The organism is Stutzerimonas azotifigens (assembly GCF_013522725.1).
GTDB classification, from domain to species: domain Bacteria; phylum Pseudomonadota; class Gammaproteobacteria; order Pseudomonadales; family Pseudomonadaceae; genus Stutzerimonas; species Stutzerimonas azotifigens_A.
Genome location: NZ_JAAMRF010000004.1, coordinates 399790 through 454340, shown reverse-complemented (window position 1 = coordinate 454340; position 54551 = coordinate 399790). Strand labels below are relative to the sequence as shown.

At 65.0% G+C, this 54551-nt stretch carries 59 protein-coding genes (2 of these 59 only partly in view); 29 read left to right on the top strand and 30 right to left on the bottom strand.

Going from position 1 to position 54551, the window contains the following annotated elements; translation table 11 throughout:
- Positions 1-326: the 5' portion of a retropepsin-like aspartic endopeptidase RimB gene (gene rimB, locus G7026_RS10695; protein ID WP_181070753.1), read on the bottom strand. 169 nt of this gene lie to the left of the window's left edge; only the first 326 of its 495 coding nucleotides appear in the window; the start codon lies at positions 324-326; its stop codon lies off the left edge, out of view.
- A 73-nt stretch (positions 327-399) separates the two neighbouring features.
- Between rimB and G7026_RS10690 the strand changes: the two genes are divergently transcribed.
- Complete coding sequence (locus G7026_RS10690; protein WP_181070752.1) at positions 400-795, top strand: RNA-binding S4 domain-containing protein; 396 nt, start codon at positions 400-402, stop codon at positions 793-795.
- Here the strand turns inward: G7026_RS10690 and G7026_RS10685 are convergent, their stop codons facing one another.
- Entirely contained in the window at positions 796-1593 is a 798-nt protein-coding gene (locus tag G7026_RS10685) for a phosphatase PAP2 family protein (RefSeq protein ID WP_181070751.1), read from the bottom strand. It abuts the gene before it with no gap.
- 194 nt (positions 1594-1787) lie between these two features.
- Between G7026_RS10685 and hslO the strand changes: the two genes are divergently transcribed.
- The 8 genes from hslO (at position 1788) to G7026_RS10645 (ending at position 11608) form a co-directional block, all read left to right on the top strand.
- Entirely contained in the window at positions 1788-2675 is an 888-nt protein-coding gene (hslO, locus tag G7026_RS10680) for an Hsp33 family molecular chaperone HslO (RefSeq protein WP_181070750.1), read from the top strand.
- Positions 2676-2833: 158 nt separating this feature from the next.
- Positions 2834-4375 (top strand): phosphoenolpyruvate carboxykinase, encoded by a 1542-nt coding sequence (locus G7026_RS10675; protein ID WP_181070749.1) that lies wholly within the window; start codon positions 2834-2836, stop codon positions 4373-4375.
- 120 nt (positions 4376-4495) lie between these two features.
- The gene (locus tag G7026_RS10670; protein ID WP_181070748.1) at positions 4496-6415 is read left to right on the top strand and encodes a RecQ family ATP-dependent DNA helicase; all 1920 of its coding nucleotides are present in this window, start codon (positions 4496-4498) and stop codon (positions 6413-6415) included.
- A gap of 92 nt (positions 6416-6507) precedes the next feature.
- Entirely contained in the window at positions 6508-6933 is a 426-nt protein-coding gene (locus G7026_RS10665) for an HPF/RaiA family ribosome-associated protein (protein ID WP_181070747.1), read from the top strand.
- 174 nt (positions 6934-7107) lie between these two features.
- The gene (locus tag G7026_RS10660) at positions 7108-7785 is read left to right on the top strand and encodes a DUF1028 domain-containing protein (RefSeq protein WP_181070746.1); all 678 of its coding nucleotides are present in this window, start codon (positions 7108-7110) and stop codon (positions 7783-7785) included.
- A 97-nt stretch (positions 7786-7882) separates the two neighbouring features.
- Positions 7883-9013, top strand: coding sequence for a M14 family metallopeptidase (locus tag G7026_RS10655; protein ID WP_181070745.1), 1131 nt, complete (start codon positions 7883-7885; stop codon positions 9011-9013).
- A gap of 279 nt (positions 9014-9292) precedes the next feature.
- Positions 9293-10207: an aldo/keto reductase gene (locus G7026_RS10650; protein WP_181070744.1), complete on the top strand. Its 915-nt coding sequence runs from the start codon at positions 9293-9295 to the stop codon at positions 10205-10207.
- A gap of 51 nt (positions 10208-10258) precedes the next feature.
- On the top strand, positions 10259-11608 hold the full coding sequence (locus tag G7026_RS10645; protein ID WP_181070743.1) for an NTP/NDP exchange transporter: 1350 nt from the start codon (positions 10259-10261) through the stop codon (positions 11606-11608).
- Between the two features lie 234 nt (positions 11609-11842).
- Here G7026_RS10645 and G7026_RS10640 read toward each other — a convergent pair whose 3' ends face one another.
- Positions 11843-12148 (bottom strand): DUF2845 domain-containing protein, encoded by a 306-nt coding sequence (locus tag G7026_RS10640; RefSeq protein WP_181070742.1) that lies wholly within the window; start codon positions 12146-12148, stop codon positions 11843-11845.
- Between the two features lie 275 nt (positions 12149-12423).
- Positions 12424-13938 (bottom strand): MFS transporter, encoded by a 1515-nt coding sequence (locus G7026_RS10635; protein ID WP_181070741.1) that lies wholly within the window; start codon positions 13936-13938, stop codon positions 12424-12426.
- Positions 13939-13985: 47 nt separating this feature from the next.
- Here G7026_RS10635 and G7026_RS10630 point away from each other — a divergent pair, with 47 nt between their 5' ends.
- Together G7026_RS10630 and G7026_RS10625 are read left to right on the top strand one after the other, a co-directional pair.
- Positions 13986-14534 (top strand): TetR/AcrR family transcriptional regulator, encoded by a 549-nt coding sequence (locus tag G7026_RS10630; protein ID WP_181070740.1) that lies wholly within the window; start codon positions 13986-13988, stop codon positions 14532-14534.
- 365 nt (positions 14535-14899) lie between these two features.
- Positions 14900-15064 (top strand): hypothetical protein, encoded by a 165-nt coding sequence (locus G7026_RS10625; protein ID WP_181070739.1) that lies wholly within the window; start codon positions 14900-14902, stop codon positions 15062-15064.
- Between the two features lie 153 nt (positions 15065-15217).
- Here the strand turns inward: G7026_RS10625 and G7026_RS10620 are convergent, their stop codons facing one another.
- Positions 15218-16126 carry a LysR family transcriptional regulator gene (locus G7026_RS10620; RefSeq protein ID WP_181070738.1) on the bottom strand — a complete coding sequence of 303 codons (909 nt, stop codon included), beginning with the start codon at positions 16124-16126 and terminating at the stop codon, positions 15218-15220.
- Between the two features lie 103 nt (positions 16127-16229).
- Between G7026_RS10620 and G7026_RS10615 the strand changes: the two genes are divergently transcribed.
- From G7026_RS10615 to G7026_RS10590, 6 genes are all read left to right on the top strand, one after another.
- The gene (locus tag G7026_RS10615) at positions 16230-17471 is read left to right on the top strand and encodes a 3-hydroxyacyl-CoA dehydrogenase (RefSeq protein WP_181070737.1); all 1242 of its coding nucleotides are present in this window, start codon (positions 16230-16232) and stop codon (positions 17469-17471) included.
- 2 nt (positions 17472-17473) lie between these two features.
- Positions 17474-19264: an acyl-CoA dehydrogenase C-terminal domain-containing protein gene (locus tag G7026_RS10610; protein WP_181070736.1), complete on the top strand. Its 1791-nt coding sequence runs from the start codon at positions 17474-17476 to the stop codon at positions 19262-19264.
- A gap of 60 nt (positions 19265-19324) precedes the next feature.
- Positions 19325-20488, top strand: a complete 1164-nt coding sequence (locus G7026_RS10605) for an iron-containing alcohol dehydrogenase (protein WP_181070735.1) — start codon at positions 19325-19327, stop codon at positions 20486-20488.
- A 56-nt stretch (positions 20489-20544) separates the two neighbouring features.
- Positions 20545-20976 carry an acyl-CoA thioesterase gene (locus tag G7026_RS10600; RefSeq protein WP_181070734.1) on the top strand — a complete coding sequence of 144 codons (432 nt, stop codon included), beginning with the start codon at positions 20545-20547 and terminating at the stop codon, positions 20974-20976.
- A 55-nt stretch (positions 20977-21031) separates the two neighbouring features.
- Positions 21032-22474, top strand: coding sequence for a cardiolipin synthase (cls, locus tag G7026_RS10595; RefSeq protein ID WP_181070733.1), 1443 nt, complete (start codon positions 21032-21034; stop codon positions 22472-22474).
- A gap of 69 nt (positions 22475-22543) precedes the next feature.
- Positions 22544-23035 (top strand): GNAT family N-acetyltransferase, encoded by a 492-nt coding sequence (locus tag G7026_RS10590; protein ID WP_181070732.1) that lies wholly within the window; start codon positions 22544-22546, stop codon positions 23033-23035.
- A gap of 54 nt (positions 23036-23089) precedes the next feature.
- Here the strand turns inward: G7026_RS10590 and G7026_RS10585 are convergent, their stop codons facing one another.
- The 4 genes from G7026_RS10585 to yrfG form a co-directional block, all read right to left on the bottom strand.
- On the bottom strand, positions 23090-23542 hold the full coding sequence (locus G7026_RS10585; RefSeq protein ID WP_181070731.1) for a YMGG-like glycine zipper-containing protein: 453 nt from the start codon (positions 23540-23542) through the stop codon (positions 23090-23092).
- Positions 23543-23727: 185 nt separating this feature from the next.
- On the bottom strand, positions 23728-24564 hold the full coding sequence (fdhD, locus tag G7026_RS10580; protein WP_181070730.1) for a formate dehydrogenase accessory sulfurtransferase FdhD: 837 nt from the start codon (positions 24562-24564) through the stop codon (positions 23728-23730).
- A gap of 108 nt (positions 24565-24672) precedes the next feature.
- The gene (locus G7026_RS10575; protein ID WP_308811781.1) at positions 24673-27603 is read right to left on the bottom strand and encodes a PAS domain S-box protein; all 2931 of its coding nucleotides are present in this window, start codon (positions 27601-27603) and stop codon (positions 24673-24675) included.
- Positions 27604-27690: 87 nt separating this feature from the next.
- A complete protein-coding gene (gene yrfG / locus G7026_RS10570; RefSeq protein ID WP_181070729.1) occupies positions 27691-28371 on the bottom strand; it encodes a GMP/IMP nucleotidase in 681 nt (226 codons plus the stop codon).
- Between the two features lie 106 nt (positions 28372-28477).
- Between yrfG and nudE the strand changes: the two genes are divergently transcribed.
- Complete coding sequence (gene nudE, locus G7026_RS10565; RefSeq protein WP_181070728.1) at positions 28478-29044, top strand: ADP compounds hydrolase NudE; 567 nt, start codon at positions 28478-28480, stop codon at positions 29042-29044.
- A complete protein-coding gene (cysQ, locus tag G7026_RS10560; RefSeq protein WP_181070727.1) occupies positions 29041-29859 on the top strand; it encodes a 3'(2'),5'-bisphosphate nucleotidase CysQ in 819 nt (272 codons plus the stop codon). The genes nudE and cysQ overlap by 4 nt, the downstream gene beginning before the upstream one ends.
- A 33-nt stretch (positions 29860-29892) precedes the next feature.
- Here the strand turns inward: cysQ and G7026_RS10555 are convergent, their stop codons facing one another.
- Positions 29893-30345, bottom strand: a complete 453-nt coding sequence (locus tag G7026_RS10555; RefSeq protein WP_181070726.1) for a thioesterase domain-containing protein — start codon at positions 30343-30345, stop codon at positions 29893-29895.
- 193 nt (positions 30346-30538) lie between these two features.
- Positions 30539-30940 (bottom strand): YkgJ family cysteine cluster protein, encoded by a 402-nt coding sequence (locus G7026_RS10550; protein WP_181070725.1) that lies wholly within the window; start codon positions 30938-30940, stop codon positions 30539-30541.
- Positions 30941-31144: 204 nt separating this feature from the next.
- Here G7026_RS10550 and G7026_RS10545 point away from each other — a divergent pair, with 204 nt between their 5' ends.
- The 5 genes from G7026_RS10545 to G7026_RS10525 all read left to right on the top strand — a co-directional run bounded on the left by G7026_RS10545 (position 31145) and on the right by G7026_RS10525 (position 36411).
- Entirely contained in the window at positions 31145-33598 is a 2454-nt protein-coding gene (locus G7026_RS10545) for a glycogen/starch/alpha-glucan phosphorylase (protein ID WP_181070724.1), read from the top strand.
- 204 nt (positions 33599-33802) lie between these two features.
- A complete protein-coding gene (locus G7026_RS10540; RefSeq protein ID WP_181070723.1) occupies positions 33803-34813 on the top strand; it encodes a class 1 fructose-bisphosphatase in 1011 nt (336 codons plus the stop codon).
- Positions 34813-35418 carry a DUF924 family protein gene (locus G7026_RS10535; protein ID WP_181070722.1) on the top strand — a complete coding sequence of 202 codons (606 nt, stop codon included), beginning with the start codon at positions 34813-34815 and terminating at the stop codon, positions 35416-35418. Before G7026_RS10540 ends, G7026_RS10535 begins: the two co-directional genes overlap by 1 nt.
- A gap of 137 nt (positions 35419-35555) precedes the next feature.
- Positions 35556-35810 carry an outer membrane protein assembly factor BamE gene (locus G7026_RS10530; protein WP_181070721.1) on the top strand — a complete coding sequence of 85 codons (255 nt, stop codon included), beginning with the start codon at positions 35556-35558 and terminating at the stop codon, positions 35808-35810.
- Between the two features lie 37 nt (positions 35811-35847).
- Positions 35848-36411 carry a lipocalin family protein gene (locus G7026_RS10525; protein ID WP_181070720.1) on the top strand — a complete coding sequence of 188 codons (564 nt, stop codon included), beginning with the start codon at positions 35848-35850 and terminating at the stop codon, positions 36409-36411.
- Between the two features lie 6 nt (positions 36412-36417).
- Here the strand turns inward: G7026_RS10525 and G7026_RS10520 are convergent, their stop codons facing one another.
- Positions 36418-36849 (bottom strand): hypothetical protein, encoded by a 432-nt coding sequence (locus tag G7026_RS10520; RefSeq protein WP_181070719.1) that lies wholly within the window; start codon positions 36847-36849, stop codon positions 36418-36420.
- Positions 36850-36985: 136 nt separating this feature from the next.
- On the opposite strand from G7026_RS10520, the gene pip reads away from it, so the two are divergent.
- Both pip and dtd read left to right on the top strand, forming a co-directional pair.
- A complete protein-coding gene (gene pip, locus G7026_RS10515) occupies positions 36986-37957 on the top strand; it encodes a prolyl aminopeptidase (RefSeq protein ID WP_181070718.1) in 972 nt (323 codons plus the stop codon).
- Entirely contained in the window at positions 37957-38394 is a 438-nt protein-coding gene (gene dtd / locus G7026_RS10510) for a D-aminoacyl-tRNA deacylase (RefSeq protein ID WP_181070717.1), read from the top strand. Before pip ends, dtd begins: the two co-directional genes overlap by 1 nt.
- Positions 38395-38401: 7 nt before the next feature.
- Here the strand turns inward: dtd and G7026_RS10505 are convergent, their stop codons facing one another.
- The 18 genes from G7026_RS10505 to G7026_RS10420 form a co-directional block, all read right to left on the bottom strand.
- Complete coding sequence (locus G7026_RS10505; RefSeq protein WP_181070716.1) at positions 38402-38749, bottom strand: MmcQ/YjbR family DNA-binding protein; 348 nt, start codon at positions 38747-38749, stop codon at positions 38402-38404.
- Positions 38750-38812: 63 nt separating this feature from the next.
- Entirely contained in the window at positions 38813-39241 is a 429-nt protein-coding gene (locus G7026_RS10500; protein WP_181070715.1) for a UPF0158 family protein, read from the bottom strand.
- 82 nt (positions 39242-39323) lie between these two features.
- Complete coding sequence (locus G7026_RS22615; protein ID WP_181070714.1) at positions 39324-39485, bottom strand: hypothetical protein; 162 nt, start codon at positions 39483-39485, stop codon at positions 39324-39326.
- 86 nt (positions 39486-39571) lie between these two features.
- Positions 39572-40279, bottom strand: a complete 708-nt coding sequence (locus G7026_RS10490; protein WP_181070713.1) for a 16S rRNA (uracil(1498)-N(3))-methyltransferase — start codon at positions 40277-40279, stop codon at positions 39572-39574.
- Positions 40276-41070: a twin-arginine translocase subunit TatC gene (gene tatC, locus G7026_RS10485; RefSeq protein WP_181070712.1), complete on the bottom strand. Its 795-nt coding sequence runs from the start codon at positions 41068-41070 to the stop codon at positions 40276-40278. Before tatC ends, G7026_RS10490 begins: the two co-directional genes overlap by 4 nt.
- A complete protein-coding gene (gene tatB, locus G7026_RS10480; RefSeq protein ID WP_181070711.1) occupies positions 41067-41414 on the bottom strand; it encodes a Sec-independent protein translocase protein TatB in 348 nt (115 codons plus the stop codon). The genes tatC and tatB overlap by 4 nt, the downstream gene beginning before the upstream one ends.
- A 15-nt stretch (positions 41415-41429) precedes the next feature.
- Positions 41430-41660, bottom strand: a complete 231-nt coding sequence (gene tatA, locus G7026_RS10475) for a twin-arginine translocase TatA/TatE family subunit (RefSeq protein WP_181070710.1) — start codon at positions 41658-41660, stop codon at positions 41430-41432.
- A 22-nt stretch (positions 41661-41682) separates the two neighbouring features.
- On the bottom strand, positions 41683-42015 hold the full coding sequence (locus G7026_RS10470; RefSeq protein ID WP_181070709.1) for a phosphoribosyl-ATP diphosphatase: 333 nt from the start codon (positions 42013-42015) through the stop codon (positions 41683-41685).
- A complete protein-coding gene (gene hisI, locus G7026_RS10465) occupies positions 42008-42403 on the bottom strand; it encodes a phosphoribosyl-AMP cyclohydrolase (RefSeq protein ID WP_181070708.1) in 396 nt (131 codons plus the stop codon). The genes G7026_RS10470 and hisI overlap by 8 nt, the downstream gene beginning before the upstream one ends.
- 48 nt (positions 42404-42451) lie before the next feature.
- On the bottom strand, positions 42452-44062 hold the full coding sequence (gene ubiB / locus G7026_RS10460; RefSeq protein ID WP_181070707.1) for a ubiquinone biosynthesis regulatory protein kinase UbiB: 1611 nt from the start codon (positions 44060-44062) through the stop codon (positions 42452-42454).
- A complete protein-coding gene (locus G7026_RS10455) occupies positions 44059-44685 on the bottom strand; it encodes a ubiquinone biosynthesis accessory factor UbiJ (protein WP_181070706.1) in 627 nt (208 codons plus the stop codon). Before G7026_RS10455 ends, ubiB begins: the two co-directional genes overlap by 4 nt.
- Complete coding sequence (ubiE, locus tag G7026_RS10450) at positions 44685-45455, bottom strand: bifunctional demethylmenaquinone methyltransferase/2-methoxy-6-polyprenyl-1,4-benzoquinol methylase UbiE (protein ID WP_181070705.1); 771 nt, start codon at positions 45453-45455, stop codon at positions 44685-44687. The genes G7026_RS10455 and ubiE overlap by 1 nt, the downstream gene beginning before the upstream one ends.
- A 305-nt stretch (positions 45456-45760) precedes the next feature.
- The gene (locus G7026_RS10445) at positions 45761-46135 is read right to left on the bottom strand and encodes a gamma-butyrobetaine hydroxylase-like domain-containing protein (protein ID WP_181070704.1); all 375 of its coding nucleotides are present in this window, start codon (positions 46133-46135) and stop codon (positions 45761-45763) included.
- A gap of 56 nt (positions 46136-46191) precedes the next feature.
- Positions 46192-47535, bottom strand: a complete 1344-nt coding sequence (hslU, locus tag G7026_RS10440; protein WP_181070703.1) for an ATP-dependent protease ATPase subunit HslU — start codon at positions 47533-47535, stop codon at positions 46192-46194.
- A 38-nt stretch (positions 47536-47573) separates the two neighbouring features.
- A complete protein-coding gene (gene hslV / locus G7026_RS10435) occupies positions 47574-48110 on the bottom strand; it encodes an ATP-dependent protease subunit HslV (protein WP_178079344.1) in 537 nt (178 codons plus the stop codon).
- 114 nt (positions 48111-48224) lie between these two features.
- A complete protein-coding gene (locus tag G7026_RS10430) occupies positions 48225-48887 on the bottom strand; it encodes an SPOR domain-containing protein (protein WP_181070702.1) in 663 nt (220 codons plus the stop codon).
- Positions 48888-50627, bottom strand: coding sequence for an arginine--tRNA ligase (gene argS / locus G7026_RS10425; RefSeq protein ID WP_181070701.1), 1740 nt, complete (start codon positions 50625-50627; stop codon positions 48888-48890).
- 132 nt (positions 50628-50759) lie between these two features.
- Positions 50760-52979 (bottom strand): primosomal protein N', encoded by a 2220-nt coding sequence (locus tag G7026_RS10420; protein WP_181070700.1) that lies wholly within the window; start codon positions 52977-52979, stop codon positions 50760-50762.
- Between the two features lie 183 nt (positions 52980-53162).
- Between G7026_RS10420 and rpmE the strand changes: the two genes are divergently transcribed.
- From rpmE to G7026_RS10405, 3 genes are all read left to right on the top strand, one after another.
- Complete coding sequence (gene rpmE / locus G7026_RS10415) at positions 53163-53375, top strand: 50S ribosomal protein L31 (RefSeq protein WP_178079348.1); 213 nt, start codon at positions 53163-53165, stop codon at positions 53373-53375.
- A gap of 47 nt (positions 53376-53422) precedes the next feature.
- On the top strand, positions 53423-54190 hold the full coding sequence (locus G7026_RS10410) for a thermonuclease family protein (RefSeq protein ID WP_375138200.1): 768 nt from the start codon (positions 53423-53425) through the stop codon (positions 54188-54190).
- Between the two features lie 204 nt (positions 54191-54394).
- Positions 54395-54551 carry the beginning of a malic enzyme-like NAD(P)-binding protein gene (locus G7026_RS10405; protein ID WP_181070698.1) on the top strand. The gene runs 1112 nt beyond the window's last position, so 157 of the gene's 1269 nt are visible here — the first part of the coding sequence; the start codon lies at positions 54395-54397; its stop codon lies beyond the right edge, outside the window.

Here is a 54551-nt window from a genome sequence, read left to right as displayed (position 1 = left end):
ATGGCCAGCAGGGTGCGGATCACGTAGCGGGTCTGTGCCTGGCCGTTGGAGCTCTTGATGATCTTGCGCGTCAGCAGCGGGGCCTCGCAGCGATGGCGTCGCTGCACCAGGGTGCCCAGATGCGCGGTGAAGCGAACCCAGCGCTGGCCATTGCGTTCGAATTCGGAAATATCGGTGGCATGCAGCGCCGAGGTGCTGGCACCCGTATCGATCTTCGCGCGCAGACCGACGACACCCAGGTCGGGCAGGGCGATCCATTCACGCAGGCCGATAACGGTAGGGGTCTGGTCTGGCTTCAAAGTGGTATCCGGGCGATTTGCGCGCATTCTAGACGGGCAGTATGACAACTGCATCTGTCTGCTGCACCCTAGGACAACGGCGTTTGGAAAGAGTAAGGCGATGAATGAAAAAGACGATGACAAGGTCCGCCTGGACAAGTGGCTATGGGCGGCGCGTTTCTTCAAGACCCGGGCGCTGGCCAAGGCTGCGATAGACGGCGGCAAGGTGCATTGCCAGGGCGAGCGTTGCAAGCCGGGCAAGGAGCCCAAGGTGGGCGAGTCGCTAACGATTCGTGCGGGTTTCGACGAGCGCACCGTGGTGGTCAAGGCGCTGTCGGCGGTGCGCCGCGGCGCGCCCGCGGCGCAGCTGCTCTATGAGGAGACTGCCGACAGCCTGGCCCGCCGTGAGCAGGCCGCCGCCATGCGAAAGGCCGGCACGCTCGGCCTGCAGACCGATGGCCGACCGAGCAAGAAGCAGCGCCGGCAGCTGCATCACTTTCGCGATTTCGGAGGCTGATCAGTCCTGGCGCAGCACGGCCAGCTGGCGCACCACGGGAACCGAACGCGCGAGGGTGAAGGCCGGGCGCGCGAGCCACTGCAGCAGCGCCGCGATCTGCGCGCCCAACGGGGTGCAGTAGCCCCAACCCAGTGCCAGCAGGGCTATAAGCAGCCCGCCGACGAAGTCGTCGCTGAACCAGTGGGCGCCGGCGACCAGGCGCGGCAGCATGAACATCAGGGTGATGCCGATCACCACCGCCAGCTTAGCGCCCCGGGCAAACAGCGCCATGAACAGGCCCCAGATCAGCAGCACCGAAGCATGGTCGCCGGGAAAGCTTTTGCTGGAGCGGTCCTTCACTTCGAAGACCCGCTCGAGCAGCGGGAAATGATCGCTCAGGTGATAGGCGGTGGCGAAGTGCATCGAGGGGCTGGCGTGCTGCCAGCCGAAATGTGCGCCAATCTTGGTGACCAGCACGCGTATCACCAGAAGCAACAGCAGCAGGGCGACGAACGTGAACAGCGCCGGGCGCAGCTGGGTCGTGCTGAACAGCCAGTCGTTGCGGATCAGCAGGGTCAGTAGGACGGCGCCGACCAGGATGTCGAAGACGCGGATGCTGGCCACCGCCCACAGCCAGTCCCATAGCATCGAGACGCCGAGCGAGCCGTTGAGCAGATGGAACACGGCCGCGTCGGCCTGGTCCCAGTACTGGCGGGTGGTGGGCCACAGCCAGCTGGCCAGCAGCAGGGCGGCGAGGGCATGGCAGGCGAGCAGCGGCAGCAGGCGCCAGCGCGACTGAGGAATGGAGGCGGAAGTCATGGACGCGTCCTTCGAGGGCTGAAGGCGCGCGATCTTAGGCGCGGTGGGGGCAACTGTCCGGGCGATGTGCTACCTGTTCAGCCGCCGTTCAGTTTCCCCTGCGGCGATGCGTTTTTGTCCGGCGCTTGGTCGTGCCGCCCTTTGCGCCTAAAATCGCCGGCCCTTTCGCTGTTCCAGTCCTTGCGAGCCTTGGCATGTCCGATCATACCCAGCGTTTCCTCTTCGACGATTCCGACGTGCGCGGTGAAATAGCCAGCCTTGGCGAGAGCTATCAGCACGTGCTGGCCAAGCATCCCTACCCGGAGCCGGTGGCCCAGCTGCTCGGTGAATTGCTGGCGGCTGCGGCGCTGTTGGTCGGTACGCTGAAGTTCGACGGTCTGCTGGTACTGCAGGCCCGTTCCTCCGGCCCGGTCCCGCTGCTGATGGTCGAGTGTTCGAGTGAGCGCGACGTGCGCGGTATCGCCCGTTACGAAGCCGATCAGATCGCCCCTGGAGCCACGCTCTCGGAGCTGATGCCCGAAGGGGTGCTGGCGATCACCGTCGACCCTACGCGGGGGCAGCGTTATCAGGGCATCGTCGCGCTGGAAGGCTTCAGCCTGGCGGCCTGCCTGTCGGACTACTTCGCCACCTCGGAGCAGCTGCCGACGCGCTTCTGGCTGAACGCCGACGGACGCCGCGCGTGCGGCATGTTGCTGCAACAGCTTCCGGCTGATCGGATCAAGGACGCCGAGGAGCGGCAGGCCAGCTGGCAGCACCTGACCACCCTGGCCGATACCCTGACCGCCGAGGAGCTGCTCGGTCTGGACAACCAGACGCTGTTGCATCGTCTCTACCATGAAGAGCAGGTGCGCCTGTTCGAGCCGCGTCCGTTGCAGTTCCAGTGCAGCTGCTCGCGCGAGCGCTCGGCCAATGCGCTGGTGAGTCTCGGCCAGGCGGACGCCGAGGCGCTGGTCCAGGAGCAGGGCGGCTCGGTGACCATCGATTGCCAGTTCTGCAACCAGCGTTACGTCTTCGATGCCGCCGATATCGCCCAGCTGTTCGCCGGTGGCGGCAGCGACGCGCCGTCGGCCACACGCCACTAAAAAGCCAGTATTTTTTCGGAACCATTCCGAGGCCCTGTCGCTCATACCCAGCGGCTCGGCTTTTTGGCATAATCGGGCACTTTTTTCGATGTAGCCTGTCGCATGGCCGGCTACAACATATAAGGAGGATTCGGCTTAAGAAGCCGACGGGGATCATCATGACGCAAGCCACTCAAGCCGTTTACAGCGACATCAGCACCGCTCAACTGGTTGAAGAAGCCCTCCGCCGCGGTGAAGGCGAACTGGCCGCCAATGGCTCGCTCGTTGTGAAGACAGGCCACCGCACGGGCCGTTCGCCTGCGGATAGGTTCATCGTTCAGGAACCTTCCACCGACTCGAAGATAGCCTGGGGCGCCATCAACCGTCCGTTCCCGGCCGACAAGTTCGATGCGCTGTGGGACCGCGTCCAGGCGTTCAACAATGCTCAGGATCACTTCGTTTCCCACGTTCATGTAGGCTCCTCCGAAGCCCACTACCTGCCGGTCAAGATGACCACCGCCACTGCCTGGCAGAACCTATTCGGTCGCCAGCTGTTCATCAACCCGCAGCCGTACAATCCGGCCGGGAAAGAGGAATGGCAGGTCCTCAACGTCGCCAACTTCGAGTGCGTACCGGAGCGCGACGGCACCAATTCCGATGGCTGCGTGATCATCAACTTCGCCCAGAAGAAGGTCCTGATCGCCGGCATGCGCTACGCCGGTGAAATGAAGAAGGCGATGTTCAGCGTGCAGAACTTCCTGCTGCCCGAGGCCGACGTGCTGCCGATGCACTGTGCGGCCAACATTGGCGAAGAAGGTGACGTCACGCTGTTCTTCGGTCTGTCCGGCACCGGCAAGACCACCCTGTCGGCCGACGAGTCGCGCTACCTGATCGGCGACGACGAGCACGGCTGGGGCAAGGGCGTGGTGTTCAACATCGAAGGCGGCTGCTACGCCAAATGCATCGACCTGTCCGAGAAGAACGAGCCGGTGATCTGGAAGGCCATCCAGTTCGGCGCCGTGCTGGAAAACGTCGTGCTCGACGAGAATCGCGTGCCCGACTACGCCGACGACAGCCTGACCCAGAACAGCCGCGCGGCCTACCCGCTGGAGCACGTCGAGAAGCGCTCTGAGAAGAACCTCGGCGGCGAACCGAACGCGGTGATCTTCCTGACCTGCGACCTGACCGGCGTACTGCCGCCCGTGTCCATCCTCAACGAAGAGCAGGCGGCCTACCACTTCCTGTCCGGTTACACCGCGCTGGTCGGTTCGACCGAGATGGGCAGCGGCGCCGGCATCAAGTCGACCTTCTCCACCTGCTTCGGTGCGCCGTTCTTCCCGCGTCCGGCGGGCGAATACGCCGAGTTGCTGATCAAGCGCATCCAGGAGTTCGGCTCCAAGGTGTACCTGGTCAACACCGGCTGGACCGGCGGTGGCTACGGTGTCGGCAAGCGCTTCAACATCCCGACCACCCGTGGCGTGATCGCGGCGATCCAGAGCGGCGCCCTGATCGGTACCGAAACCGAGCAGCTGCCAATCATCAACCTGAGCGTGCCCAAGTCGGTGCCGGGCGTGGAAACCAACCTGCTCAACCCGCGCAACACCTGGGAAGACAAGAACGCCTACGACGAGGCCGCCAAGGGCCTGGCCAAGCTGTTCATCGAGAACTTCAAGAAGTTCGACGTCTCCGACGCCATCCGCGACGCCGGCCCGCAGCTCTAAGCCGCGCGCCGTTCGAAAAGCCGCCCTCGGGCGGCTTTTTCATTTTTTGGCGCCGACTATTCGCCCGCCATCGGCCGCGCTATGGTCAAGGACCATCAGGCGGTCAACGGAGTGACAGCCATGCATGACACCCTCGAACGCGTCTTTGGTTTCCGCCAGTTTCGTTCCGGCCAGGAGGCGACCGTCAGCGCGGTGCTGGCCGGCCGCTCGGCGGCGGCGATCTTTCCCACCGGCTCAGGCAAATCGCTGTGCTATCAGTTGCCGGCGTTGCTGCTGCCCAACCTCACATTAGTGGTCTCGCCGCTGTTGGCGCTGATGCAGGACCAGCTCGCCTTTCTCCATCGGCACGGCATTGCGGCGGCGAGCATCGATTCGGCGCAGAGCCGCGAGCAGGCCGCGGAGGTCATGGGCAAGGCCAAGTCCGGTGAACTCAAGGTGCTGATGATCTCGGTTGAGCGGCTGAAGAACGAGCGCTTCCGGCAGTTCATCGGGCAGGTGCCGATTTCGCTGCTGGTGATCGACGAGGCGCACTGCATTTCCGAATGGGGCCACAATTTTCGCCCCGACTACCTGAAGCTGCCCGATTACCAGCGCGAGTTCGGCATCCCTCAGGTGCTGCTGCTCACGGCCACCGCGACGCCGGCGGTGATCGACGACATGCGCGCGAAGTTCGGTATTGCCGAAGAGGACGTGATAACTACCGGCTTCTACCGGCCGAACCTGAACCTGCTGGTCGAGCCGGTCACCAGTCTGCGTAAGCCGCAAAGACTGCTCGAGTGGTTGGCGGCCAAGCCCGGCGAGCCGAGCATCGTCTACGTGACCCAGCAGAAGACTGCCGAGCAGGTGGCCGACCAGCTGAGCCGCGGTGGTGTGCCGGCCAGCGCCTACCACGCCGGCATGGCACACGAGCAGCGCGAAGCGATCCAGCGACGGTTCATGTCCGGGGAGATCGGCTGCATCGTTGCCACCATCGCCTTCGGCATGGGCATCGACAAGGCCGACATCCGCAACGTTGTGCATTACGACCTGCCCAAGTCGGTGGAGAACTACAGCCAGGAGATCGGCCGCGCCGGGCGCGACGGCAACGCCGCCGACTGCCTGGTGCTGGCCAACCGCGACAGCCTCAACGTGCTGCAGAACTTCGTCTATGGCGATACGCCCGAGCGCGATGGCATCGCCGTGGTGCTGGCCGAGATCGCCGCCGCGGGCGAGCAGTGGGAGCTGTTGCTCAATCCGCTGTCCGATCAGAGCAACATCCGCCAGTTGCCGCTCAAGACGCTGCTGGTGCAGCTCGAGCTGCTCGACGTGATTGCCCCGCGCTACGCCTATTTCGCCGAATACCGCTTCAAGTATCGGGTCGAGCCCGAGGCGCTGGTCGCGCGGTTCGAAGGTGAGCGGCGCCGTTTCGTCGAGGCCGTTGTACAGACCTCGGCCCGCGCGCGGACCTGGTGCACGGTGGATTTCGAGACGCTGTACCGCGACCACGGCGCCGAGCGTAGCCGGGTGGTCAAGGCGCTGGACTGGTTCAACGAGCAGGGCCTGATCGAACTGGAAAGCAAACAGATGACCGAGGTCTATGGCGTACTGCAGCCCGACCTCGACGCGCCAGCACTGGCCGAACGGCTGCACCACTACTTCGAGGACAAGGAGACGGCCGAGATTGCCCGCATCCAGGCGATGCTGGCGCTGTTCGAGTCCGAGCACTGTCTGAGTCAGCGGCTGGCCGCCTACTTCGGAGACCGGCAGGCGCCGACCCATTGCGGTCATTGCTCGGTCTGCCGTGGACAGGTCGCCCGCTTGCCGGAGCCGCCGGCGCTCGCCCCGCTCGAGGAGAAGGACTTGTCGCGCCTCGCGGCGGGCTTCATCGCATGTCACCAGGAAGCCCGTGGCGAGGCGCCGTCGAGCGAGACGCTGACGCGCTTTCTTTGCGGTATCAGCGTGCCGCTGTTCACCCGCCTGAAGGCGCGAACGCTGCCCGGCTTCGCCAGCCTGGAAGCCTATCCCTACGCGCAGGTGCGCGATTGGGTCCGACGTGCGTAGCAGGGGAGTTGACTGGCCGGTCGGAAGAAAAGCTGAACCTCGGCCGGTCAGCCGCCTCGAAACTACAAGCACGTCAGAACGAGGTAGGCTCCATGCAAGTTCAAGTGAACACCAATCACATCCAGGGCAGTGCCGAGCTACAGGAATGGGTCGGAGCGGCGGTCACCGAGCGTCTGGAACGATTCGATGACCTGTTGACCCGGGTGGAGATCCATGTCGGCGACGAAAACGCGCAGAAGGCTGGTGCCGACGACAAGCGCTGCCAGATCGAAGCGCGGCCTAAGGGCCATCAATCCCTGTCGGTGACACACAAGGCCGAGTCCCTGCAGCTCGCGGTCGATGGGGCTGCCGAGAAAATGCGCAACGCCCTCGATCACCTGGTCGGGAAGCTGGACGCCAAGTCCGTCCCCACCGGGCATCTGGATGATCCGCTGCTGAGCGAAGATCCGCCGCAGGTGACCGATGCCCTGCTGCAGGAAGAATTCCTCGCCCGCCAGGAGGCGCTGGGCAAGGAGTGACCGAATACGCGCCGGGCAACGCTGCCCGGCGACTGGTTTCTTTGGCGGCGTGCTTCCGAGTACGTCGCTTTTTTTACGGGCGCTTACTACCCGAGGCTGCGCTTTGGCTCGCAAGGCGGAACGATCCACCCGCGGCAGGGGCCCAAAGTCGAGAAGCCTTCGGAGTCGTTATCCATGACCTTTTCGATCATTGCCCGCTGCCCGCGCACGGGGCAATTCGGTGTGGCGGCTGCCACCGCCATGCCCGCAGTGGGCAAGCTGCTGACCCATGCCGCAGCCCGCATCGGCGCCGTGGCGACCCAGGCGCAGATCAACCCCTATCTGGGCATCGACGGACTGAACCTTCTGCGCCAGAACCGCTCGGCCGCCGAGGTGATCGATCAGCTGCACCGCACCGACCCCTGCATGGCTCTGCGTCAGTGCGCGGTGATCGACCCGCAGGGGCGCAGCGCGTGCTGGACCGGCGAAAAGTGCATTCCCTGGGCGGGCTCGTTGGCCGGTGAGCAGTTTTCCGTGCAGGGCAATCGGCTCGCAGGGCCGCAGGTGCTCGAGGCGATTGCCGCAGCCTTCATGCACGATCCGGCATTGCCGCTGGTGGAGCGGCTGATGGAGGCGATCGCGGCAGGTGACCGGGTGGGGGGCGATCGCCACGGCGAATCTTCGGCGACTATCTATGTGGTCGACCGTGAACAGTACCCGCTATGGGACATCCGCGTCGACCATCACCCTGATCCCGTCGCCGAGCTGCGTCGCTTGCACAAGGTGTTCGAGGCCCAGGTGTATCCCGAGATACTCGCCATGCCGACCCGGGAAAACCCCGCCGGCGCCGCAGCCAAGGAAGAGACCATCTAGCCAGTCGCGCTTTAGCGAGCGTCTTTGCAGCCCAGGCATTTCCCTGTGCGGGAAGACCTGCGATGCTCGGCGGCATCCGTTTCGAGCAGAGGCAAGCATGCGCATCAGTTCCGATTTCGACAGTGGCAACATCATCGTCCAGGATGCCAGCGATCCGCGGCAGGTACGCCTGGCCATCCGCCCCGACACGCGCAGCCACCATTTCCAGTGGTTCCATTTCAAGGTCGAGGGGCTGACCCTGGGCGCGCGCTGCGATTTCAGCCTGACCAACGCCAGCGACTCGGCCTACAGCCATGCCTGGACCGGCTATCACGCCGCCGCCTCGTACGATCAGGTCAACTGGTTCCGCGTGCCGAGCCGCTTCGAAGACGGTGCCCTGCGCTTCGGCCTGGAGCCCGAGCAGGCGCAGATCTGGTTCGCCTATTTCGAGCCCTACAGCCGGGCTCGTCACGACTGGCTGATCGAACAGGCGCTGAGCCGCGCCGGCGCCGAACTGGCCGCCTGCGGCAAGAGCCTGGAAGGTCGCGACATTCAGCTGCTGCGGGTCAGCCGTCAGCCGAATGCGGCCCGCAAGCTGTGGATCATCGCCCAGCAGCATCCGGGCGAGCATATGGCCGAGTGGTACATGGAAGGGGTGATCGAGCGGCTGCAGAACCGGGACGATCCCGAACTCGAAGCGCTGCTGAGCCAGGCCGACCTCTACCTGGTGCCGAACATGAACCCCGATGGCGCCTTCCACGGCCATCTGCGGACCAACGCCGCCGGCCGCGATCTCAACCGCGCCTGGCAGGACGCCAGCGAGGCCGAGACGCCCGAGGTGTTCTTCGTCCAGCAACAGATGCGCGCGATCGGCGTCGACCTGTTCCTGGATATCCACGGCGACGAGGAAATTCCCCACGTCTTCACCGCGGGCGGAGAGGGTAATCCCGGCTATACACCGCGCATCGCCGAACTGGAGGAGGAGTTTCGCCGGCGTCTGGTGGAGATGGGCGCCGAGTTCCAGACCCGTTACGGCTACCCGCGCAGCGCGCCGGGCAAGGCCAATCTGACCCTTGCCTGCAACTCGGTCGGCCAGGAGTTCGACTGCCTGGCCTTCACCATCGAGATGCCGTTCAAGGACCACGACGACACCCCCAACCCGGCCACCGGCTGGAGCGGCGCGCGTTCCATGCAGCTGGGCAAGGATGTGCTGAGCGTAATGGCGCAGATGGTCGATCACCTGCGCTAGAGCCAGCGTCGCTGGCGCCTGCTTGCAGGCGCCGTCTCGAAGGTGTCGACTGACATCGTTCTGAAACATCCCGAAAAGCACGCCCGGGCCCTATACCGGGCATCCGCGTCAGCTTCTTCCATACTGATCAGCTTCGACCGCCCGGCTCGGCGGCTCTGCCGTTCGGGTCCGGTAGACTGGCCGTTCTGCCCGCCGCCCCGATGGTCGCCCCTGCACGGCCGCCACGGACATTGTCTGTCAGGCGACGGTCCGATCCGAGTAGAAGAGGAGAAGCATCGAATGAAGCGTCGCCAGTTCGTTCACAGCGCCGCGGTCGCGGCCGCCCTGGCTGCCCTTGGGCCGCTGCTGCCTTCTTTGGCCCTGGCTGTCGAAGGCGTGCTCAAGCGCAAGATTCCTTCCAGCGGCGAAGCGCTTCCGGTCATCGGTCTCGGCACCTCGCAGACTTTCAACGTGGGGATCAACGACAAGGAGCTCGAGCCGCTGCTCGAGGTGGTGCGGACCTTCGTCAACGGCGGCGCCCGGTTGATCGACACCGCGCCGAGCTACCGTGCGGCCGAGCAGGTGTCAGGTGAGCTGGTGACCCGGCTGGATGTGCGCGACAAGGTGTTTCTCGCCAGCAAGGTGTCGAGCACGGGCCGCGAGGCGGGGCAGCGGCAGAACCAGGCAAGCTTCGAGGCGCTGCAGACCGACACCATCGACCTGATGCAGGTGCATAACCTGCAGGACACCACCACCCAGCTCAACCTGCTGCGCGACCTGCGAGAGCAGGGCAAGGTGCGCTACATCGGCGTGACCCATTACGTCGATTCGGCCCATGACGAGCTCCTCGCCGTGCTGCAGAAGGAAAAGCTCGACTTCGTCCAGTTCAACTATTCGGTGGCCGAGCGCAACGCCGAAAAGCGCCTGCTGCCTTATTGCGCCGACAACGGCATCGCCACTTTGATCAACCGTCCCTTCACCCGCGGCGGGCTGCTGTCGAAGGTCCGCGACAAGCCGCTGCCGGACTGGGCCGTGGAGATCGACGCGACGTCCTGGGCGCAGCTGCTGCTCAAGTTCATCCTGGCCAACGAGGCGGTCACCGCGGTGATTCCGGCCACGTCCAACCCGCGTTACATGGCAGACAATCTCAAGGCCGGGCAGGGTCGCCTGCCCGATGCCGGGCAGCGCGAGCGTATCGTCCAGGCCTTCTCGTGACCTACCGCGCGGCGCATTGAGCCACGCACCGCGTTTTCGCAGGAGGTTCCCATGAGCACCGCTGCCTCTTCGGCGACTCGCCGGCTGGCCCGCTCGATCAATGCCGAGCCCAACGAGTTGCTGGCGGTGCTGGCCGGCTTCGGATTGTTCTTCTGCCTGTTCTGCGGCTACTTCATGCTGCGTCCGATTCGCGAGTCCATGGGCATCATGGCCGGGGTGGAGAACCTGCAATGGCTGTTCACCGCGACCTTCTTCGCCATGCTGCTGGCCGTGCCGCTGTTCGCCTGGCTCAACTCCCACGTGGCGCGCATCCATTACATCGACTGGGTGTACGGCTTCTTCTGCCTGAACCTGCTGCTGTTCGCCGGACTGTTCCTGAGCATGGGCGACAACGTCTGGCTGGCGCGGGTGTTTTACGTCTGGATCTCCGTTTACAACCTGTTCGTGGTGTCGGTGGCCTGGAGCCTGATGGCCGATGTCTTCGATTCGCCGCAGGCCAAGCGGCTGTTCGCCTTCATCGCCGCCGGTGCGAGCGTCGGCGGGCTCAGCGGTCCGGCCTTGAGCGCCTTGCTGATTGGCGTGCTGGGCGAAGCCGGGTTGATGCTGCTGGCGGCGGTGCTGCTCGCCGCGGCGGTGGCGCTCAAGCATTACCTGATGCGTTGGCGCGAAGTTGGCGGTGCCGGGCGGCCGGGCGCGGTGCCGACGGAAAACACACGGCGGCCGGTGCCGGGCAACCCGTTCAGCGGGCTGACCCGGGTGTTGGGCTCGACCTACCTGCTGGGCATCAGCGCCTTCGTCATTCTCCTGGCCACGGTGAGCACCTTTCTCTATTTCGAGCAGGCGCGGCTGGTGTCCGAACTCTTCCCCGATCGCGCCGAGCAGGTGCGGGTGTTCGGTATCATCGACTTCGTGGTGCAGGCCGGCGCGCTGTTGTCACAGCTGTTCATCACCGGGCGCATCGCGCAGCGCCTGGGTGTGCGTGTGCTGCTGGCGATGGTTCCGGCCCTGGTCTGCCTGGGTTTCATTGGTCTGGCAATGGCACCGACCTTCGCCGTGCTGGCGGCGTTGATGATCGTGCGGCGGATCGGTGAGTACGCCTTCGTCCGGCCCGGGCGCGAAATGCTCTTCGCCCCCCTCGATGCGCAGAGCAAGTACAAGGCGAAGAACTTCATCGACACGGTGGTCTATCGCGGCGGCGATGCCATCAGCGGTTGGGCCAAGGCCTTCATCGACATGCTCGGCCAGGGCGCGGTGCTGGTAGCGCTGGTGGGTGCGGTCTGCGCCGCCGTCTGGGGCGCGCTTGGCTGGTACCTAGGCGGGCGCGCGGATCGTGGCCGGCCCGATGCCTCTTCCAACGCCGTGGCCGGTCGGGAGGGCCCCGAGAAGGCCGGTGCCCACTAACCAGAGCGGCGTGTTGGGCGTGACTATGGCAAAAGGCTTACACGCCGTTGCGACGTTCTGCGCTTTTGCCTACCCATAAGGGTCCCTAAAATATGCCATCTCTGACGCACAGGACGTGCTCGGGATCATGGATGATCGACCACTGCCAGGACGGCGCTCCAATGATTTGGAATGGTCAGGAAAAACCCGCTTCGGCGGGTTTTTTGCTTTCCGGCGCCTGGAGAACCGGCATCGTCAGTCGCGGGTGCTGGTGATTTGTACCAGGGTGCCGTCGATGAAGCGCAGGTAACGCGTCATGCCGTTGCGCGGACCATAGGCCCAGCGCTCCACCGTGACCGCACCTTCAGGCGGCAGGCCGTTTTCCTGCAGGGTGGGCACGGTGCGCTCGCGCGCATCCGGCTCCCCGCATTTGCGCAGCACCTCCAGGCTGTTGTCGCCCTCGTTGATCAGGCCCTCGTTGCAGCGCATCGACGCGAGCGTGGCGCTGCTCGTTGCCAGCAGCAGAACGGCCAGCAGGCTTTTGCAGATCGGCTTGAACATACAGAACTCCTGATATCGCTCCGCCCATCCTAGCCCCACGGTTGCGGTGGGTGAAGCGCATAAATGAGCAGCGTCTCTATTCGCGAATGGCAAAAGGCTTACACGCCGTCGCGGCGTTCTGCGCTTTTGCCGCTGCGGGATCGCCCCTAGGATAGCCACATCTCTGAGGCGCACGGATGCGCTCAGGATCAAGGATGATCGACCATTGCCAGGACGGCGCTCCAAAAGGATTTGGATGGTCAGGAAAAACCCGCTTCGGCGGGTTTTTTGCTTTCTCAGGCATTCTCGGCGGATGAGGCCGACGAGACGCGAGCCTCAACGCGCTGGCGCAACCAGATGATCACGGCCGTGAGTGCCAGCAGGGCCGCACAGACCGTGATGACCAGATCGAAGCCTGCATCGAACGCGCCCCTCGCGAGTGCGCGCAGCGCCGCTGCCGCGGCCGGCGACATCCCATCGGCCAGCAGATAGGCTTCATCGAGGCTGCCATAGGCCTTGGCCGGCAGCGTCTGGTCGGCCATCGTCATCGTTCGGCTGTACATCACAGCCGCAAGGCTACCCATCAGGGTAACGCCCAGCGCACCACCCAGCTCATAGGACACTTCTTCGATCGAGGCAGCCATGCCGGCCTGCTCCGCCGGGGCGCCCAGCATGATGCTGCTCGAAGCCGCCGTCATCGTTGCGCCAAGCCCGGCACCCAGGACGGCCAGGCTGGCAATCTGGGACGCAAGGCCGTCGTCGCGTACCAGCAGGTAGGCGGCCATGCCAACGCCGGAAATCATCAGCGCACCGAACAGCACCCGGGCATTACCGATGCGTGGCAGCATGAAGCCAGTTAGCGGCCCCGAGACGAAAGCGGCCAGCGGTAGCGGCAGTATCGCCAGCCCGGCCTCCAGTGGCGAAAGGCCCAGCACCAGCTGCAGGCGCTGGCTCAACACCAGCTCCATGCCCATCAACGCGGCTGCGGCCACGAGCGCCGCGGCGACACCCGCGCTGACGACCCGGTTGCGGAAGATGGAGAAGTCGACCATCGGCTGCGGGCTCCGCCGCTGCCGTCGGACGAAGAGCACCAGGGCCAGCGTACCGATGAAGGCGGCTGCCACTACCGCCTCGATGGAGGGCTCGCGCTTGCTCAACTCCTTGATCGCATAGGCCAACCCGATCAGCCCGACCATCGCCTGGATCGAGCCGAGTAGATCCCAGGCACGCGCGGGATTGCCCGGCCGGATCGGAATCAGCCAGAGAGCCAGCACCAGGGCCAGAACGACGATCGGCACGTTGATCAGAAACACCGAGCCCCACCAGAAATGTTCCAGCAGAACGCCACCGATGACCGGCCCGAAGGCGGCGCCCCCCGAGGCGATGGCGGCCCAGATGCCTATCGCCAGGGAGCGTTCTCGCTCGTCTTCGAAGGTCAGGCGGATGATCGAGAGCGTGGCGGGCATCATCATCGCGGCGCCCACGCCGAGCAGGGCGCGGGCGGCGATCAGCCAGCCGGGGCTCGGCGAAAAGGCGGCGGCCAGCGACGCGACGCCGAACACGCACAGGCCTGCGATGAAGAGCTGCCGATGGCCGAGGCGGTCTCCGAGCGTGCCCATGCCCAACAGCAACCCGGACACGACCAGCGCATAACTGTTCACAATCCACAGCTTCTCGCTGGCGTTGGCTTGCAGGTCGTGGGTCAGCGAAGGTAGCGCCGTGTACAGTACGGTCATGTCGATGACGATCATCAACAGGGCGCTGGAGATGATGGCCAGGACCAGCCAGCGTCCCGCAGTGGCGTTAGGCATGAGTTTTCTCACGGTTAAAATACGATCGTATTGTATTGGAGTGCTGGATGGGTAGGCCATCGATCATTGATCGCGACCAGGTACTCGGATGTGCCGAACAGATCCTCCGTGCTTCCGGCGTCGCCGGACTCAGTATCGGTGCCGTCGCCAAGGCCGCCGGCATCAGCAAGGGAGGGGTGCAGTCGGCGTTCGGCACGAAGGAGCAGTTGCTCCAGGCCCTTTATGACCGCTGGGCAAATGAGTATCTGGACGCCGTCCGTCTACGGGTCGGCCCTTCGCCTTCGCGCGAAGAGACGGTGCACGCGCATGTTGCGTTGACCCGGGAGCTGGATAACCAGGAGGCCGATCGCGCCGCCGGGCTGATGGCGGCAACGCTCGACGCGCCGCAGGTCCGTCGCGAGGCTCAGGCGTTCTATCGAAGTCTGCTGAAGATGGATGCGCCGCTGGATGCCGCCGGGCGTCGTGCGCGGCTTGCGTTGCTAGCCACCGAGGGGGTGTTCCTGCTGCGCTGCTTCGGTCTGCTGGAGCTTGGCGAGGACCAGTGGCAGGACATCTTCGACGACATCGAGGGCTTGCTCGCTGATGAAGCGCCCTAGCGAGGGGTGACGTCTAGAACTCCTGGCTCGAGCCGTTAAGCCCGGCCCGGAACTCTTCCTCCGAAATCGGCAGCCGTGGTCCGTCAGCCGATCAAGCTGCTGGAACAACCGCGTCCGTTTCACCATAAGAAAAACGGTCAGTGCCTGCAGGATGCGCCTGTTCAACGAGGCTTTCGCACCGAAACCGTTCGGCCCTGACCTGCTCGTTCAGCTCATCCGCGGCCTTGTCTTGGTCCGGTGACCGGTCTTTGCGGTCTACGCCATTCATCATCTTCCGCCTCTGTCGGATCGACGGTCGCGCACGATCCCATGCCGGGATTTTCTTATGGAAGAGGGTCACCGGTGGCCCTGGTGAGAGGTGAATCATGAGCGAAGACACCAACTGGCAAAACGTTGCGCAGGCGGCTCCGGGAGAGTCGGACGACATAGGTACGGACGATGCGCCAATGTCCGACCCGAACGATGATTCGGGGGTGACCGACGAAGACATCGACATGTTCGAGGATGACCCGAACATTCCCACTGAATGAGCGAGCGCTTCCTGTGCTCGCCTCGACACCATGTCGCCCCGGAGCGCGCCTGCCCCGGGGCGGCATGACCCTTTCCGGCCAGTGTCCAGGCCACGGGTCCTATGCCGGCGTTTGTTAAACCGCCCCGTTAGCTGCCGTTTCGTCACCGGACAGCTATTGCGCCGTTACCCCGCCTACCGCCACGATCTGCTCGATCAGCCACTGCAGGGCCGCGTCCCGTTCGCGCTGCGCAACGCTGACGATGTCCAAGCGGAAGGTTCCGAGATCGAACGGCAGCTCCAGCAATTGCAGCGGGAGGAGCTTCGCGAAATGCCGTGCGAGCTGGGTCGGCAGAACCGCTGCCAGGTCGCTGCTGGCCACGATATGGGCCGCCTGAAGGTAGTTCGGGGTGGTGTAGACGACGTCGCGCTCGAGGCCCTGGTCTTCCAGCCACTGGTCGACCATTCCCCGCGTCTGGCCGCCGTGGACCCAGAGATGGCGCAGGCGCAGGAAACCGGACAGATCCAGTCGCTCGCCAATCAGGGGGTGCTCGCGACGCACCGCGACCCGCAGGGTTTCGCTGGACCAGCGACGCGTATGGAAGCGCGTCGGCACTTCGACGAAGCGGCCAAGGACGAGATCCAGCTCGCCGTTGTCCAGCGCTTCGGCGGGCAGGCTTGGGGTGAGATGCTCGATCGCCAGCTGGATGCCCGGCGCGGCCTCGGCCAGGTGTGCCATCAGGGCGGGCATGCAGATCAGCTCGACATAGTCGGTCACCGCGATGACGAAGCGCTGGCGGCTGGTGGCCGGGTCGAAGAAGTCGCCAGCGTTGAGCGTGTGTTCGATCTGCTGCAACGCATCGCGGATCGGCGCCTCCAGGCTCAGCGCCCGAGGTGTGGGTTGCATGGCGCGACCGACGCGCACCAGCAGTGGATCGTCGAGCAGTTCGCGCAGGCGATTGAGTGCATTGCTGACGGCCGGCTGGCTGAGCGAAAGGCGCTCGGCTGCGCGAGAAACGTTGCGTTCGCGCAGCAAGGCGTCTAGCACGCGCAACAGGTTGAGGTCGAAGTTGTAGATATTCATCTAATGAATTGCAAACATCACAAGACTAAATTTCAAAAATAGTACCGTCTTCATCTAAGGTAGGTCTTCTGATTTTTTCCGCCTTGCGACGAGGACAGCAGCAATGAGCCAAACCCGCTTCGATATCCAGACCGCCGCCGTGATCGGTGCGGGTACCATGGGCCGCGGTATCGTCATGAGCCTGGCCAATGCCGGGGTGCAGGTGCGCTGGCTGGACAACAATCCAGAAATGCTTGAGCAGGCGCTGGGCGTGGTGGCCGATACCTATGCGCACAATGTCCGCCAGGGGCGGATCGACGAAGCCCAGGCCCAGGCGCGTCGCGCCTGCATCAGCCAGGCGGCCGATTACCAGGCGTTGGCGGACGTGGACCTGGTGATCGAAGCGGTCTACGAGAACCTCGAACTGAAGCAGAACATCTTCCGCGAGCTGGACGGCATCGTTAAGCCCGAGGCCATCTTGGCCAGCAACACCTCGGCGCTGGACATCGACGCCATCGCGGCTGTCACCAAACGCCCGGAACAGGTGGTGGGGCTGCACTTCTTCAGCCCGGCGCACATCATGAAGCTGTTGGAAATCGTCCGTGGTGCGAAGACCTCGAAAGCGGTGCTCGACGCCTCTACCGAACTCGGCAAGCGCATGGGCAAAGTCAGCGTGATCGCCGGCAACTGCCCGGGTTTCATCGGCAACCGCATGCTCAAGACCTACGTGCGCGAGGCGCGGATGATGCTGCTCGAAGGCGCCTATCCGCATCAGGTGGATGCTGCACTGCAGGGCTTCGGGTTCGCCATGGGGCCGTTTCGCATGTACGACGTGGTCGGCATTGACCTGGAGTGGCGCGCCCGCGAGCTGGCCGGCAAGGGCCAGGAAGAGCCCGAGGTGCAGGTCGACAACCGCCTCTGCGAGCTGGGCCGCTTCGGCCAGAAGTCGCGGATGGGCTACTACCGCTACGCCGAGGGCAGCCGCCAGGCCGAGCACGACCCGGAAGTGGATGCGCTGGTGCAGCGAGAGTCCGAACGGCTGGGCTTCCAGCGCCGCGAGATCGACGAAGAGGAAATCCGCGAGCGTTGCCTACTGGCACTGGTCAACGAAGGCGCGAAGATCCTCCAGGAAGGCATGGCCGAGTCCAGCACCGATATCGATACCGTCTACCTCAACGGCTACGGCTTCCCGGCTGAAGTCGGCGGGCCTATGACCTGGGCAGACCGCCAGGGCCTGCCGACGATTCGTGACCGGCTCAATGCGCTGGCCGAGCGCCACGGCCCGCATTGGCAACCGGCCGAGCTGATCGACAGCCTGGCCACCCTCGGTGGTCGCTTCGTCGACTACAAGAAGAAGGAGGCCTGAGCATGGACTACAAGGCACCGCTGCGTGACATGCAGTTCGTTCTGCACGAGCTGTTCGACGCCACCGCGCATTGCGAGCAGCTGGGTAATGGTCTGGACCGCGAGTTGATCGACGGCGTGCTGGAGGAAGCTGCGCGCTACACCGGCGGCGAGATCGCTCCGCTCAATCGAAACAGCGACGAGGAGGGCGTAACGCTGGAAAATGGCGAAGTCCGTACTCCGAAAGGGTTCGTCGAGGCCTACCGGCAGTACGTGGACAACGGCTGGGCGAGCATGACCGGCCCGACCGAGTACGGCGGCCAGGGCTTCCCGCAGCTGGTGGCCTGCAACTTCCACGAGATGCTGATGGCGTCGTCGCTGTCCTTTCGTATCTATTCGGGCCTCACCGAGGGCGCGGTGCTGGCGCTGTACAAGCACGGCAGCGACGCGCTGAAGAAGGCCTATCTGGCGAAGCTGGTCAGCGGCAGCTGGAGCGGTACCATGTGCCTGACCGAGCCCCAGGCCGGTACCGATCTCGCGCTGCTGCGTACCCGCGCCGAACCGCAGGCCGACGGCAGCTACCGGGTCACCGGCAGCAAGATCTTCATCTCCGGCGGCGAGCACGACATGAGCGAGAACATCGTTCATCTGGTGCTGGCGCGCCTGCCCGATGCGCCGGCCGGGGTGAAGGGCATCAGCCTGCTGCTGGTGCCCAAGTTTCTCGCCAACGTCGATGGCACGCCCGGCGAGCGCAATGCGCTGTCCTGTGGCGCCATCGAGCACAAGATGGGTATCAAGGGCGCGGCCACCTGCGTGATGAATTTCGACGGCGCCACGGGCTGGGTCGTCGGTGAGCCGAACCAGGGCCTGGCCTGCATGTTCACCATGATGAACGATGCGCGCTTCCAGGTCGGGTTGCAGGGCCTCGGGATCGCCGAGCAGGCCTACCAGGGTTCGCTCGCCTATGCCCGCGAGCGGTTGCAGTCGCGTGCGCTGTCGGGCGTGGCGCACCCGGACAAGCCGGCCGACCCGATCATCGTTCATCCGGATGTGCGGCGCATGCTGCTGACCCAGAAGACCTTGGTCGAGGGCTGCCGCATGCTGGCCGCCTACTGCGCCCGTGAGCTGGACCTGGAGCACGGCCATCCGGATGCCGCCGCGCGCAAGGCCGCCGGCAAGCGCGCGGCGTTGTTGATCCCGATCATCAAGGCGTTCTTCACCGACATGGGCCAGGAAGTGGCGAGCCTGGGCGTGCAGGTCTATGGCGGCCATGGCTACATCCGCGAATGGGGCATGGAGCAGTTGATGCGCGACAGCCGCATCACCCAGCTGTACGAAGGTACTAACGGCATCCAGGCGCTGGATTACATCCGCCGCAAGCTGATGGGGGACGGTGGTGCCGAGCTGCAGGCGATTCAGGCCGAATTCCTGTCACTGTGCGACGAGCTGGAAACCCTCAAGGCGCTAGCCGACCTCATCGGACCGGTGCGCGCGCGCCTGATCCAGTGGCGTGAACTCACCGACGAAGTGCTGACCCGTGTCGTCCAGGACCCGCAGGAAATCGGTGCGGTGTCGGTGGATTTCCTGCACTACTCATCGTACGCCCTGCTGGCCGGGCTCTGGCTGAAGGCGGCCGGCACTGCACAGCAGGCGCTGGATGCTGGCAGCGGCGAGGCGGCCTTCTATGAGGCCAAGCTGCATAGCGCCCGCTTCTACATGCGACGCGTACTGCCGCGCGCCAGCGGCCACCGCGAGGCCTTGCTCGGGGGTGCCGAATGCCTCATGGCGATGCCGGAGGCGCAGTTCGCGTTTTGAGCGCCGAGCGCTTTGGGCGGTGTTCGCCGAAGCCCAATCCAATAAAAATCAGGAGGCACCATGCACCCGTTCAGTTTTGCCACCACTGCCCAGCTGATTTGCGAGCCGGGCTCAGCCAAGCGTCTTGCCAGCCTGTGCCGCGAGCGCGAGGCGCGCTCGGTGCTGATTGTCACCGATCCGGGCATCACCCGCCTTGGGCTGTTGAGCGAGGTTATGCCTGGCTTCCAGAGCGAAGGGCTGGAGGTGGGCATCTACGACCAGGTGATCGCCGACCCGCCGGAGGCGATCGTGCTCGCTGCGGTGGGGCAGGCGAAGGCGAGCAAGGCCGACCTGATCGTCGGCTTCGGCGGCGGCAGCTCGATGGACGTTGCCAAGCTGGTCGCGTTGCTGGCGCATCCTGACAACACCCAGTCGCTGCAGGACATCTACGGCGTCGGCAACGCCAAGGGCAAGCGCCTGCCGCTGATTCAGGTGCCGACCACCGCCGGCACCGGCTCGGAAGTCACGCAGATCGCCATCATCACCACCGGAGAGACGACGAAGATGGGCGTGGTCTCGCCGATGCTGTTGCCGGACCTGGCGCTCCTCGATGCCGATCTCACCCTCGGCCTGCCTCCGGCGGTCACCGCGGCGACGGGGATCGACGCCATGGTGCATGCCATCGAGGCCTATACCAGCGCGTTGAAGAAGAATCCCATGTCCGACCTGCTGGCGCGGGAGGCGCTGCGCCTGCTGGCGGCCAACCTCGACGAGGCGGTGCACAACGGGCAGAACCGCGAGGCGCGCCAGGCCATGCTGCTCGGCGCCTGCCTGGCCGGCCAGGCGTTCGCCAATGCGCCAGTGGCGGCGGTGCATGCGCTGGCCTATCCGCTGGGTGGCAACTTCCATATTCCGCACGGGCTGTCGAATGCGCTGGTGCTGCCGCAGGTGCTGCGCTTCAACGTCAGCGCGGCGACTACCCATTACGGTGAACTGGCGCCGATCGTCCTCGGTGACCGGCTGCGCTCGGGCGATCCATCCACCTATGCCGAGCAATTGATCGAGGAATTCGAGCGGATGAGCGCCCGCGTCGGGCTGCCGACCCGCCTGCGCGACGCCGGCGTACCGGAAGACATGCTGCCGCAACTGGCCAAAGAGGCGATGCTGCAACAGCGTTTGCTGGTCAACAACCCGCGAGAGGTCACCGAGGCCGACGCGCTGGCGATCTACCGCGCCGCTTATTGATCCTCTGCGGCGCGCGGCCTCCGTCGCGCGCCGGCCCGCCTTCAAGGAATTTTCGAATGGCCGAACAACCGCAGCATCTGCGCGCCGACTACCGCCACCTCCAGCCGATCACCACGCGCTGGCACGACAACGACATCTATGGCCACGTGAACAACGTCGTCTATTACAGCTATTTCGACAGTGCGGTGAACGCCTACCTGATCGAGCGCGGCGGGCTGGACATCCACGATGGTGAGGTGGTCGGCTTCGTGGTCAGCTCATCCTGCGATTACTTCGCCTCCATTGCCTTTCCGGACGCCCTGGAAGTCGGCCTGCGGGTGGCCAAGCTGGGCAACAGCTCGGTGCAGTACGAGCTGGCGATTTTCAAGACGAGCGAAGAGCAGGCGTGCGCGGCCGGGCGTTTCGTCCATGTCTTCGTCGACCGCGCCAGCAACCGGCCGGTACCGATTCCGGCCAGGCTGCGCGAGGCGCTGGTGGCGCTGGGTTGACCGCCCATGCCAGTCATCCGGCGCGGCGGCAACGGTTCCGTTATGCTCGGCGATCATGACGACCGATGACTTCTACCTGCTGGGCTATCTGCTCGGCCTGATCCAGATGCTGGGCATTGCCGCGGCCATCCACGCCGTTTACACCGTGCGCACGGCCCAAGGGGCGATCGCCTGGGCGATCTCTCTGGTGTTCATGCCCTACCTGACGTTGCTGCCTTACCTGGTGTTCGGTCGCAGCCGTTTCGATGCCTACATTCGTGCCCGGCGTGCCGCCGATGACGAAATGCGCGAGGCGATACGCGATCTGGATTGGCGGCCCTGGATAGAAGAGGCGCAGACGGCACGTGAATCGGCCGCTTACAACGGGCTGAAGGTGCTTGCAGGACTTGCCGGCCAGCCGGTTTTGGCCAACAACCGGGTGCGTCTGCTGGTCAACGGCGAAGCGGCCTTCGAGGCGATCTTCGATGCCATCGAGGCGGCCAGCAAGGTGGTGTTGGTCCAGTCCTTCATCGTGCGCGACGATAAACTTGGCCGTCGTCTGCAGGCCTTGTTGTTGCGCAAGGCCGCCGAGGGCGTGAAGGTCTATCTGCTGTTCGACAGCATCGGCAGCCACACGCTGCCGCACGGCTACGTGAAAGCTCTGCGCGAGGGCGGTGTGAAGGTAAACGGCTTCTCGGCCCGGCGTGGTGGCATGATCACCCGCTTCCAGCTCAATTTCCGTAATCACCGCAAAGTGGTGGTGGTCGATGGGAGGGTCGGTTTCATCGGCGGGCTCAATGTGGGCGACGAGTACCTTGGCCTCAAGCCGCCGCTGGCGCCCTGGCGCGACACCCATATGGAGCTCGAGGGGCCGGTGCTGGCCTGCCTGCAGGAGTCCTTCGCCCAGGACTGGTACTGGGTCACCCACAAGCTGCCGCCGCTGTTGCTGCCCGAGAGCTATCCCGAAAACGGGGTGATCTGCCAGATGGTCGCCGCCGGCCCGGCCGATAGCCAGGAAACCGGGTCGCTGCAGTTCGTCGCGGCGATCAACGCGGCTCGGCATCGGATCTGGCTGACCAGCCCGTACTTCGTGCCCGACGAGTCCGTATTCGGCGCGTTGCGCCTGGCGGTGCTGCGGGGTGTCGAGGTGCGCCTGCTGCTGCCGTCCCGGCCCGACCATCGCGTGGTCTATGCCGCCTCGAGCCTGTATGCGGGCGAGGCGATGAAGATCGGCATTCGGGTGTTTCGCTACCAGCCGGGGTTCATGCACCAGAAGGTTCTGCTGATTGACGACGTTTGCGCTGCGGTGGGAAGCGCGAACCTCGACAACCGGTCGTTCCGGCTGAATTTCGAGCTCACCGTATTCACCGTGGACGAAGCGTTCGCCAGCGAGGTCGAAGCCATGCTGATGGATGATTTCGACCAGTCGATCGAGCTCAGCCGAAAGAGCCAGCGCAGCACCCACCGGCTGCGGCGCTTCGGCATGCGCATCGCCCGGCTGGTCTCTCCGGTACTTTAGCGCGAGGCCTGAAGGAACACCGTCAGCGCCGGACGACTCCAATGGCGAAGGAACCCAAAGGAGTCGGGCATGATCAGGAAAAGTAACCCCGAGGATCTGGAAGCAGTATTGGCGATCTGGCTGGCCGCCTCGCTGCAAGCGCATGACTTCATCGAGCCGACCTTCTGGCAGAGCAAGATGGAGGACATGCGCAATCGCTACCTGCCCAGTGCCGAAATCTGGGTTTACGAGCAATCCGGCGCCATCGAAGGCTTTTGCGCGTTACAGGGCGATATCCTCGCCGCCCTGTTCGTCGATCCGGAGAATCACAACCAGGGAGTGGGTACGGGCCTGCTGGAAAAGGCCATGGAACGTTCCGGTGGCAGGCTCGAAGTCTCCGTCTACGAGCGCAACAGCGACGCAGTCGCCTTCTACCAGCGCCACGGATTCGTGCAGATCGACCTGCGCACCGATATGCGCTCCGGCCACGTCGAACTGGTGATGCTGCACATGCAGGAACTCAGCGCCCAAGCTCAGCGTGAAGCGGACCTCGACGCCACGGCCCTGCTCGAACCGTCCTGATACGAAAGGGAGCAGGCAATAAAAAGGCCTGCGGGTTTCGCAGGCCTTTTGCGTTCAGCGGTGTTTCTTGTGCCACTCGTTCTTGTAGTGGCCTTTACCCGGGTGCTTGCGGTGATGCTTGTCGTGGCGGCGGTGTTTGTCACTGTCGTCGTCGGCTCCGTAGGAGTTGCCAAGCGCGCCACCGGCGCCACCGCCAACCGCGGCGCCGATCAGCCCGCCGGTGCTGCCGCCAACCTGCTGGCCGATAACGTTGCCGCCCGCGGCACCGAGACCGCCGCCAATCGCCGCTTCTGTGCGGCTGCGCTTGTCGGCACCGACTGCGCTGCCCGCGGCGCCGCCAAGGCCCGCACCGATCGCCGCGCCGGTCGTCCCGCCCAGGTGTTCGCCTACCACCGTGCCCAAGGCTCCACCGAGGGCACCGCCTACACCGGCTTCGACCGTGCTGCCAGCCATGGCGCTGCTGGCGCAAAGACCGAGGGACAACAGGAGCATCGAGGAATACTTCATAGGGGCTGCGCCTCCACTGGATGACGGCGCGATCGTCGCTTCGCTTGCAGGCCGGCGCAAGCGGTTTAGGCGGGGCGGTGTGAATTACTGCACGGTTGCTAACTTTTTGTTTTTAAAGGAGCAACCGAGGGCTGAACGGCAGGTCTGAGCTCTTCGACTTTCGCAATCTGCAACGCGCCGCAGGCCTAGCCGCGCGCCAGCCGTGCGGCGCTGTAGACCCGGGGCGGCGAATGCTGCGGCAGGTGGATCAAGTTCAGCGCGTGGCGCTGGGCCCATTGCACCGCCAGGGCTGTGGGTGCCGACAACGACACCAGGGTGGGAATGCCGGCGCGGACCACCTTGTGGATCAATTCCAGGCTGCAACGGCTGGTGACGATGGCGATGCCAGCGCTGGCGTCGAGCTTCTGCCGCACCAGAGCACCGATCAGCTTGTCGAGCGCGTTATGCCGACCGATGTCCTCGCGACCCAGACGCAGCGTGCCTTCGCCGTCCATGAACAGCGCGGCGTGCACCGCACCGCAGTGGCGACCCAGGACCTGAAACTCGCCGATGCGCTGCCGCAGCCCCTCGAACCACTCCGCGCGCGGCAGGCTGCCGGCCGGCAGCGACTGGAGTTCGGGCAGTGCCTGCTCCAGCGCTTCGACGCCGCACAGCCCGCAGCCGCTGTTACCCGCCAGTTGCCTGCGCTGCTGCTTGAGCTGCCAGAACGCCCGGTTGCTCAGGTTCACCTCGGCGCGGCGGGCTTCGCCTTCGCCCTCGATCTGCACGTCATAGAGGTCATCCGGCGACTCGGCGAGCCCCGCGGTCAGGGTGAACCCGACCACGAAGTCCTCAAGGTCCAATGGCGAGACCATCATCACGCTGTGGCTGAGCCCGTTGTAGGCGATCGACAGCGCGACTTCGGCGGCCAGTGCGCTGATGCCGACCGTCTGCTGCGGATCTTCGAGGCTGCTGTAGCGGGCCTGGCCCTGGGCGTGGGCGATGGCGGCGGGAATCGGGGTGTTGGCACTGGCGCGGGTCATCGGCGTCTCGTTACCGCATTGGGCGGTGGTGCGGGTCAAGAGCGTGAGGGTATGACCAATAGCGCTGCCGGTAAACCCCGCTTGCCGGGTGGCGGCCCGGCAAGCGCGCTAACGCAGAGCCTCCTGGATTCGCAGGATCAGCTTTTCGATGGTGAAGGGCTTGGTGATCAGATCCATGCCCGGTTCGAGGAAGCCGCTGCTGGCCGCCTGCTCGGCATAGCCGGTCATGAACAGCACGCGCAGCTGGGGTCGGTGCTGGCGGGCAATGTCAGCGAGCTGGCGGCCGTTCATGCCCGGCAGGCCGACATCAGTGAGCAGCAGGTCGATGTGCGCCGCCGAGCGGAGGATCTCGATCGCGGTATTGCCTTCGGCCGCCTCGAGTGCGCTATAGCCCATTTCCCCGAGCGCATCCATGACCAGCATCCGCACCGCGGCGTCGTCTTCGACGACCAGCACGGTTTCGCCCTCGCTGGCCTGCAACGCGTCCTGCCAGGATCGCTCCGGTTCGATTGCCTCGTCCGGCTTCAGGCCGGCCGGTAGGTAGATGCACACCTGGGTGCCCATGCCGATTTCGCTGGTCAGCTGGACGCTGCCGCCCGACTGGCGGACGAAGCCGTAGATCATCGACAGGCCGAGGCCGGTACCCTGGCCGATGGGTTTGGTGGTGAAGAACGGCTCGAAGGCGCTGGCCAGCACCTTCGGTGGCATCCCGCAGCCGGTGTCGCTGACGGTCAGGGTCACGTACTGGCCGGGCAGCAACTCGGCCAGCGGCCGGTCTTCGTCGATCTCGATGTTGCGCGTGGTGATGCGCAGGATGCCGCCGTCGGGCATCGCATCGCGGGCATTGATGACCAGGTTCAGCAGCGCGCTTTCCAGCTGGTTTTCATCGCTGTCGACCCTCCACAACCCTTCCTGCAGGTCGCTGACGATCTGGATGTGGACGCCGAGGGTGCGGCTGAGCAGGTCTCGGATCGAGAGGATCAGTTCGTTGAGCTCGACCTGCTTGAGGTTCAGCGGCTGACGACGGGAAAACGCCAGAAGGCGATGGGTCAGGGCCGAGGCGCGATTGGCGGACGTGATCGCCGCGTCGATGAACCGGCGGGTTTCGCCGTGACGGCCGCTGGCGATGTAGTGCTGCACCAGATCGAGACCGCCGATGATGCCGGTGAGCATGTTGTTGAAGTCATGGGCGATGCCACCGGTGAGCTGGCCGACCGCTTCCATCTTCTGCGCCTGGCGCAGCGCTTCCTGGGCCTGCTCGCGTTTGGACATTTCAGCCAGCAGCCGTTCGTAGACCTCCGCCAGAGCGCGGGTGCGCTCCTGGATGCGGCTTTCCAGGTTCTCGTTCAGCTCGCGCAGCGACTGTTCGGCGGTGCGCCGGTCATGGATGTCCTCGGCGGTGCCGTGCCAGCGGATCACCTGGCCGTCGACATCGTGCAGCGGCAGCGCACGCAGGCGCATCCAGTGAAAGTCGCCGCCGACGACCTGCAGGCAGTGCTCGATGTCGAACGGCAGCCCGTTGCGCTGAGCGTCCTGCCAGATGCCACGCAGCATCTGCGGGTGTCTCGCGCGCACCAGGTCGACCCAGAATCGCCCGAGCGCCTCGTCCTGTTCGACGCCGAGCTGCTGCAACCAACGGTCGGACACGAAGGTGAAGCGGCCCTCGGCATCCAGGCTCCAGTGCATTGCCGGTGACAGATCGATGGTTGCGCGCAGGTGCTGTTCGCTTTCGCGCAGCGCCTGCTCGGTGTTCCAGCGCTCGGTGACGTCCAGCGCCAGCACGTAGAAACCATGCACCGCGCCGTCGGCATCACGACGTGGCAGGTATTGCACCAGCGCGCGACGCGGGTGGCCGTCCTGGTGCGGGGTGTAGGCCTCGAAGGTCACCGGCGAGCCGGACAGCGCGGTGCGGATGTGCGGGCGGCGATGGTTGTAGTCGCGGTCGCCGAGCACCTGGCGCACGCTCTTGCCGGCCAACCATTCGGGCGTGTGGCCGTACCATTCCTGGTAGGCGCGGTTGTTGAAGCGGTAGCGCTCGTTTTCGTCGATGTAGCCGATCAGGATCGGCAGCGCGTCGGTGATCAGCTTCAGCTCGGCTTCGCTCTTGCGCAGGGCTTCTTCGCTGGCCTGCTGACGGCTGATGTCCATCACCGCGCCGGGAAAGCGAACCGGGCGGTTCTGCTCGTCATAGTGGACACGCCCACGGGCGAATGCCCAGCGCGTCTGCCCGTTGTCGACTGCGAGCCGGTAGTACTCGGCGAAGCTGCCGGTCTCGCGGATGCTCAGCTCCAGCGCAGCCCGGACGCGTGCACGTTCCTCGGGATGTACATGAAGGAAGAAATCCTCGAGCGGCAGGTTGCGCTCGGTGTCGCTCATGTGCGGCGGCAGAAAACGCAACAGCGTCCTGTCGGCGGCGAACGTGCCGGCCTCCAGGGTCCAGTCCCAGATGCCGACCAGGTCGCTCGCCTCGAGAGCGGTCTGCAGGCGTTGCTCGTTCTGGCGGTGCGCCTCGGCGCTGAGCTTGTAGCTGAAGGCGGCTTCGGCCAGCTGCGCTTCGGTATTCATCCGCTCGGTGGTTTCGATGATGCACAGCAGCAGGCCATCGACTCCGTCGCCGGGCTCGCTGCGGATCGGGCTCAGCGACAGGTCGAACCAGGCGTCGTGCGTTCCCTCGCCACGCTCGATTTTCAGGTACTGCCCCTTGATCAAACGTGGCTCGCCACGCCGGACGCTGTCGCAGGCAGGCGCCAGCAACGACCAGGTCTCACCCCAGCCCTGGCAGGCGGACGTGCCGAGTTCCAGGCGGTCGCGGTTGCCGATGAGTCGCGCATGGGCGTCGTTGTAGAGCTGAATGCCGTCGGCACCCCAGAGGATGCACATCGGCATGGGCGCATCGAGGATAGTGTCGAGCAGGATGCGTAGCGAGAGCGGCCAGTTAGCCGGTGCGCCGAGTGGTGTTGCTGCCCAGTCATGACGGCGAATCCGTTCGCCCATCTTGCTCATGCTGCGCGGCCAGGGCGCGGCTCCATTTGAGGTCATATGCTGTCCGATTGAACACGTGGTGAAGGAGTCTTCACCTTTCTCTGAGTGTGGTTGGTCAAATGCTTTCGGTAAAGCGTCGCCAAATCAATCGACGAGGCCGGTCAGGCTGCGGACCAATGCAAGGTAATCCTCCACGGCGGAAAATTCCTCGGTATCGCGTGGGCCGCCACGACTGTCTGGCTCACGCACCGCAAGCAGGTGGGCCACGCCGAAGCGCGCGGCACTGCGCAGCACCGACAGGCTGTCGTCAATGAACAGCGTGCGCGCCGGGTCGAACGGAAAATCGTGCTGCAGGGCGAACCAGAACTGCTGGTCTTCCTTGGGAAAACCATAGTCGTGGGAGCTGATCATGCGGTCGAACCAGGGCGCCAGTTCGATGCGCTCGAGCTTGAGCGACAGCGAGTCGCGGTGAGCATTGGTGATCAGGGCGACGCGTTTGCCGGCCTGGCGCAGGGCGCCGAGAAACAGGTCGGCGGCAGGGCGCAGGGCAATCAGATCGGCGATTTCGCGCTTCATCTGGCGAATCGGCAGATCGAGTTCCTGGGTCCAGAAATCGATGCAGTACCAGGTCAGCCGGCCCTGGTGCTCCTTGAACAGCGGCGCCAGTTCCAGCTCGGCCATCGCCGGGCTGATGCCGTGGCGTTCGGCGTAGCGCTGCGGCAGATACTGGAGCCAGAAATGATTGTCGAAATGCAGGTCCAGCAAGGTGCCGTCCATGTCGAGCAGGACGGTGTCGATGTCGGACCAGCGCAAGGGTGCGGTCATAGCGGGCTCGTCGGTCGGCAGGAAGGAAGGCCTTGGTCGTAAACCGGTCGCGGTCGTTGCAATAAGCCGGGGTATGATAGCCCCTCGCGTTTCCAGGAGTGATGCCATGCGCCAGAAACCCACCGTGCTCGCCCGCGAGATCGTTGCCACCAGCCGTCTGTTCCGTGTCGAGGAATTGCAGCTGCGCTTCGCCAATGGCGTGGAGCGAACCTACGAACGGCTGGTCGGCAAGGGTGCCGGCTATGGCGCGGTGATGATCGTCGCCCTGGAGGATGCCGAGCACGTGGTGCTCGTCGAGGAGTATTGCGGCGGTACGGACGAATACGAGCTGTCGCTGCCCAAGGGATTGATTGAGCCCGGCGAGGATGTGCTGGAGGCCGCCAATCGCGAACTCAAGGAAGAGGCCGGATTTGGCGCGCGTCGTCTGGAGCATCTGGCCGAGCTGTCACTTTCTCCCGGTTACATGAGTCAGAAGATTCAAGTCGTGCTCGCCCAGGACCTCTATCCGGAGCAGCTGGCTGGCGACGAGCCAGAGCCCATGCGCGTGGACCGGGTCAATCTGCGCGAGCTGTCGAGTTTCATCCAGCATCCGCAATTCAGTGAAGGGCGCGCTCTGGCCGCGCTTTATCTGGCGCGCGATCTGCTTCAGCAACGAGGGGAGCTGACCCTATGAGCCATCCTTACCTATCGGCGGTGATCGACCTGGTTCGCGAGGCCGGCGATGTGATTCTGCCGTACTGGCGCAGCGAGTTGGCCGTCGAGGAAAAGGCCGACGCCTCGCCCGTCACCGCCGCCGATCTGGCGGCTCACCATCTGCTCAGCGACAAGCTGTCGGCGCTGGATGGGTCGATTCCGGTGCTCTCGGAGGAGGCCTGCGATCTGCCGCTGGAGCAGCGCGCCAGGTGGACGCGCTGGTGGCTGGTCGATCCGCTGGACGGCACCAAGGAATTCATTGCCGGCAGCGAAGAATTCACCGTTAACGTGGCGCTGATCGAGGAGGGTCGTGTGGTCTTCGGCGTGGTCGGCATTCCTGCCACGGGCCGGTGTTATTACGGCGGCAGCGACATCGGTGCCTGGGCCTCGGAGAGCAGCGGCGAAGCCAAGCCGCTGCGCGTGCGTAGCGAAAATTCGGGGACGTTGCGTGTGGTGGCCAGCCGGCGCCACTCCAGCGCGGCACAGGAGCGGCTGATCGCCGGGCTGAAGCAGACCTTCGACGCGCTGGAACTGGTCAATATCGGCAGTTCGCTCAAGCTCTGCCTGCTGGCCGAGGGCGAAGCCGACTGCTATCCGCGGCTGGCGCCTACCTCGCAGTGGGACACGGCCGCGGCCCAGGGTGTGCTCGAAGGCGCCGGCGGCGAGGTGCTGGACGTGACCGGAGTGCCGCTGGATTACGCCGCGCGGGCAGACTTTCTCAACCCTTCGTTCCTGGCGCTGCCGCAGGGCGTGTCCTGGCGCGATCGACTGATAGAGCTGGCCAACCGCGGCTGACCGCTACGCAGGCGCCATGCCTGCGGGGGCGTCTCACTTGTGCAGGACGAACTGGCCGGTGAAGCGCACCGCGTCACGGCCATCGGCCGCAAGAATGCGGCTCTGCAGCGTCAGGCGCGCACGACCGCGGCGGCGATAGATAGTCTCGAAGCGCTCCCAGGCATCGTCGTCCGGCGCCGCGCAGATCGCCACGGCATCGTCGACCACGGGCAGCGGATATTCGATCTTGCCTTCGTGAATGACGATATGTCCGTCTTCGATGCCCGCCTCGCGCAGCCGCAGGTGCAACCAACCCCAGCCGGCCAGCACCGAGGCGCAATACAGACTGCCGCCGAACATGCTGCTCTTGTGGTTGACGTTGGCCTCCAGCGGGACGTTCAGGCGCAGCTCGTGGCCTTCCCATTGCAGTACACGCAGCCCCATGGCGCGCGTCAGCGGGATGTCGTGATGGAGGATGGCTTCCAGGTAGCGACTATCGCGGCTCATGCCGAGGAGGTTCCTAAATGTTTCGAAGACAAGGCAGACGCCAAGCATGACTGCTGAGTCACGCTTTTGCCAGCCTCGCCGCCCATTCAGTTGCGTCGATTGACACCTGGCCCAAGGGTCGGGCACAGCGTGTCCGTCCCGCCTCTGCGGATGCGATCAGGTGGAGAAAACGAGGCTCGCGGCTACGCCGATTTCAGCGCGCGGCTTTGGGGCGGTACGCGCAATAGCCGGGGCGCGGGCCGATGCGCGGATGGTTGCGGCAGGTCTCGGGGCGCTTGTCGTAGATGGTGCACAGGCGGCTGGTGCGGTCCAGATACAGGCAGTCGTTGTTGGCCAGGCGCACCAGGGTGTAGACCTCGGTCTTCTGGTTGAAGCGCTCGACCACGCCCATCTTCATCAGCCGCTTGGCAATCGACTTGCCCGGCTCGTCGCGTTCGAAGGCATCCACCACGCCGATACGGATCAAGTCGTCGATACGCGTTTCGACCGGCAGGGTGCAGCAGGTGGCGTCGCAGCTGCGGCACATTCCGTTGCTGTAGCGCGCCCAGGTTTCGAGGCGATCGAGGTCGGCGGCGGGGATGACTTTGGTCTTCACGGGAGCATGGCCAGGGCAGGGAGGCGCGCGATCATAGCCGGCGCGGGGAAAATATCCAGTCAATCCGATGAGGCGAAACCCTGACGGACGGTCACGCAGAGCCGCATGAAACCTGCAACCCTTGAGGGAATCTATCGCAAGAGTGGCCGGGCAGCCGCTGCGGCCACCTTTCATGTGTTTTTCCAATGTCCCCGAGGTCAGCCCATGACGCAGGAGCCTAACGTTCCGAAATCCGACGAAGTCGCCGCCTTCCGAGAAGCGGTTCTGTCCAAACTGACCTATTCGGTCGGCAAGGACCCGGAGCACGCGTTCGACCATGACTGGTTCGAGGCGATCGCGCTGGCCGCTCGCGATCAGATCGTCGACCAGTGGATGAGCCACACGCGCAAGGCCTATAGCGAGGGCAAGAAGCGGGTCTATTACCTCTCGCTGGAGTTCCTCATCGGACGCCTGCTGATCGATAGCCTGAGCAACCTCGGCATCCTCGAAACCGCGCGCGAGGCGCTGGCCGATCTGGACGTCGACATCGAACGGATCCGCCTGCTCGAGCCGGACGCGGCGCTCGGCAATGGCGGCCTCGGCCGGCTGGCGGCGTGCTTCATGGAAAGCATGTCGACCCTGGGCATTGCGGCCCACGGCTATGGCATTCGCTACGATCACGGCCTGTTCCGCCAGGCGATCGTCGACGGCTGGCAGCACGAACAGACCGAAACCTGGCTTGACTTCGGCAACCCCTGGGAATTCGAGCGGCCGGAAACCAGCTATCTGATCGGCTTCGGTGGCAGCGTTGCGGCCATGCCCAGCGAGAACGGCGGCGAGCCCAAGCACTTCTGGCACTGGGCCGAGGGCGTGCGGGCGATCGCCTACGACACGCCCATCGTCGGCTGGAAGGGCGGCGGCGTGAACACCCTGCGCCTCTGGCGCGCCCGGGCCGAGGCGGATTTTCACCTCGAGCGCTTCAACGCCGGCGACCACATCGGTGCGGTCGCCGAAGAGGCGCGCGCCGAGGCCATCTCGCGGGTGCTCTATCCGGCCGACAGTACCGAGGCCGGCCAGGAGCTGCGCCTGCGTCAGGAATACTTCTTCGTCGCCGCCTCGCTGCAGGACCTGCTGCGCCGGCACCTCAAGCAGCGCGATTCGCTCGAGAGCCTGCCGGAGTTCGCCGCGATCCAGCTCAACGATACGCACCCGGCGATCGCCGTGGCCGAGCTGATGCGTCTGCTGGTCGACGTGCACGCCATGCCCTGGGACAAGTCATGGAAGATCACCGTAGGGACCTTGTCCTACACCAACCACACGCTGTTGCCCGAGGCGCTGGAAACCTGGCCGGTCGGCCTGATGGAGCGATTGCTGCCGCGCCACATGCAGATCATCTACCTGATCAACGCGTATCACATCGATTCGCTGCGGGCGAAGGACACCCATGACTTCGAGCTGCTGCGCTCGGTCTCGCTGATCGAGGAAGAGCATGGGCGCCGTGTGCGCATGGGCAACCTCGCCTTCCTCGGCTCGCACCGGGTAAACGGAGTGTCGGCCCTGCACACCCAGCTGATGCGCAAGACGGTGTTCACCGACCTGCATGGGCTCTACCCGCAGCGCATCACCAACAAGACCAACGGCATCACCTTCCGCCGCTGGCTGTACCAGTCCAACCCGCGCCTCACCGCGCTGATGGTCGAGGCGGTGGGCGAGTCGATCCTCGAGTCGCCGGAAACCGCCCTGCGCGGCCTCGAACCGTTCGCGGAGGATGCCGATTTCCGCCGCCGCTTCGCCGAGCAGCGTCTGGAAAACAAGCGCGACCTGGCGGCGCTGATCCATCGGCGGCTGGGGATCAGCGTCGACCCGACGGCCATGTTCGACGTGCAGGTCAAGCGCATCCACGAATACAAGCGCCAGTTGCTCAACCTGTTGCATACGGTCGCGTTGTACCAGGCGATCCGCTCCGACCCCGGCTATCCCTGGGTGCCGCGGGTGAAGATCTTCGCCGGAAAGGCGGCCGCCAGCTATCACCAGGCCAAGCTGATCATCAAGCTGGCCAACGATATCGCTCGGACCATCAACGATGATCCGACCGTGCGTGGCCTGCTGAAGGTGGTCTTCCTGCCCAACTACAACGTCAGCCTGGCCGAGGACATCATCCCGGCGGCCGACTTGTCGGAGCAGATTTCCACTGCCGGGCTCGAGGCCTCGGGCACCAGCAACATGAAGTTCGCCCTCAACGGCGCGCTCACCATCGGTACGCTGGATGGCGCCAATGTGGAGATGTGCGAGCAGATCGGTGCCGAGCACATGTTCATCTTCGGCCTCACCGCCCAGGAGGTGGCGGCGCGCAAGCAGGCCGGGGAGTTCAGCGCCGAGGTCACGATCACCGAATCGCCGCGCCTGCGGGAGGTGATGATGGCGATCCGCGACGGCGCCTTCTCGCCTGACGATCCGGCGCGCTACACCGGACTGGTCGATGGCATCAGCTGGCACGATACCTTCCACGTCTGCGCCGACTTCGAGGCTTACTGGCAGGCGCAGCTCCAGGTCGAGGAACGCTGGCGCGATTCGAACCAGTGGTGGCGCTCGGCCGTGCTCAATTCCGCGCGGATGGGCTGGTTCTCCTCGGACCGGACGATTCGCGAATACGCCACGGAAATCTGGAAGGTGATGTAGCGCATCGCCGATGCGCCGGGTGGCCACCGGCTGTTCCGTGGCGACGCTGGGCTAGCGGACGAAGGGTGGGCTGGTGCCGGGTGACGAGCGTGGCGCACGCCGCGCTGAACTCGCGCTGGCGGCTCCGGTCTCAGGGGAGATATTGCCGTGCCACCGCACTGCCGCCGCGCTAAACTGCGCCGATCCCCCACCCTGGAGCCTTCCATGTCACGTACGACCCTCAGCCGCTACCTGATCGAGCAGACCCGAAGTCACAACACACCGGCGGATCTGCGCTTCCTCGTCGAGGTGGTCGCGCGCGCATGCAAGGCGATCAGCCATGCCGTATCCAAAGGCGCGTTGGGTGGGGTACTCGGCAGCACGGACACCGAAAACGTACAGGGCGAGGTGCAAAAGAAGCTGGACGTCATGTCCAACGAGATCCTGCTCGAAGCCAACGAATGGGGCGGCACGCTGGCCGGCATGGCTTCCGAAGAAATGGACAAGCCGTACCAGATCCCCGGTCGCTACCCGAAAGGCGCCTATCTGCTGCTGTTCGATCCGCTCGACGGCTCCTCCAACATCGACGTCAACGTCTCGGTCGGCACCATCTTCTCGGTGCTGCGTTGCCCAGGCGACTGCTTCAGCCAGAACGACGCGCTCGGTGAAGAGGCGTTCCTCCAGCCGGGTACCAAGCAGGTTGCCGCGGGCTACGCGGTGTACGGCCCGCAGACCATGCTCATCCTGACCCTGGGCGACGGCGTCAAAGGCTTTACCCTCGACCGCGAGCTGGGCAGCTTCGTGCTCACTCACGAGAATATGAACGTGCCGCAAAGCACCGCCGAGTTCGCCATCAACATGTCCAACCAGCGCCACTGGGAGCCGCCGGTGCAGCGCTACGTCAGCGAGCTTCTGGCTGGCGAGGAAGGTCCTCTGGGCAAGAACTACAACATGCGCTGGATCGCCTCGATGGTGGCCGACGTGCACCGCATCCTGACCCGCGGCGGCATCTTCATGTACCCGCGCGACGCGCGTGAGCCGGACAAGCCCGGCAAGCTGCGCCTGATGTACGAGGCCAACCCGATGTCCTTCATCATCGAGCAGGCCGGCGGCATGGCCACCAATGGCCAGCAACGCATCCTCGACGTCCAGCCCAAATCGCTTCACGAACGTGTCGCAGTGTTTCTGGGCTCCAAGGAAGAAGTCGAGCGCGTCACCGGCTACCACCAGGGCTGATGCGAGCGCCGCCCTGGCAGGACTTGCTGGACTGGTGGTTCGGCCAGGGCACCACGTCGATCGAGATCGCCGCCGAGAAGCAAGGCCTCTGGTTCGGCTACAAGGCGGCTCAGGACGATGATGCCCGTCGGCGTTTCGGCCCCCAGGTCGAGCAGGCGCTGGCGGGCGATCTGGATAGCTGGTCGAGCACGCCCGAGGGTTGGCTGGCGCTGATCCTGCTGCTCGACCAGCTCCCCCGCATGATCCACCGCGGCACCCCGAAGGCCTTCGCTGGTGACGAGCGTGCCCAGCATCTGGTGCACGATGGCATGGCCCAGGGCGGTGACGTGCTGTTGTCACCGATTCAGCGGGTGTTCATCTATCTGGTCTGCGAACACGCCGAGAACCTTGCGCTGCAGGATATCGCCGTCGTTCAGTTCACCCTCCTGCGAGACATCGCCGCACCCGAAGAGCGCCCACTGTTCGAAGACTTCCTGACCTTTGCCGTACGTCATCGCGACGTGATCGCGCGCTTCGGTCGCTTCCCTCATCGAAACGACGTACTTGGCCGCGCGTCCAGCGAGGCCGAAGTGCAGTTTCTACGCGAGCCGGGCTCGCGCTTCTGAACGCTGCAGCATCTCCTTCACCTCAAGCAGCACAGGATACGGAACCTCCAGGTCGCCCCGGCCTCCTAACCAGAGGCGTGAGATGGCCGTACGGCTGTGAGAAGCTAGGCGCTTTGCGAAATCAGAGGATGGTTTTCATGTCGCTGCGTCATCTCGCCCTGATGGGCTGCGCGTTGTTTCTCGGAGCCTGTAATCCGATCACCCAGGACAACTACGCAAAGCTGCATGCCGGCATGCATCGCTCCGAGGTCGAGGCGCTGCTCGGCAAACCCTCCGACTGCGCCGGTGCGCTGGGCGTGTCCAGCTGCACCTGGGGCGACAAGAACCGATTCATCAGCATCCAGTATGCCGGCGACGACGTGATGATGTTTTCCGGCAAGGGACTGAAGTAAGCGGGACCGACCTCGGGCGGTTCCGCAGGGAGCCGCCATGCGTTATCTGTTCGCCGTTCTGTTCGTTGCTCTGGTCGCCGGCTGCGCCAGCTCTTCGTCACAGACGCCTCCGCTTACGGTCGGCCATGTCGATCTCGACCGTTATCAGGGCACCTGGTACGAGCTGGCGAGGCTGCCGATGTTCTTCCAGCGCAAGTGTGTCCAGTCCGAGGCGCACTACCAGCGCAAGGGCGATGGCCGCATCGCGGTGACCAACCGCTGCCGGACGCTGAACGGCGATTGGCAGGAGGCTACCGGCGAGGCCTGGCCACAGGTCGAGGATGAAACCGACAAGCTGTGGGTGCGCTTCGACAATTGGGCCAGCAAGCTGCTGCCGGGGCTCACCAAGGGCGATTACTGGATCCTGTACCTCGACGAGGGTTACAAAACCGCGCTGGTCGGTCACCCTGACCGCAAATACCTGTGGCTGCTGTCGCGCACGCCAACGGTTTCGACGCAGATCCAGACGCGCCTGCTGGCCGAGGCGCACAAGCGTGGCTACGACACCGGCCAGCTGATCTGGCGGCTGGACGACGAGGCCATCGAACAGCCGCTGCCCTGAGGCCGCTCAGTCCCAGTGTAGCCGCGCCAAGCGCCAGTCCCCGTCCTCGCGCCACCATTCAAGCCGAACGCTGTAGTGGCGAACGCTGTCGGGGATCAATCCCTCGGCGCCCGTCAACGTGACCTGGGCATCGGTATAGCCCTTGTTGCTGTAGGTCGGATCGAGTCGGCTCGACTGGCTCAGGGCTATGACGTTGATCGATCGATGGCGCATGAACAGCAACGTCATCGTGCGTTGCGCCCAAACGCGGTCACGCTCGTCGCCCGCGTGAAAATCGCTTGCCAACTGCTCCATCACCGCCGAGGTGCGGTGCGCCTCGATATTCTCCTGCAGCCTGCGCGTGGCGGCCTCCAGCTCCGCCAGCGCGTCGTCGCGGGCGCAGCCGTGCAGCAATGCCATAATGATGATCAGCGGCAACATCAGCTTTTGCAGGGGCATGCTCTACTCCTGATTCGTGGTTATGATGCCCACAGGCCAAGCCTGGATATAAGCCAAGGGCGGGAGGGCAGTCGCAACGGCGCCAGCCATGGGAAGACCTAACCGGCGCAGCGCGCCGCAGACTCGGGAGAGCTTCATGCAGAACCTGTTTCCAGAAATCAAACCCTACGCCCGGCACGAACTGCCGGTCGGTGACGGTCACGTGCTTTATCTGGATGAAAGCGGCACTCCCGGTGGCCTGCCGGTGCTCTTTATACACGGTGGCCCGGGTGCCGGCTGCGATGGTTTGAGCAGACGCTTCTTCGATCCCAATCTTTACCGCATCGTTACCTTCGATCAGCGCGGCAGCGGCCGCTCGACGCCCCACGCCAGCCTCGAGAACAACACCACCGGACATCTGATCGCCGATATCGAGCGCATCCGTGAGTTTCTCCGCATCGACGGTTGGGTGCTGTTCGGCGGGTCCTGGGGCTCCACACTGGCGTTGGCCTACGCCCAGGCGCATCCGGAGCGGGTGCAGGCGTTGATCCTGCGCGGCATCTTTCTCTGCCGTCCGCAGGACCTGCACTGGTTCTATCAGGAAGGTGCCAGCCGACTGTTCCCCGATTACTGGGAAGACTTTCTCGCGCCGATTCCTCCCGAGGAGCGCGGTGACTTGATGCAGGCGTTCTACCGGCGTCTGACTGGCAACGACCAGATCGCCCAGATGCATGCCGCCAAGGCCTGGTCATGCTGGGAAGGTCGAACCGCCACGCTGCGCCCGAACCACCAGGTGGTCGAGCGCTTCACCGATGCCCACCGAGCCCTTTCGCTGGCGCGTATCGAATGCCATTACTTCGTCAATCGGGCGTTTCTCGAGCCGGACCAGCTGCTGCGCGACATGCCCAAAATCGCTCACCTGCCAGGGATCATCGTGCATGGCCGCTATGACCTGATCTGCCCGCTGGACAATGCCTGGGCGCTGCACAAGGCCTGGCCCAACAGCAAGCTGCATATCATCCGTGAGGCCGGCCACTCGGCGTCCGAACCCTGCATCGCCGATGCGCTGGTGCGCGCCGCGGCGGACATTGCCCACCGGCTGCTCGATCTGCCGCCTGCGGACGCCTGATGAAAGGCTTGCTGCAGCGGGTCCGCCAGGCGCGGGTGGAAGTCGCGGGTGAGGTGGTCGGCTCGATCGACCAGGGCTTGCTGGTACTGATCGGTGTGGAGCGCGGCGATGATGCGGCGCGTGCCGACAAGCTGCTGCACAAACTGCTCAACTACCGCGTCTTCAGCGACGAGGCGGGCAAGATGAATCGCTCGCTCAAGGATGTCGGTGGCGGCTTGCTGCTGGTTTCCCAGTTCACCCTCGCCGCTGATACCCGCAGTGGTTTGCGCCCGAGCTTTTCCTCCGCCGCACCGCCGGATGAGGGCGAGCGCCTATACGACTACCTGGCCGAACGGGCGCGCGCCAGCCATCCACAAGTGGCCTGCGGGCGCTTCGGCGCCGACATGCAGGTTCATCTCGTCAATGACGGTCCGGTGACCTTCCTGCTTGAGACCTGAACGCGGCTCAGAGCAGCAACCCGACCCGTTGCCGCTTCGGCAGGCGGGCAACCACCAGCTGGTGTGAGCGCGTCAGCAACTCCTGCAGCTCCGCCGTACCGACGATGCCGGGATCGTTCACGCTGACCCAGCGCGCACGCGCCAGATAGGGCGCCGGACGAAAGCCCGGGCGATCGCAGAAGCCGAGAAAACGGTCGTCGTCGACCTTGAACGCCAGCGCGCCGTCGCCGGACAGATGCAGGGTGGCGAACATCTTGCGCTCGCCCAGCGAAAAGACATGCACGCCGCCCCACTGCACGCGCTTGCGCGCGCCGGGCAGCTGCAGGCAGAAACGTTCGATGTCGTCGACGCTCATCACCGCTTTCCTGTAAGCCTGAAAAGCCAGCAGTCTAGCCGTCTCGCGAAGCCGTGTGGCCGCTCAGCGGCGCGACGGCTCGAGGCCCTTGTCGTGCAGCCAGGTGATGGCGTACTCGCGTAGCTGGGTGGCTTGGTAGAGCAGCCAGCGTTCGCGGATGCGTGGGAAGTCCTCGAGTTTGAAATCGAAGGTGCGCAGCGGCCTGCGGCCGGACAGCGCATCGCTCAGCACGGCGTGCGCAACGTGCGCGTCCGGATCGTGGATGGTGAACAGAAAGGCCTCGCGCATCGCCAGCGACTGGGCCAGGTCCAGGCGCTCGATGTGCAAGTAGCGGTCGGGTTGGACGTCGTACTTCTCCTCGGCTCCGGGCGCGGGGTCTCCAGGGAACACCGCGTGGATCTCCCCGGTTTCCTGGTCGAGGTAGTACTCGGCAGCATCGCGGCTGTCGAGCGCGTATTCGAGGCGGTCGAGGTCGATGGTCAGGGGGCGCATTAGGGCCTTACAAAAAAAAAGGGGTTCAGCATCTCTGACTATGGCGCAGCGAAGGGGTGCGCGACGTTCATCGGACCGTGATTCAGGCCCGCTCGGCTGCCTCTTGTGTGGTCCGGGTTGGCTGGGATGTTTGCTCCAGTTCGGGTGAGGACGTCTCGCCGCGGCCCATGGTGCGGCGGAAGCCGCTCACCGCTTCGCCCAGGTTGCTGCCCAGGCTGCGCAGGCGCCGGCTGCCGAAGAGCATGAGGACGATGAGCAGGATGATGAGCAGTTGCCAAATGCTGATGCCGCCGAAGCAGCGTTTCGAGACCTCGATGAGCTGGTGAGTCCTCAGAACAGCCGTGCCAGCAGCGCTGGGACGGCCGTCTCGACGCGCAGGATGCGCTCGCCCAGTTGCACCGGCGCGAGGCCGGCGGCAGCGAGCTTTTCCACTTCATAGGGAATCCAGCCGCCTTCTGGGCCGATGGCCAGGGTCACCGGCTCGTTCAGGGCGCGAGGGCAGGGCGGATAGTCGCCAGGGTGGCCGGTCAGGCCGAGACTGCCAGCCGCCAGGGCGGGCAGGCGATCCTCGACGAAGGGCTTGAAGCGCTTCTCGATGATCACCTCTGGCAGCAGGGTATCGCGGGCCTGTTCGAGGCCGAGCATGAGCTGCTCGCGGATCGCAGCCGGCTCCAGGAAGGGGGTCTGCCAGAAGCTCTTTTCCACCCGGTAGCTGTTGAGCAGTACCAGGCGCGGCACGCCCATCGCGGCGACCGTCTGCAGCACGCGGCGCAGCATCTTGGGACGCGGCAAGGCGAGCAGCAGGATGAGGGGGAGCTTGGCCGGCGGCGGCTGGTCGAGGCTGATCTCGAGTTCGGCTTCCTGCTCGTCCAGGCGTAACAGGCGCCCTTCGCCCATCAGCCCGCCGAGCTGGCCGACCCGCAGGGTCTGACCGACCTCGGCCTCGTGGACCTCGCGCAGATGCCTGAGCCGTCGGTCGCGCAGGACGACCCGGTCGCCCGCCACATGGTCGGCGGGCTCGAGCAGCAGCAGGTTCACGGGCGCGGTGCGGGCGGTTGGCTACCGTTGGCCGCAGGGTCGGCTTCTTCGGCCGCCTGTTGCTTCTTGGCAACCATGCTGCCGCAGATGACACCCATCTCGAACAGCAACCACATCGGCACGGCGAGCAGCGTCTGCGAGAAGACGTCGGGTGGCGTCAGCACCATGCCGACGCCGAAACAGCCGACGATGACGTAGGGCCGGCTTTTGCGCAGCGTCTGCACGTCGACGATGCCGACCCAGATGAGCAGGAAGGTCGCCACCGGGATCTCGAACGCCACGCCAAAGGCGAAGAACAGCGTCAGCACGAAATCCAGGTACTGGCCGATGTCAGTCATCATCGCCACGCCCTGCGGGGTCACGCTGGCGAAGAAGCCGAACATGATCGGGAAAACCACGAAATAGGCGAACGCCATGCCGGCGTAGAACAGAACGATGCTGGAGATCAGCAGCGGCACCGCGATGCGCTTCTCGTGCTTGTACAGCCCAGGCGCGATGAAGCCCCAGATCTGGTGCAGGATCACCGGCATCGAGAGGAACAGCGCCACCATCAGGGTGAGCTTGAAGGGCGTCAGAAACGGCGAGGCGACGCCCGTGGCGATCATCGTCGCGCCTTCGGGCAGGTAGGCGCGCAGCGGCGCGGCCACCAGGGCATAGATTTGCTGGGAGAAATAGAACAGGCCGCTGAACAGCAGCAGGATCGCCACCACGCAGCGCAGGATGCGCTTGCGCAGTTCGGTCAGGTGGGCGACCAGGGGCATTTCCTGATCATCGTTGGCTCTGTTGGTCATGGTTCAGGCGATCTGTCCGGACGTGGAGCGGGCGCGGTCGGTTCTGGAACCGGTGCGACGTCTTCTGTCTCTGCTGGCTTGGCCTCGGGCGCGCTGGAAGGCGGCATGATGCTCTGCTTCATTTCCCGCTCAAGGTCGAGGATGCGCTCGTTGTGCAGCTGCCGGCGGATCTCGTCGGCACCGATCTCCCGCTCAACCTCTGCCTTGATGGTGCTGAAGCTGCGCTTGAGCCGGCCGATCCACAGGCCGGCAGTACGCGCGGCGCCTGGCAGCCGCTCAGGGCCGAGCACCAACAACGCCACCAGACCGACCAGCATCAGTTCGGTGAAACCTACGTCGAACATCGCGGCGGACCCCGGTTAGTCTTTCTTGACCGGCTCGTCGACCTTGCGGGCTTCGGCATCGATGGTGTGTGGGCGCTTTTCCTCGACGCTGGGCTTCTCGTCCTCGGTGCCCATGGACTTGCGGAACCCCTTGATCGCGTCGCCAAGGTCCGAGCCCAGCCCTTTGAGGCGCTTGGTGCCGAACAGCATGACCACGATGAGGAGGACGATCAGTAGTTGCCAGACGCTAATGCCACCTAAACCCATGATGATATCTCCGGAAGATGAATCAGGTTTGCGGGCGCGCGGCCTTTTCCGCGTGCCCAGAGAGGCCAAAGCGGCGATCCAGTTCGTCCAGCACGGCCTGTGGGTGCTGGCCAAGGGCGGCGAGCATCACCATGCTGTGGAACCAGAGGTCCGCAGTTTCGTATATCAGATCGCTGCAATCGCCGCTGCTGGCGGCGTCCTTGGCGGCCAGGATGGTTTCCACCGACTCCTCGCCGACCTTTTCCAGAATCTTGTTCAGACCCTTGTCATACAGGCTGGCCACATAGGAGCTGTCCGGCGCCGCGCCCTTGCGGGCTTCCAGCACCTCGGCCAGACGGGCGAGCGTGTCATTCATGGGCGTGCCCTGCATAGATGGCCTGCGGATCCTTGAGGACCGGCTCGACGGTTTTCCAGTCGCCGTCCTGGTAGACACGGTAGAAGCAGCTCTCGCGTCCGGTGTGGCAGGCGATGCCGCCGACCTGCTCGACCATCAGGATGACCACGTCGGCGTCGCAGTCGAGCCGCAGTTCATGGAGCTTCTGCACATGGCCGGACTCCTCGCCCTTGCGCCATAGCCTGTCACGCGAACGTGACCAATAGATGGCACGGCCTTCCTGCGCGGTCAGTTGAAGGGCTTCCCGGTTCATCCAGGCCATCATCAGCACGCGCCCGCTTTGCCAATCCTGGGCGATCGCCGGCACCAGGCCGTCGTCGTTCCAGTTGATTTCGTCCAGCCAGTTCATCGCAATCTCCGCTAGAAGGCCAAGTGTGCCAGTGCGCTGCGCGGCTGGCTATCTGCGCACGACGATGAACAGTCCGGTTACCAGCATCACCCAGGCGGGCCAACTGGCGGCAGCGGCAAAACCATTTGTCCCGGCCGCGAGGGTCGCACCGCTGCCGATCAGTACGGCCCCGATCAGCCGCAACGGCCAGCCGTGATGGCGCTCGCGCCACGGCGGTGGCGGGTTGTGGGCGTGCGGGTGGGCCATGCGCTCGAGCAGCTCACGGGTCATCCCGGCCAGATGGGGCAGCTGTTCGATCTGCCCGTGCAGGTTCTTGACCAGTTGCTTGGGGCTCAGGCGCTCACGCATCCAGCGTTCCAGATAGGGCTGGCCGGTCTTCCACAGGTCCAGTTCGGGATAGAGCTCGCGGCCCAGGCCCTCGATGTTGAGCAGGGTCTTCTGCAGTAGAACCAGCTGCGGCTGGACTTCCATGTTGAAACGCCGCGCGACCTGGAACAGGCGCACCAGCAACTGACCGAAGGAGATGTCCTTGAGCGGTTTCTCGAAGATCGGCTCGCAAACGGTGCGAATGGCCGCCTCGAACTCGTTGACCTTGGTTTCGGCCGGCACCCAGCCCGAGTCGATATGCAGCTGCGCCACCTTGCGGTAGTCGCGCTTGAAGAAGGCCATCAGGTTGCGGGCCAGGTAGTCCTGGTCCTCGGGCGTCAGGCTACCGACGATGCCGCAATCCACCGCGATGTACTGCGGATCCCATGGCTGGCGGGTGCTGACGAAGATGTTGCCCGGATGCATGTCGGCGTGAAAGAAGCTGTCGCGGAAGACCTGGGTGAAGAAGATCTCCACGCCGCGCTCGGCGAGCTTCTTCATGTCGGTGCGCTGATCGGCCAGGGCCGCCATGTCGGTCACCGGAATGCCGTAGATGCGCTCCATCACCAGCACCTTCGGCCGGCAGTAGTCCCAATACACCTGCGGCACGTAGAGCAGCTGGGAGTCTTCGAAGTTGCGCTTGAGCTGGCTGGAGTTGGCCGCTTCGCGTAGTAGGTCGAGCTCGTCGTAGATGGTTCTCGCGTAGTCGTCGACCACCTCCACCAGGTGCAGGCGGCGCGCTTCGGTGGAGGCGCGCTCGGCGGTCTTGGCGAGCACGAACAGCCAGGCGATGTCCTGGGCGATCACGGGCCGAAGGTTCGGTCGCACCACCTTCACCACCACTTCCTCGCCGCTGCGCAGCTTGGCGGCGTGGACCTGCGCGACGGAGGCCGAGGCCAGCGGCTTGCTGTCGAAGCGGGCGAATACTTGAGTCACCGGTGCCCCCAGCTGTTGCTCGATCAGCGCGATGGCCTTGTCCGAGTTGAACGGCGGAACACGGTCCTGCAGCATCGCCAGTTCTTCGGCGATGTCCGGCGGCATGAGGTCGCGGCGGGTGGACAGGAGCTGGCCGAACTTGATGAAGATCGGCCCCAGCCCTTCGAGGGCCAGGCGCAGGCGCGCGCCACGGCTGAGCGTGGTGCGCCGGCGCGGTATCCAGCGCCAGGGCAGCAGGTAGCTCGTCGCACGCAGCCACCAGGGCATCGGCAAGTCGAGAATGATGTCGTCGAGGCGGTAGCGGATCACCACCAGCAGGATGCGGAACAGGCGGCGGGTGGCGGCGAACAGCTTCATTCTTCGGCGTCGTTGGCGGTGAGAGGGTGGGCGAGGCGGTGATGACGGGCCTCGAGTCGATCGAGCCGCAGCTTGAGGTCGTCCAGTTCGGCGAAGCGTGCCTCGGCCTCGGCCGTACCGACCAGGCTGCGGCTTTCCTCGGCCAGGTAGTCGGCCAGATCGCGGCGCAACGTCTCGGCGCTGCCACGTGCCCAGCGTGCCTGGCCGCGGACGCTCGAACCAATCAGCTGTGCGCCCACCGGGCCGAGCCAATGGGAGAGCGAATACTCCCAGTCCAGATCGAGGTCCTGCAGCACGTCGGCGAGGCTGGTCAGGGCATGGGTGTCGCCTTCCAGCGCGACATCATCGGCGTGCAGCACGGCGGTCTTGTTGCGGCTGACGGCCAGCTGCAGCAGGCGCGAGGCCGGTGCGGTCAGCCGGCAATCGGGCTCGGCCGCCCAGTTCGAGGCCAGACGCAGGCCCTGCTCGTCGGCGAGGATGAACAGGCTCAGCGCGGGTGCGCTGCAGCGTACTTCGATGACCTTGCCGGCGAGGCAGCCCAGGCGTGGCAGAGCCGTGGTGTCCATTCGCAACACCCGGTTCAGGCCGGTCTCGACGCTGGCGAGCAGGGCGGCGCGCAACATCAGGGTTTGATGCCGCGGTGAAGGGCGACGATGCCGCCGGTCATGTTGTGGTAGGTGACGCGCTCGAAGCCGGCTTCGGCCATCATCGACTTGAGGGTTTCCTGATCGGGATGCATGCGGATCGATTCGGCCAGGTAGCGGTAGCTCTCGGCATCGTTGGTGATCAGCTTGCCCATCATTGGCAGCAGGCTGAACGAATAGGCGTCGTAAGCCTTGGAGAACAGCTGATTGGTCGGCTTGGAAAACTCCAGTACCAGCAGCCGGCCGCCGGGCTTGAGCACGCGCAGCATGGAGGCGATGGCGTCCTCCTTGTGGGTCACGTTGCGCAGACCGAACGCGATGGTCACCACGTCGAAATGGTTGTCAGGGAACGGCAACTTTTCGGCATCGGCCTGAACGAACTTCACGTTGCCGGCCACGCCCTTGTCGAGCAGCCGATCGCGGCCGACCTTGAGCATCGAGGCATTGATGTCGGCCAGAACCACCTCGCCGGTGGGGCCGACGATGCGCGAGAACTGACGGGTCAGATCGCCGGTGCCGCCGGCGATGTCGAGCACGCGGTTGCCGTGGCGGGCGCCGGACAGCTCGATGGTGAAGCGCTTCCACAGGCGGTGCACGCCAGCGGACATCAGGTCGTTCATCAGGTCGTACTTGGCTGCCACCGAGTGGAAAACCTCTGCGACCTTCTGCGCCTTCTGGCTCTCGGGCACGCTCTGGTAGCCGAAATGGGTGATGCCGTCTGCGTCTGGCTCTTTACGGGGATCGGTCATGTCACTGTCACCGGAAGAATGTGCCGGCATTCTAAACCTAAAAGGCTGCGCTTTTGCCCCACCTCGTGCGTCGCCGTCGCCGAGCGGCCCGGCGCGCCTGTCGATGGGCGAGAGGGCGCGGCTTTTTGACCTGGGAAAAGGCGAGTCACCTGGATCGGCGTCGTGCGTTGTCGCAGGCAGGAAGCGCGGTGGAACGCCGCAGAGACGTGCACATGGAGTGGCGGGGCAGGGCGCGTCGTGGAGCGCTGGGGAGAGAGCGATCCGGAGGTACTGGCGCTCGGTGTCGAGCGCCAGGATCCCTCACGTCAGAGCATCAGCTTGACTGGAGAGACCTGGGGGTCGCGGGACTTGCCGGCAGCCGCCAGTTCTTCGAGGTAGGCCGCCCAGAGCGCATCCTGCTGGGTGGCCAGCTTTTCCAGGTAGTCCCAGGTGAACAGGCCGCTGTCGTGCCCATCGCTGAAGGTAAGCTTCAGCGCGTACTGGCCGGCCGGCTCGATATGGGTCAGCCCGACGCCGAGCTTGCCGGTCTGCAGGATGGGGCTGCCATGACCCTGGACCTCGGCCGATGGCGAATGCACGCGCAGCAGTTCGGCGCTCAGGGTGTAACTCTCGTCCGGACCGTACTTTAGGGTCAGGGTCTTGGACGCTTTGTGCAGTTCAATCGCGACGGGAATGCGCATTTGGAGCTCCGTGGCCGTGCGCAGAACAGGGCCTGGTCTGTGCACGGCGGCTGCGGTTAGAGGATGTAGCGCGACAGGTCTTCGTCCTGGGCCAGCTCGCCGAGGTGGCTGTTGACGTAGTCGGTGTCAATACGGATCGGTTCGCCGTTCTGCTGGCCGGCCAGATCGGCGGCGCTGAAGGATACCTCTTCCAGCAGTCGCTCTAGCAGGGTGTGCAGCCTGCGCGCACCGATGTTTTCGGTTTTCTCGTTGACCTGCCAGGCGATCTCGGCGAGCCGCTTGATGCCGTCTTCGGCGAATTCGACGTGCAATCCTTCGGTTTTGAGCAATTCACGGTACTGCTCGGTGAGCGACGCGTGGGGCTCGGTGAGGATGCGCTCGAAGTCTTCGGGCGACAGCGCCTTGAGCTCGACCCGGATCGGCAGGCGACCCTGCAGCTCGGGCACCAGGTCGCTGGGCTTGGAGAGGTGGAAGGCACCGCTGGCGATGAACAGGATGTGGTCTGTCTTGACCATGCCCAGCTTGGTGTTGACGGTGCTGCCTTCGATCAGCGGCAGCAGGTCACGCTGCACGCCTTCGCGGGATACATCGGCGCCGCTGGTGTTGCCGCGCTTGGCCACCTTGTCGATCTCGTCGATGAAGACGATGCCGTTCTGCTCCACCGCTTCGAGCGCGCGAGCCTTGAGTTCTTCCTCGTTGACCAGGCGGGCCGCTTCCTCGTCGCGAACCATCTTCAGCGCATCCTTGATCTTGAGCTTGCGCGATTTCTTCTTGCCCTTGCCCATGTTGGAGAACAGGTTCTGCAGTTGACTGGTCATTTCCTCCATGCCGGGCGGAGCCATGATTTCCACGCCGGCGGGCGTTTCGGCCACTTCGATGTCGATTTCCTTGTCGTCGAGCTGGCCTTCACGCAGGCGCTTGCGAAACAGCTGGCGGGTATTTGAGTCATCGCTGCGGGTCGGTTCCTCGCTGAAACCCACCGGGCGGGCGGGCGGCAGCAGAGCGTCGAGGATGCGCTCTTCGGCGGCATCCTCGGCGCGATGGCGCATCTTGTGGACTTCCTGTTCGCGCAGCATTTTCAGCGCGGCGTCGGCCAGATCGCGGATGATCGACTCGACGTCGCGTCCGACATAGCCCACCTCAGTGAACTTGGTCGCCTCGACCTTGAGGAAAGGCGCGTTGGCGAGTTTGGCCAGGCGTCGGGCGATCTCGGTCTTGCCGACCCCGGTGGGGCCGATCATCAGGATGTTCTTGGGTGTGACTTCCTGGCGCAGCTCGGTAGGCAGCTGCATCCGCCGCCAACGGTTGCGCAGGGCGATGGCGACGGCGCGCTTGGCGTCGTCCTGGCCGATGATGTGGCGATTGAGTTCGTGGACGATCTCGCGGGGCGTCATGGACATGCGGGTACTCCGGAGCGGGAAACGGTTCTCATGGCCGGTCAGACCGCGGAATCCAGCTCTTCAATGGTCAGGTTCTGATTAGTAAAGACGCAGATGCTGCCGGCGATGTTCAACGCGGCTTCGGTGATGTCCTGGGCGGACAGCGTGCTGTCGCCCTTCTGCATCAGCGCCATGGCGGCCGCCTGGGCGAAGCCGCCGCCCGAACCCATGGCGATCAGGTCGTCCTCGGGCTGCACGACGTCGCCGTTGCCGGTGATGATCAGGGAGGCGTCCTTGTTGGCTACCGCAAGCATCGCTTCGAGGCGGCTGAGGGAGCGGTCGGTGCGCCAGTCCTTGGCCAACTCGACGGCGGCGCGCACCAGATGGCCCTGGTGCTTCTCCAGCTGTCCTTCGAAGCGCTCGAACAGGGTGAAGGCGTCGGCCGTCGCGCCGGCGAATCCGGCCAGGACCTGGCCGTGATAGAGGCGCCGGACCTTCTTGGCGTTGCCTTTCATGACGGTATTGCCGAGCGATACCTGGCCGTCGCCGCCCATGACGACTTTGCCGTTGCGGCGTACTGAAACGATGGTGGTCAAGGTGAAATCTCCACGCAGCGGGGCGATGAATGCCCGAATGCCTGGGGATATGGGGACGCGGTCGGCAGGCTTCAAGGATGATCCGTCATCCGGGTGCCTGCCGACCGGGCGGGGCTAGCGGCCCTGGCGCTGCTGCAGCAGCAGGTTCTTGTAGCCGCTGGCGGCGAGGGTCTTCTGCGCCTGGGAAAGCTGCTCGCGATTGCCGTACGGGCCCACCAGCACGCGGTGCCAGGTTTCGTTGTTGACGGTGCCGGCCTCGACCCGCACGTCGTTGCCGAGCAGGATGATCTGCGCGCGGACGCGATCGGCATCCTCCTTCTTGCGGAACGAGCCGGCCTGCAGGAAGTACTGGGTCACCGGCGCCTTGGCGACGGTGGGCGGTGGAGGCGGCGTCTGCCCGTTGAGCGCGGCCTCGGCGCGGGCGGCGTCGATTCGGGCGGCTTCCTCAGGCGTCACCGCTGGTGTCTGTGTGGCCGGCGGCGTGGCATCCGGCGGCAGAATGACTTCCGACTCCGGCAGCAGCGTATAGAAGTCGTACTTGGGCTTGGCTGGCTCGGGCTTGGTGGCCCTCTTGGGCTGTTCCTTGCTGGCCTGCCTCGCGTCTTCCTTGACCCGTTTGACCTGATCGTCACCGGGCTCGAGCTGAGTCAGGAAAACCACGAAAGCCCCGATCACCAGTCCGCAGACGAGCCATATCCAGCCCGGGATGGGTTTTTTCGAGGGGGCTTGATAGCGACTGGCGCCGCGCTTGGGCGCCGCTTTCTTTTTTGCTGCCACTTACATCCGCTCCAGAGGTTCCAGGCCGAGCAGTTCCAGCCCCTGCTTGAGCGTGCGGCCAGTCAAGGCGGCCAGACGCAGACGGCTCTGCTTGCGGGTTTCGCTGTCCGCCGCAAGTATCGGGCAATGCTCGTAAAAGCTGGAGAACAGCCCGGCGAGATCGTACAGATAGCTGCACAGCAGGTGTGGGACGCCCTTCTCGCCGACATTGTTGAGCGCGTCGCCGAATTGCGCGAGCTTGGCGGCCAGCGCCTGTTCCTGCTCGGCCTCGAGCTGGATCTGCCCGCCGATCTCGTCCACGCCCTTGCCCAGCTTGCGGAACAGGCTGGCCACCCGGGTATAGGCGTAGAGCAGGTAGGGCGCGGTATTGCCCTCGAAGCTCAGCATCTGCTCGAAGTTGAAGCTGTAATCGCTGGTGCGGTGCTTGGACAGGTCGGCGTACTTGACCGCGCCGATGCCCACGGCGCGCGCGATCTGGCGCAGCTCGGCCTCGTCGAGGTCGGCGTTCTTGCCCTTGACCAGCGTGTAGGCGCGCTCCTGGGCTTCGTCGAGCAGGTCGATCAGCTTGACCGTGCCGCCGTCGCGGGTCTTGAACGGGCGGCCGTCGGCGCCGTTCATGGTGCCGAAGCCCATGTGCTCGAGCTGTATGCCCGGGTGCACGAAGCCGGCGCGACGGGCCACTTCGAACGCCATCTGGAAATGCAGCGCCTGGCGCTGGTCGACGAAGTAGAGCACTCGATCGGCCTTGAGCACCTGGCTGCGGTAACGCATGGCCGCCAGGTCGGTGGTGGCGTAGAGGTAGCCGCCACCAGCCTTCTGCACGATCACCGGCAGGGGGTTGCCTTCGGCGTTCTTGAACTCGTCCATGAATACGCACTGGGCGCCGTCGCTTTCGCTGAGCAGCCCCTTGTCGCGCAGGGCATCGACGATGCCGGGCAACTCGTCGTTGTAGGCGCTCTCGCCGCGTACGTCGGCGGGGCTCAGGCGAACGTTGAGGCGGTCGTAGACCTTCTGGCAATGAGACAGGGAAATGTCGTTGAAGCGATTCCACAGCCGCAGGCATTCGGCATCGCCGGCTTGCAGCTTCACCACCAGGGCGCGGGCCCGGTCGGCGAATTCGGTGCTCTCGTCGAAACGCTTCTTGGCGGCGCGGTAGAACTCTTCAAGGTCCGACAGCTCGCTTTGCGCCGCGACCGGACATTCTTCCAGGTAGGCCAGCAGCATGCCGAACTGGGTGCCCCAGTCGCCCACATGGTTCTGCCGGATGACCTCGTCGCCGAGAAACTCCAGGACCCGGCCCACGCCGTCGCCAATGATGGTCGAGCGCAGGTGGCCGACGTGCATTTCCTTGGCCAGGTTCGGAGACGACAGGTCGATGACGACTTTCTGTGCCGGGCCGGCCTTGCGCACGCCCAGATGCTCGTCGGCCAGTGCCGCTTCCAGTCGCTCGGCCAGTGCGGCGCTGTTCTGGAAGAAATTGAGAAAGCCCGGGCCCGCGATCTCCACCTTGGTAATTCCTTCATCGGCCGGCAGCGCGGCGATGATCTTCTCGGCCAAGTCGCGCGGCTTCATGGCGGCAGGTTTGGCCAACATCATCGCGATGTTGCTGGCGAAGTCGCCGTGGCTCTTGTCCTTGGTGTTCTCCACCTGGATCGTCGGGGTCAGCCCCTCGGGCAGCACGCCTTCGCCGACGAGGCGGTTCAGGGCTTGCTGGATCAGTTGGCGGATGCTGTCTTTCATCGGATAAGGCCTTGCCTGCGGACGCGGTAAACCCTGCATTATCCGCAGCCCGGGGCCGGTTGCCAATGCACGAGGGTACGGAGCGGGGCGTGGCCTTCGACCGGTGGTGCGTCGTGGCCGCCGTCCGCGCGGCTAGAACAGGTCGATCGGGTCCACGTCCAGCGACCAGCGCACCGTACGGCTGTCGGGCAGTTGCTCGAGCAGCGGCAGCCAGGCGGCCATCAGGCGATGAAGCGGCGCGCGTGCGCTGGCCTGCAGCAGCAGCTGTGCACGGAAACGCCCGGCGCGCCGCTCCATGGGCGCCGGCACTGGTCCGAGCAGCTCGACGCCGCCAAGCAGCAGCGCGCCCAGCAGTCCTTCGGCTTCGGCGCAGGCGTCATCGAGGAAGGCTTCCGCCTGGCCCGGCTTGTGGGCCTCGGCGCGCAGGAGCGCCAGGTGGCTGAACGGCGGCAGGCCGGCGGCCCGCCGTTCGGACAGGGCCTGCTCGGCGAAGGCGAAATAGCCCTGTTCGGTCAGCTGCACCAGCAGCGGGTGGTCCGCCAGGTGGGTCTGGATGATCACCTGGCCCGGCTCCTCGGCGCGCCCTGCACGGCCGGCGACCTGCAGGATCAGCTGCGCCATGCGTTCGCTGGCACGAAAGTCGGCGGAAAACAGCCCGCCATCGGCATCGAGAATGGCGACCAGGGTCACCCGGGGAAAGTGGTGGCCCTTGGCGAGCATCTGCGTACCGACCAGCAGGCAGGGCTCGCCCCGGTTGATGGTCCCCAGCAGCTGGTCCATGGCGCCCTTGCGCGCGGTGCTGTCGCGGTCGATGCGCAATACCGGGTAATCGGGAAACAGCACCGCCAGGCGTTCCTCGGCGCGCTCGGTACCGGCGCCGACCGGCCGCAGATCGACGTGTCTGCAGCTGGGGCAATTGCTCGGCGGGCGTTCGCAGTGGCCGCAGTGATGGCAGCGCAGCTCGTTGTGGCGCTGATGCAGCGTCATCCGCGCGTCGCAGCGCGGGCATTGGCTGAGCCAACCGCAATCGTGGCACAGCAGTGTCGGTGCAAAGCCGCGGCGGTTGAGGAACACCAGCACCTGCTGACCGGCAGCCAGCGTCTGCGCCATGGCCTGCTGCAACGGTCCGGATATGCCCGAATCGAGTGGGCGGCTGCGCACGTCGAGACGGTGGAACTGCGGCGGCTGTGCGCCGCCGGCGCGCTCGGTCAGTTTGAGCAGGGCATAGCGACCGCTGTGGGCGTTGTGCAGGCTTTCCAGCGAAGGGGTGGCGGAGCCGAGCACGATCGGCAGGTTTTCCTGTCGGGCACGTACCACGGCGAGATCGCGGGCGTGGTAGCGCAGACCTTCCTGCTGCTTATAGGAGGCGTCGTGCTCCTCGTCGATGATGATCAGTCCAGGGTTCTTCATCGGCGTGAACAGCGCCGACCGGGTGCCGATGATGATGTCCGCCTCGCCATCGCGTGCTGCCAACCAGGCATCGAGGCGCTCGCGGTCGTTGACGTTGGAATGCAGCAATGCGATGCGCGCGTTGAAGCGACGCTCGAAGCGGGCCAGCGTTTGCGGACCGAGATTGATCTCTGGGATCAGCACCAGCGCCTGTCTGCCCGCCGCGAGCACCTGATGGATCAGCTGCAGATAGACTTCGGTCTTGCCGCTGCCCGTCACCCCGGCCAGCAGGAATGCCTGGTAGCCGCCCAGGCCTGCGCGTACCGCTTCGACGGCCAGACGCTGCTGGGGGTTGAGCGTCAGCTCCGGCTGCAGCAGCCAGCTGCCATGGTGCTCGGCCGGTGCATACCGGCGCACCTCCATGCGCAGCAGCCCCTTTTGCCGTAGCAGGTCGAGGCTGTCCTTGCTCAGCTGCAGTTTCGCCAGCAGCGCGTGGGCGACGCCATGAGGATGCTGGGCGATGGTCTTGAGCGCCTCGCGTTGACGTGGCGCGCGCGCCAGGCGTGGGTCGTCGACGCGCGCGCCCTCGGCCAGATGCCAGAAACGCTCCTGGCGTGCCTCGGCCGGCTCGCCCTGGCGCAGCAGGGTGGGCAGGGCCCAGCTGAAGGTATCCCCCAGGCTGTGCTGGTAATACTGGGCGGTCCACAGGCAGAGCTTGAACAGCGCGGCCGGCAGCGGTGGCTGGATATCGAGCACTTCCAGCGCCGTCTTGAGTTTGGCCTCCGGCACATCGCTCTGGTCGGTGATTTCCACCAGCACGCCGATCACCTCCCGCCTGCCGAACGGCACGCGCAGCCGCATGCCCGGTTGCAGCGCCGTACGCGGCACGCTGTCTGGCGCCCGATAGTCGAACAATCGGCGCAGCGGCGAGGGCAGGGCGAGGCGTAGGATCGGGATAGGCACGCGGGCGGTCCTTGGAGGCGAGGCGCGATCTTAGCAGCGATGCCGGGCGTGGCGCAGAGGCTGTCGGCCGATCGTCGCTGCGGCCCTTGCATCGTGCCTTTGCTCTGGTATCATTCGCGCCCTTAATCCGTGCGGTGCTCGACATAGGGTCGGGTGGCGGCACATCAGACGTGAGGATTCATCATGAAAGCCGATATCCATCCGAACTACCAAGAAATCGAAGCCACCTGCAGCTGCGGCAACGTCATCAAGACTCGCTCCACGCTGGGCAAGAACATGAACCTGGACGTGTGCTCCGAATGCCACCCGTTCTACACCGGCAAGCAGAAAGTGCTGGATACCGGCGGCCGTATCGACCGCTTCAAGCAGCGCTTCGGCGTATTCGGCGCCAAGTAAGCTTGGGCCGAGACGAAAAGCCGATGGGCTTCTTCGTTACAGCGACACTGAAAAAGGCGCCCCTCGTGGGCGCCTTTTTCGTTTGTCTGTCATCTGCGGTCCAGGCGTCCTGTCCTGCGCCCGGCCCCCTGCCACAGGTCGAGGTGGCGCGGGTGGTGGATGGCGACACCCTGCGCCTGGCCGACGGGCGCAGCGTTCGGCTGATCGGGCTGAACACGCCGGAGCTCGGCGGTGGCGGGCGGGCAGAGGAACCCTTCGCCGTGCTGGCGCGGCGAGAACTGGAGGCGCGGGTCCGGGCTAGTGGCGGGCGCGTCGGGCTGCAGATCGGCGCCGAGGCGAAAGATCGCTACGGACGTGCCCTGGCCCATGTCTACGACAACAAGGGTGCGAATTTGGAAGCGGCGCTGCTTGGTGAAGGTCTTGGTTACTTCGTTGCCCAGGCGCCCAACGTCGATCTCTGGCAATGCCACCAGGCAGCCGAGCGGCAGGCCCGTGACGCGGGCCGTAACCTCTGGCGAGCACCTTCCGTTCTTGCGCCGGACTCCCTCGCGCAGGCGGGCTTCGCGTTGATAGGTGCACGGGTGGAGCGTGTCGAGCGTAACCGTGGCGGGGTGTGGCTCGAGTTCGAGGGGCCGGCTGTCCTGCATATCGCCAGGCAACATCTGGGCCGTTTCGATGCCGCTGAGCTTGATGCTCTCGTCGGTCGCCGCGTTCTGGCACGCGGTTGGGTGATCGATCGCAAGGGCGCCGCTGCGGGCCAGGCCCGCTGGATGTTGCCTATTTCCCATCCGTCAATGCTCGAGCTGCGTCCGTGAGGTTCTGCGGACTAATGGCGTGACGTTTGTTTGTTCGGCGTGCCCAGGTGATACCAGGGTTCGGAGATCGGTCATAACGTGTTCTCTCTGGCTGCTGGCGTGCCCGTGGCGCCTGGGCTGCGGCGGTGGCAACCTTGTTAGGGTCCACCTTCTTGCGTATGCTCGACCGCCTGTCTGTTCCAGTAAAACAAGCGGAATGCCAACATGACCGACCTGAAAACTGCCGCGCTCGAGTACCACTGCCAGCCCCGCCCCGGGAAGCTGAGTGTCGAGCTGACCAAGCCCACCGCGACCGCGCGTGACCTGTCCCTGGCATACAGCCCCGGTGTAGCCGAGCCCGTACGTGAGATCGCTCGCGATC

Excerpts from the sequence above, each read along its gene's own strand:
- G7026_RS10690 (WP_181070752.1), top strand. The coding sequence starts at position 400 with ATGAATGAAAAAGACGATGACAAGGTCCGCCTGGACAAGTGGCTATGG.
- G7026_RS10685 (WP_181070751.1), bottom strand. The coding sequence starts at position 1,593 with ATGACTTCCGCCTCCATTCCTCAGTCGCGCTGGCGCCTGCTGCCGCTG.
- hslO (WP_181070750.1), top strand. The coding sequence starts at position 1,788 with ATGTCCGATCATACCCAGCGTTTCCTCTTCGACGATTCCGACGTGCGC.
- G7026_RS10675 (WP_181070749.1), top strand. The coding sequence starts at position 2,834 with ATGACGCAAGCCACTCAAGCCGTTTACAGCGACATCAGCACCGCTCAA.
- G7026_RS10670 (WP_181070748.1), top strand. The coding sequence starts at position 4,496 with ATGCATGACACCCTCGAACGCGTCTTTGGTTTCCGCCAGTTTCGTTCC.
- G7026_RS10665 (WP_181070747.1), top strand. The coding sequence starts at position 6,508 with ATGCAAGTTCAAGTGAACACCAATCACATCCAGGGCAGTGCCGAGCTA.
- G7026_RS10660 (WP_181070746.1), top strand. The coding sequence starts at position 7,108 with ATGACCTTTTCGATCATTGCCCGCTGCCCGCGCACGGGGCAATTCGGT.
- G7026_RS10655 (WP_181070745.1), top strand. The coding sequence starts at position 7,883 with ATGCGCATCAGTTCCGATTTCGACAGTGGCAACATCATCGTCCAGGAT.
- G7026_RS10650 (WP_181070744.1), top strand. The coding sequence starts at position 9,293 with ATGAAGCGTCGCCAGTTCGTTCACAGCGCCGCGGTCGCGGCCGCCCTG.
- G7026_RS10645 (WP_181070743.1), top strand. The coding sequence starts at position 10,259 with ATGAGCACCGCTGCCTCTTCGGCGACTCGCCGGCTGGCCCGCTCGATC.
- G7026_RS10640 (WP_181070742.1), bottom strand. The coding sequence starts at position 12,148 with ATGTTCAAGCCGATCTGCAAAAGCCTGCTGGCCGTTCTGCTGCTGGCA.
- G7026_RS10635 (WP_181070741.1), bottom strand. The coding sequence starts at position 13,938 with ATGCCTAACGCCACTGCGGGACGCTGGCTGGTCCTGGCCATCATCTCC.
- G7026_RS10630 (WP_181070740.1), top strand. The coding sequence starts at position 13,986 with ATGGGTAGGCCATCGATCATTGATCGCGACCAGGTACTCGGATGTGCC.
- G7026_RS10625 (WP_181070739.1), top strand. The coding sequence starts at position 14,900 with ATGAGCGAAGACACCAACTGGCAAAACGTTGCGCAGGCGGCTCCGGGA.
- G7026_RS10620 (WP_181070738.1), bottom strand. The coding sequence starts at position 16,126 with ATGAATATCTACAACTTCGACCTCAACCTGTTGCGCGTGCTAGACGCC.
- G7026_RS10615 (WP_181070737.1), top strand. The coding sequence starts at position 16,230 with ATGAGCCAAACCCGCTTCGATATCCAGACCGCCGCCGTGATCGGTGCG.
- G7026_RS10610 (WP_181070736.1), top strand. The coding sequence starts at position 17,474 with ATGGACTACAAGGCACCGCTGCGTGACATGCAGTTCGTTCTGCACGAG.
- G7026_RS10605 (WP_181070735.1), top strand. The coding sequence starts at position 19,325 with ATGCACCCGTTCAGTTTTGCCACCACTGCCCAGCTGATTTGCGAGCCG.
- G7026_RS10600 (WP_181070734.1), top strand. The coding sequence starts at position 20,545 with ATGGCCGAACAACCGCAGCATCTGCGCGCCGACTACCGCCACCTCCAG.
- cls (WP_181070733.1), top strand. The coding sequence starts at position 21,032 with ATGACGACCGATGACTTCTACCTGCTGGGCTATCTGCTCGGCCTGATC.
- G7026_RS10590 (WP_181070732.1), top strand. The coding sequence starts at position 22,544 with ATGATCAGGAAAAGTAACCCCGAGGATCTGGAAGCAGTATTGGCGATC.
- G7026_RS10585 (WP_181070731.1), bottom strand. The coding sequence starts at position 23,542 with ATGAAGTATTCCTCGATGCTCCTGTTGTCCCTCGGTCTTTGCGCCAGC.
- fdhD (WP_181070730.1), bottom strand. The coding sequence starts at position 24,564 with ATGACCCGCGCCAGTGCCAACACCCCGATTCCCGCCGCCATCGCCCAC.
- G7026_RS10575 (WP_308811781.1), bottom strand. The coding sequence starts at position 27,603 with ATGACCTCAAATGGAGCCGCGCCCTGGCCGCGCAGCATGAGCAAGATG.
- yrfG (WP_181070729.1), bottom strand. The coding sequence starts at position 28,371 with ATGACCGCACCCTTGCGCTGGTCCGACATCGACACCGTCCTGCTCGAC.
- nudE (WP_181070728.1), top strand. The coding sequence starts at position 28,478 with ATGCGCCAGAAACCCACCGTGCTCGCCCGCGAGATCGTTGCCACCAGC.
- cysQ (WP_181070727.1), top strand. The coding sequence starts at position 29,041 with ATGAGCCATCCTTACCTATCGGCGGTGATCGACCTGGTTCGCGAGGCC.
- G7026_RS10555 (WP_181070726.1), bottom strand. The coding sequence starts at position 30,345 with ATGAGCCGCGATAGTCGCTACCTGGAAGCCATCCTCCATCACGACATC.
- G7026_RS10545 (WP_181070724.1), top strand. The coding sequence starts at position 31,145 with ATGACGCAGGAGCCTAACGTTCCGAAATCCGACGAAGTCGCCGCCTTC.
- G7026_RS10540 (WP_181070723.1), top strand. The coding sequence starts at position 33,803 with ATGTCACGTACGACCCTCAGCCGCTACCTGATCGAGCAGACCCGAAGT.
- G7026_RS10535 (WP_181070722.1), top strand. The coding sequence starts at position 34,813 with ATGCGAGCGCCGCCCTGGCAGGACTTGCTGGACTGGTGGTTCGGCCAG.
- G7026_RS10530 (WP_181070721.1), top strand. The coding sequence starts at position 35,556 with ATGTCGCTGCGTCATCTCGCCCTGATGGGCTGCGCGTTGTTTCTCGGA.
- G7026_RS10525 (WP_181070720.1), top strand. The coding sequence starts at position 35,848 with ATGCGTTATCTGTTCGCCGTTCTGTTCGTTGCTCTGGTCGCCGGCTGC.
- G7026_RS10520 (WP_181070719.1), bottom strand. The coding sequence starts at position 36,849 with ATGCCCCTGCAAAAGCTGATGTTGCCGCTGATCATCATTATGGCATTG.
- pip (WP_181070718.1), top strand. The coding sequence starts at position 36,986 with ATGCAGAACCTGTTTCCAGAAATCAAACCCTACGCCCGGCACGAACTG.
- dtd (WP_181070717.1), top strand. The coding sequence starts at position 37,957 with ATGAAAGGCTTGCTGCAGCGGGTCCGCCAGGCGCGGGTGGAAGTCGCG.
- G7026_RS10505 (WP_181070716.1), bottom strand. The coding sequence starts at position 38,749 with ATGAGCGTCGACGACATCGAACGTTTCTGCCTGCAGCTGCCCGGCGCG.
- G7026_RS10500 (WP_181070715.1), bottom strand. The coding sequence starts at position 39,241 with ATGCGCCCCCTGACCATCGACCTCGACCGCCTCGAATACGCGCTCGAC.
- G7026_RS22615 (WP_181070714.1), bottom strand. The coding sequence starts at position 39,485 with ATGCTCTTCGGCAGCCGGCGCCTGCGCAGCCTGGGCAGCAACCTGGGC.
- tatC (WP_181070712.1), bottom strand. The coding sequence starts at position 41,070 with ATGACCAACAGAGCCAACGATGATCAGGAAATGCCCCTGGTCGCCCAC.
- tatB (WP_181070711.1), bottom strand. The coding sequence starts at position 41,414 with ATGTTCGACGTAGGTTTCACCGAACTGATGCTGGTCGGTCTGGTGGCG.
- tatA (WP_181070710.1), bottom strand. The coding sequence starts at position 41,660 with ATGGGTTTAGGTGGCATTAGCGTCTGGCAACTACTGATCGTCCTCCTC.
- G7026_RS10470 (WP_181070709.1), bottom strand. The coding sequence starts at position 42,015 with ATGAATGACACGCTCGCCCGTCTGGCCGAGGTGCTGGAAGCCCGCAAG.
- hisI (WP_181070708.1), bottom strand. The coding sequence starts at position 42,403 with ATGAACTGGCTGGACGAAATCAACTGGAACGACGACGGCCTGGTGCCG.
- ubiB (WP_181070707.1), bottom strand. The coding sequence starts at position 44,062 with ATGAAGCTGTTCGCCGCCACCCGCCGCCTGTTCCGCATCCTGCTGGTG.
- G7026_RS10455 (WP_181070706.1), bottom strand. The coding sequence starts at position 44,685 with ATGTTGCGCGCCGCCCTGCTCGCCAGCGTCGAGACCGGCCTGAACCGG.
- ubiE (WP_181070705.1), bottom strand. The coding sequence starts at position 45,455 with ATGACCGATCCCCGTAAAGAGCCAGACGCAGACGGCATCACCCATTTC.
- G7026_RS10445 (WP_181070704.1), bottom strand. The coding sequence starts at position 46,135 with ATGCGCATTCCCGTCGCGATTGAACTGCACAAAGCGTCCAAGACCCTG.
- hslU (WP_181070703.1), bottom strand. The coding sequence starts at position 47,535 with ATGTCCATGACGCCCCGCGAGATCGTCCACGAACTCAATCGCCACATC.
- argS (WP_181070701.1), bottom strand. The coding sequence starts at position 50,627 with ATGAAAGACAGCATCCGCCAACTGATCCAGCAAGCCCTGAACCGCCTC.
- rpmE (WP_178079348.1), top strand. The coding sequence starts at position 53,163 with ATGAAAGCCGATATCCATCCGAACTACCAAGAAATCGAAGCCACCTGC.